The organism is Streptomyces sp. PH10-H1 (assembly GCF_030063355.1).
Taxonomy (GTDB): Bacteria; Actinomycetota; Actinomycetes; order Streptomycetales; family Streptomycetaceae; genus Actinacidiphila.
On record NZ_JASISZ010000032.1, the window covers coordinates 1 to 56,592 of the forward strand.

The following is a 56,592-nucleotide window of genomic DNA, read 5'->3' on the forward strand; positions in this document are numbered from 1 at the left end:
GCGAACTCATTGATGAAATGCCGCCGCCCCCACAACTGCCGGGTGTACTCACCCAGCCCAGGACGGGCACCACTCACCGACAACCCATACTTCGCCGCCAGCTCGGCAGCCGACAACCCACCATCGGGACTGTCCAGGCCGTGCGCCGGCACGGGGGCGTCTATCTGCAAGGTCATGTAACGCGCTTTCGTTCGAGGCGAAAACGGAGAGTAGCGACGTCGGGACGGAACGGATCCGTTTCGTCGCGTTGCCTGACGGTAGAGCATTTCAAGGACGGAACGCAACCGTTCCGTCGCTACGTCACGCTAGGCTCGGCGGTATGCCAACGGAGCCCCGATCCCCTCGTCGCGTCCCCGCGGGAGCCGCCGTGCTCCGGGAGGACGTGACGGAAGCCATTCGCAGCGCCGTCTTCGCGGAGCTGGCGGCGGTCGGCTACGGGCGGATGTCCATCGAGGGGATCGCCCGCCGGGCCGGCGTCGGCAAGGCCGCGGTCTACCGGCGCTGGCGCTCGAAGCTGCCACTGGTCCTCGACACCGTGTCCGCCGTGGCGGTCCAGGGCGTGCCGGCGCCCGACACCGGATCGCTGCTCGGGGACGTACGGCTGCTGCTCGAAGTCACCGCACGCGCGCTGCAGCACCCGGTCGCGTCCCAGATCATCCCCGACCTGCTCGCCGAGGCGGCGCGCAATCCGGAGATCGCCGAGGCGTTGCAGACCGCACTGCGCGACACCCAGCGCGGCATCTCGGCGGCCGTCGTCCGGCAGGCGGTCGAGCGAGGCGAACTGGCCGCGGGGACGGATGCGGATCTGTCCCTCGACCTGATCGCGGGCCCGCTCTACTGGCGGCTCGCCGTGATCCGTTCCGCGCTGCCGGCCGGCTATCTCGACGGCCTCGCGGCGGCCACGGTGACCGCACTGGCGGCGGCCGGCAAAGCGGCCTGACGACCGCCGCCGAAACCGATGCCCGGTGCTCGCCGCCCGGTGCTCGCTTCCCGGTGCTCGCTTCCCGGCGTCAGCGGTGTCAGCCGTGTCAGTTCTCGGGTGACCGTATGGAGACGATCTCGCCCTTCCAGAGCTGGAACCAGTGCCCCGCGGCGAGGAGTTCCTCGGCGGCGCTGTTGAGCGCCGCGACCCCGTCGCGGGTGTGGTGGCGGTCGGAGAGGTAGACCTCGACCCGGCCGCGGCGTTCGCGGACGACCGCGCCGACATCGGGTTCGAGAGGGGCCAGGAGATAGACGATCTCAATCACGGGGTTCCCCACTGATGGCACGCGCGGCCGGCCGAATCCAGGCACCGGATGCGCGTCACGGGGCAACGTACCGCCCGGTCCGCACACCGACAACAGCTGTACCGGCCAACGGCAGCCGCTCCGCTACCGCTCCTCTGCCCGCGCCCGCTCCCATGCCTCGACCGTGGCGCGCAGCCGTCGGCGCTCAGCCGGTGGCATGGCCTCCGCGTAGGTGACGATGACGCGCATGTCGTCGTCGTAGCCCTGCACCTCGTCCGAGACCCAGCCGAGGAACTGCTCGGCGGCGGCGCGCTGCACGAGCGCCGCCGGCCGGCGCAGGGCGGCGGCGATGGCGCGCAGCTGTACGGGGCCGGGCGCGGTGGCGACCTGGCCGCGGGCGAGTTTGTGCAGATACGGCTTGGAGACGGTGGCCCCGGTCACCGGGTCGATGGCGCGGTCGGCGAGATCCTGGTACGAATCCCCGGCCGTCTGCGCCTCCTGGACCAACCGGGACAGCTGATCGTGGCGTTCCATACCCACCCGTCCCAATTCGTAGACGAAACGTCTCTCAAGTGCTTCACTATTTTTACATGAGACTGGAACATCCCCATAGAGCACTCTCACCCGTGATCCTCAGCCTCCCTCTCAGCACGCTCACCATGGTCATCGGCGGCCGTCGCGCGCTGGTCCCCGCGGTCGCCGTCGCCGCCCTCTCCCTCCTGCTGCTGATCGGCGCCGCCGCACCCGCCGTGTGGTCCCGCAGGCCCGCACGGCGGGAGGCGGCGCTCCACGTTCTGAACAGCCTGCTCGGCCGCGAGCATCAGCCCAGACGCAGGTGATGCAGCATCAACAGGGCGGCCGCCATGTTCGACGCGGGCACCTCACCCCGCGCGACCATGTCCGGCACGGTCTTGAGCGGCACCCACTCCCGCCGGTCCGATTCGAAGTCGTCCTCCGGGTGCCCGACGTACTCGGCGTCCTCGGACCAGTAGACGAAGTGCCGTGCGTCGGTGAGGCCGTTGGAGGGCTCGACGGTCAGTAGGTGCCGCAGCCGCCCCGGGCGCCAGCCGGTCTCCTCCAGCATCTCCCTCGCCGCCGCCGTCTCGGTGTCCTCACCGTCCTCGACGACGCCCGCCGCCAGCTCCCATCCCCAGCTGTCGGTGATGAACCGGTGCCGCCACAGCAGCAGCACCTCGTTCGCCTCATTGACGGCGGTGGCCAGAGCGACCGGGCGCAGCCGGATGAGGTAGTGGTTGAGATGCCGCCCGTCGGGGAGTTCGACGTCGGCGAGATTCACGCGCATCCAGCGGTTTCTGTACACGGTTCGCTCACTAAGGTTCTTCCATTGCACGATTCCGCCACCTTCCTTTCGGATGGTGACAACATCGCAGTTCGCGTGAACGTCACAATGGAACGCGGAGCAGCTCGTCGATGAGCTCCGCGGCCTGGACTGCCGTCACGCTGTCGTAGGCGGCCAGATGACGGCGTACCGCCGCGAACCGGTCGCGCAGACGCTGCGATTCCATACCCCGCCCCTGTTCCACCATCCGGACCGCCAGCGACGCGGCATGTTCGGCCTCGCCCCGGCGCAGCTCCACATGGGTCAGCACCGCCAGCCGGTGCACCCGCCCCCGCGCGTGCGAGGGGGATTCCACCGCCTGGACGGCGTGTTCGAGGGCAGGCCGTAATTCGCCGAGGCTCATGAACGTCTCGGCCAACTGCACATCGACCAGGCCCGGTTGGACGTAGGCGGTCTCCGCGGGCTCCTCCTCGGCCCTGATACGCTGCTCCGCGGTCTCGGCGAGAGCGCCGCAGCGATGGGCACTGGGCCGGTCGCCGAGCCGCCCGTACGCCTTGGCCTGCATCGCGTACAGGTCCGCGGCCAGCGCCGGAGTGACGTTGCGGCCCGCCGTGCGCAGCGCCGCCTCGGCGAAGGCCACCGCCTGCCGGTAGTCGCGCAGATGGAGCGACTGGTAGACCAGCATGCCGACCACGCAGGCGCCCAGACCCCGGTCGCCCGACGCCTTCGCCAGCCGCAGCGACTGATGGAAATAGCGCTGCGCCAGGCCGTGGGCGTCGGTGTCGTAGGCGCAGATCCCGGCGATCCCGACGAGCGCCCCGACCGCGCGGTGCAGTTGCCGGCCGACCGGGTCGGGGTAGCGGCCGCGCAGCAGCGGCGCGGCCTGGGCGTTGAGGAAGCCGACGACCCGGTCCCGGGTCGCCACACCGCCCGCGCCCCGGTACAGCTCCTCGTAGTGCGCGCGGGCGGCGTGCAGCATGGCCACATCCGCGCCGGTCACCCGCTGGACCCCGGTCCTGGAGACATCCATGTCCTCCGGCGGGTTCTCCCACTCCCACAGCGGCATGACCGCCTTGGGTCCGGTCAGTACGGGCGCGGTCCGCACATGGGGGCGCTGCTGTTCGTCGGCGCGCCACAACGCGGTGGCCCGCTCCACGAAACCGGCCAGCGGGGTACCCGCCGTCTGGGCCACGGCTCCCCGGTCCATCCCGATGTCGGCGAGCGTCAGCGGGCGTTGCACCAGCCCGCCGAGCACCTCGCAGATCAGGTCGGGCACCTGGCCGCGGGGCCGCTGCCCCTTGATCCAGCGGGTCACCGCGGTGCGGTCGTAGTGGAGCGGCATTCCCCGCGCCCGGCCGAGTGCGTTGATCCGGGCGGCCAGCCCCGCGTGGGAGGCGCCCGCCTCGTCCAGGACGGCGTCGAACAGCGTGTTGGGTTCCATCGGGTCCCCCTGCTTCGCCCAATGCGCGCAGCGTAGTACCACCGCGTTCACACGGGGTGTGAGCAGTGCACCCGCATATGCCCCTCGCACACGCTCCCCCCGGGAATGGCGCGGCGCTTCACTGAGGTCGGGTTGTCGACTCCCCCTCGTGCATTGGCGGCAACCCACCCCGCACCGCCCGCCCTGCGTTGCCAGGCACACCGCGGCAGGACGGGTGGTGCGGTCCGCTACGACTTTTGGGAGGCCGGCTGTGACCGGTACATGCTTCCGCTGCGCGGCGAGCGGCGCCGGGACGATACAGGTCGGCACCCTGCGACCGCGTGAGGGCGGCGACTATCCCGTCTGGTCCTGCGGTGACTGCCTGGCCGCCGCTCCGGACCCGGACTACTGCTTCTTGGTGCCCGCGACTTCCTGCACCGCGGCTTCACCGGCATTGCGCTTGACGGAGTCCACGCCGTTCATCGCGCCCGACTTGGATTCGTACGCCTCGCCGACCGCGATGATCTCGCCGTTGCCCGCCTTGAGGCGGAACCTCCACTTTTCGGCCTTGTCCTGGTAGACCTCAAACTTACCGGCCACTTCGTCCTCCTCGATCCCTGACGGATACGACAGATATCCGCAAAGTACGACTTGTACGACCAGCTCGCCACCGCAGGCGCCATGTCAGCGGAGCGAGTGGATCAGCGGCCCGGATCAGTGACGCGGATCGACGGCGCTGGTCAACGGCGTGGCACTCCGGACAGTGCGGCGGAACGGTTCCGCACCGGGATCCGTGCGGCTTCCCGCACCAGGACAAGCAGGGCGATGTCATCGGCCGGCCGGCCGCCGGTGTGCCGCAGGGCCGCGGCGCTCAGCGCGCGGGCGAGGGGCGCGGCGGCCGGCATCCCACCGCTGCGCGTGGCGGCGGCCGCCGCCGCGAGGGCGTCCGGCAGCGGGAAGAACACCCCGGACGCGTCCCGGGCGTCCTGCAGCCCGTCGGTGTAGAGCACCAGGGCCTGGCCGAGCAGCAGCATGCCGCGGTGTGCCGGTGCCGACCGGTCCCCGTCGTCCAGCAGGCCCAGCGGCGGCAACGGGTCCCCCAGCGCCAGCGGCTGCGGACGCTCACCGGCCGCGGCGTGACCGTTGAGACACGGCCCGGTCGGGTACGGCCCGGTCGGGTACGGCTCCGTCGCGTAAGGCCCGGTCACATAGGGCTGCGGATGGCCGCAGTTGACGGTCAGCAGCTTCCCGTCATCGCTCAGCTGCACCAGCAGCAGGGTGACGAACTCCTCGGCGACCGGACTCTGCGACTCGGTGTCCGCCACCGCCGGGTGCTCCGCACACGAACGCTCCCGCAGATGCCGGGTCAGCGAACGGTCCAGACGGGACAGTACGCCGGTCAGCTCGGGCTCGTCGTGCGCGGCCTCGCGGAAGCTGCCGAGCAGCGCGGCGACCGTGTCGATCGCGTCCAGCCCGTGGCCCCGTACATCACCGAGCACCGCCCGCAGCCCGTACGGCGTGGCCAGCACCTCGTACAGGTCGCCGCCGACGCGGGCGCCCCGGCTCGCGGAGAGGTACTCGCCCGCGACCGCGTAGCCGTTCACGCGCTGCGGCAGCGGTCGCAGCAGCACCCGCTGAGTGGCGGCCGCGATCTCCCGGGTGCGCTCCAGCTCCGCGGCCATTCCCGTCCGGCGGCCGGCCATCCAGAAGCACAGCGCCACCACCGCGAGGACCGCCACCGCGATGCCCAGCCTGGCCTCGAACTCCCGCGCGCCGTGTCCGACCAGCCCGGCCACCAGCGCCCCGAGCGCGATCCCGCCACTGACCAGCACACACCGCCGCCGTCCGCTCCCCAGGCACGCGATGGCGGGAGCAACGGCCAGCGCCGGCAGCGGGTTCTCCCCCGGCACCACCGCCGACACCGCCAGCACCACCGCGATCCACGCACCGGGCAACAGGTACATCAGCGCGGACGGCAGTCCGAGCGCCCTGATTACTGCTCTGATACGGATCATCCCGCCGGCTCCCCCTCACAGCCGTTGACGCGGTCGGCGACGGAACCGCTCCCCCAGGGAACCGGCCCCCGTGTCGCGACCGATTCTGTCGACTGAGGCCCCAGCAATGACTCCCAGCCCTGCAGAATCACCCGATCGAGGGAAGAAACCTCCAGGTGGAGACAGTCCGACCTCATAAGGAATACTTCTGGATCTCATACGATCCATCTCTTCGACTTCTGGACCGTGACGGCGCACCATGGGAGAGAAGCAACGGAACGACCGCTGATCGACCCGAGGAGAGCGACCGACCATGACTGCCACACGTGAAGCCGCCGCACAGCCCGAGGATCTGGCCCGTCTGTTCGTGGAACGGGGGAACGCGGGCGACGCCGAGGGAATCGCGGCGCTCTACGAGCCGGACGCCGTGCTGGGATTCCCGCTCGGCAGCGAAACCGCCGGGCGGGAGGCGATCCGCGGCGTCATCGAGCAACTGCTGGCGAGGGCGCCGCACTTCACGCTGGAGGAATCGCTGCCCACCCTGATCAACGGCGATCTCGCCCTGACCGCGACCCGTTCCGCCGACGGCACCGGAGGCCGCGCGCAGGTGGCGCGCCGCCAGCCGGACGGCACCTGGCTGCGGATCCTCGACGGGCCGGAATCCCGCGACCGGTGACCGTACGAGCCGCGCCCGCCGCCGAGCGGCGCGGGGGCGGGCGGCGGGCCCGGACATGCGTGTGGGGCGTACCCGAACAGTTCGGGTACGCCCCACACGCATGTGGTCAGGCCCAGCGGCCCGGCGTCACGCGCCGCGCAGGGCCGCGCCGGTGGCCGCGCCGGCCGCGGCGACGGCGGCGTCCCGGGCAGCCGTCGTCTCCTCGGCCGTCAGGGTGCGGTCGGCCGCGCGGAAGCGCAGGGCGTAGGCGAGGGACTTCTTGCCCTCGCCGACCTGCTCGCCGGTGTAGATGTCGAACAGCCGCAGGGATTCCAGCAGTTCGCCGGCGCCCGCGCGCAATGCGGCCTCCACCTCGGCGGCCGGGACGGACACGTCGGTGATCAGCGCGACGTCCTGGGTGGCCACCGGGAAGGTGGACACCCGGGGTGCCGGGACCGGGCCGGAGGAGGCCCGCTCCACGCGGTCCAGGTCGAGCTCCATGGCGGAGGTCTGGTCCGGCAGGTGCAGCGCCTTGACGACTCGCGGGTGCAGTTCACCGCCGTGGCCGACGAGGATCTCCTCGCCGTCCGCGACAGCGAACAGCGCCGCGCAGCGGCCCGGGTGGAAGGGGGCGTGCTGGTCCTGGCGGACGATCAGCTCGACCCCGGCCTCGCGGGCGATCGTGCGGGCCGCCTCGATGGCGTCCGCCCAGGTCGCGACGGAACCCTTGCCCCACCAGCCGGCCTGCTCGCGCGCGCCGGACAGCGCGACGGCGACACGGCGCGGCTGCTCGGGAAGCGCGGCGTTCAGGGCCGCGATCTCCTGGTCGGTGGGCCGGCGGTCGACCGGCAGCCTCGGCGGCGCCGGCTCGTCGCCGCTGGGGTGGAAGACCAGACCGGTCTCGAAGAGGGCCAGGTCGTGCGAGCCGCGTCCGGTGTTGCGGCGCAGCGTGGCCAGCAGCCCCGGCAGCAGCGTCGTGCGCATCGCCGGTTCCTCGTCGGAGAGCGGGTTGACCAGCTTGACGGTGCGGCGGCGCGGGTCGTCCGCCTCCAGGCCGAGCTGGTCGAAGGCCGCGTCGCCGAGGAACGGGGTGTTCTGCACCTCGGCGTAGCCGGCTCCGGCCAGCGCCCGGCCGACCCGGCGGCGCAGCTGCTGCGACCCGGTCAGACCGCGGCCGGACGGGAGCTTGGGCAGGGTGGAGGGCAGGTTCTCGTAGCCCTCCAGCCGGATGACCTCTTCCGCGAGGTCGTTCGGGTCGGTGAGGTCGGGGCGCCAGCTCGGCACGGTGACGATGAGCTCGTCGGAGCCGTAGACATCGCAGCCGATCTGCTGCAGTCGGCGCACCACGGTCTCGCGGCCGTACTCGGTGCCCGCGACGCGGTCCGGGTGGTCGGCCGGGATGGAGATCGTGCGCGGCGCGGACGGGGAGATGATCTCCGTCACGCCCGCCTCCGCGGTGCCGCCCGCGAGCAGCACCAACAGGTCCACGGTGCGCTGCGCGGCGGCTGAGGCGGTCTGCGGGTCGGTGCCGCGCTCGAAGCGCTTGGACGCCTCGGAGGACAGCTTGTGACGGCGCGCGGTGCGGGCGATGGTGACGGGCGCGAAGTGCGCGGCCTCGATGACGACGTCGGTGGTGCCGCGCACCTCGCCCGTCGTCTCGTCGCGGACCGCGTCCGCGATCTCGGTGTTGGCCCCGCCCATGACGCCGGCCAGGCCGATCACACCGCTGTTGTCGGTGATCACCAGGTCCTCGGCGTCCAGGACGCGCTTGGCTCCGTCGAGCGTGGTGAGCTTTTCGCCGGGCTGCGCGCGGCGCACGCCGATCGGGCCGTCGATCCGGGTCCGGTCGTAGGCGTGCAGCGGCTGGCCGAGTTCCAGCATCACGTAGTTGGTGATGTCCACGGCCAGGCCGATCGGCCGCATGCCGGCCTTCTGCAGCCTGCGCTGCAGCCAGATCGGAGAGCGCGCCTCGGGGTCGAGGCCGGTCACGGTGCGGGCGGTGAAGCGGTCGCAGCCGATCGGGTCGGCGACCTTGACCGGGTAGCCGTACGCATTGGGCGGCGGCACATCCAGCAGCGACGGGTCGCTCAGCGAGATCCCGTACGCGATGGCGGTCTCGCGGCCGACGCCGCGCATCGAAAGGCAGTAGCCCCGGTCCGGGGTGACGGCGATGTCGAGGACCTCGTCGACGAGCTCCAGCAACGCGATCGCGTCGGTGCCGGCCTCGTGCTCCGGCGGGAGCACGATGATGCCGTCATGGTCGTCGCCCATGCCCAGCTCGGCGGCCGAGCAGATCATGCCGTGCGAGGTCCTGCCGTACGTCGTGCGCGCGGCGATCTTGAAGTCGCCGGGCAGGGTGGCGCCGGGCAGGACGACGACGACCTTGTCACCGACGGCGAAGTTCCGCGCGCCGCAGACGATCTCCTGCGGCGCGCCGGTGCTATTGGCCGTGCCGACGTCGACCGTGCAGAAGCGGATCGGCTTCTTGAAGCCCTCCAGCTCCTCGATGGTGAGGACCTTGCCGACCACCAGCGGGCCGGTGAGACCGGCGCCGAGCTGCTCGACGGTCTCGACCTCGAGGCCGGAGGCGATGAGTTTGGCCTGGACGTCACGGCCGGTTGCGCCGGCGGGCAGGTCGACGTACTCCCGCAGCCAAGAAAGCGGGATCCGCATCAGATCTCCATCCCGAACGGAAGGGTGAAACGCACATCACCCTCGATGATGTCTCGCATGTCCTCGATGCTGTGACGGAACATCAGCAACCGCTCGATGCCGAAACCGAAGGCGAAACCGCTGTACTTCGCCGGGTCGACACCACAGGCGGTGAGGACGCGGGGGTTGACCATGCCGCAGCCGCCGAGCTCGATCCAGCCCTCGGAGGAGCAGGTCCGGCACGGCCGGTCCGGGTTCCCGGCCGACTCGCCGCGGCACGCGAAGCACTGCATGTCCATCTCGGCGGACGGTTCGGTGAACGGGAAGTACGCGGGGCGCAGCCGAGTGGTGAGCTCTCCACCGAACAGCGCCCTGACCATGTGGTCGAGGGTGCCCTTGAGGTCGGCCATGGTCAGGCCTTCGTCGATGGCGAGCAGCTCGACCTGGGCGAAGACCGGAGTGTGGGTGGCGTCCAGCTCGTCGGTCCGGTAGACCCGGCCGGGGCAGATCACATAGACCGGCGGTTCGCGGTCGATCATCGAGCGGACCTGCACCGGGGAGGTGTGGGTGCGCAGCACCACGCCCGACTCCGCCGCGCCGTCACCGGCGGGGCCGCCGGACAGCGGCTTGACGAAGAAGGTGTCCTGCATCTCGCGTGCCGGGTGGTCCGGCGGGAAGTTCAGGGCGTCGAAGTTGAACCACTCGGCCTCGATCTCGGGGCCTTCGGCGACCTCGTAGCCCATGGCCACGAAGACGTCCTCGATGCGGTCCGAGAGGGTGGTGAGCGGGTGCCGGGCACCGGCCGGGACCCGGTCGTAGGGCAGCGTGACGTCCACTGCCTCCTCGACGAGCACCCGGGCGTCGCGCTCGGCCTCCAGTTCCGCCTGGCGGGCGGCCAGCGCCTTGTTCACCGCGCCGCGGGCCTGGCCGACGCGCTTGCCGGCCTCCGCCTTCGCGTGCGGCGGCAGCGCGCCGATCTCACGGTTCGCGAGGGCGAGCGGCGAGCGGTCACCGGTGTGCGCCACCTTGACCTCGTGCAGCTCCTCGAGGCCGGCGGCCGCGGCGATGGCGGCGACCGCCTCGTCGCGCAGACGCTCGATCACTTCGGGTTTCAGTGCCTCGACCTCGACAGGGTCGTACGACTTGTTCGGTGCCGACATCTCTTCCCGTTCCGAATTGGGTGCTGTGAGCGGCCTGCCCGACCGGACACATGCCAAGGGTCGAGTCTACTGGGGCCGCGAGGACTGACTGGTCGCGCCCACCGGACCGGACGGGGCCATGGCTCAGGCCATGAACGCCGGCGCCCCGACGGGCAGAATAAATCGGAACTGGGCTCCGCCGCCGGGCGCCCGGCCGACCGCGATCGTGCCGCCGTGCGCCTCGACGATGCCCTTGACGATGTAGAGGCCCAGGCCGGTGCCGCCGCGCTTGCTCCCCCGCCAGAAGCGGGTGAAGACGCGGCTCATCGACTCCTCGGGGATGCCGGGGCCCTCGTCGCTCACCGTCAGTGCCGTACCTTCCGCGCGGTCCTTGTCGGGGGCCCCCAGAGAAGAGGGCGCCACCTCGATGGTGACCTGTCCCTCGCCGTGCCGCACGGCATTTTCCAGCAGGTTGCCGAGGATCTGGTCGATCTTGTCCGGGTCGGCCCACAGGGCGGGCAGCGGCTGGACGACGGCGACCCTGAACCGGTCCCTGGGCTGTCCCGCGGCCACATGCGCGTCCACATGCCGCTGGACGGCCGCGGCGATGTCGACCGGCTGGCGGCGCACCTCCAGGCGGCCGGAGTCGATCCGGGAGATGTCGAGCAGTTCGGCGATCAGCCGGGTGACGCGGTTGGCGTCCTGGTCGACGGTCTCCAGCATGAGCTTCTTCTGGTCGTCGGTGAACCGCTCCCACTTGGCCAGCAGGGTCGCGGTGAAGCCCTTGACCGAGGTGAGGGGCGAGCGCAGTTCATGGGCGACGGTGGCGATCAGCTCGGCATGGCTGCGCTCGGTGCGGCGCCGCGCCTCGGTGCCGCGCAGGGCGACGACGAGCCGGCGGACGGGCCCGGTGGGGTGGGTGCGCACATACCGTGCGGAGACCAGCACCTCACGGCCGCCGGGCAGCAGCAGATTGCGTTCCGGCTGGCCCACGCGGATCGCCAGCCCCTTGTACGGGTCGGTCAGCGCCCACCAGCGGCGGCCTTCGAGGTCCTCGAGCGGCAGCGCCCGCTCGATGGACACCCCCAGCACATCGGCCGGGTGCAGCGCGGTGATCCGGGCGGCGGCGGTGTTGAAGCAGATCACCCGGCCGTCCTCGTCGGCGACGACGAGTCCGTCGGGAAGGTCGTCAGGAGTGAGCCCGAATTCGCTCAGGCCGACGGCCCAGCCCGCCAGCGTGGCCGGCTCGGTACTTTCGGTAGCCGCGACATCCATCCCCGTACCCCCCTCTCAGGGCCCCCGGGCCGCAACCCTACTAGCTGGATGTGACGGAGCGGCACCCTCCCGGGGCACGCTGCGCCCGGGCGGAGGCATAGAGGCACACGGCGGCGGCCGTCGCGAGGTTGAGGCTCTCGGCCTTGCCGTGGATCGGCACGCGCACCACCTCGTCCGCGAGCGCGCGGGTCTCCTCCGGCAGTCCCCAGGCCTCATTGCCGAAGATCCAGCCGGTTGGGCCGCCCATGGTGCCCTCGTCGAGTTCGGCGTCCAGGTCCCGCACACCGGCCCCGTCGGCGGCGAGCAGCCGCACACCGGCCTCGCGCAGGCCCGCGACGGCCTTCTCGACGGGCACTCCGACGGCGACGGGCAGGTGGAACAGGCTGCCGACCGACGCGCGGACGCACTTGGGGTTGTACAGGTCGACGGAGGCGTCGGTGAGGATCACGGCGTCGGCCCCGGCCGCGTCCGCGCAGCGCAGCACGGTCCCGGCGTTGCCGGGGTCGCGGACGTGCGCGAGGACGGCGACGAGTTTCGGAGCGGATCGCAGAATCTCGTCGAGCGGTGAGTCCAGGAAGCGGCAGATGCCGACGATGCCCTGCGGGGTGACGGTGTCGGAGATCTCGGCGACGACCTCGTCGGTCGCGGTGAGCACCGGGGCCCCGATGGCGCGGGCGGCCGCGACGATGTCGGCATGGCGCTCGGCGGCCTCGGGGGTCGCGTACAGCTCGATGAGCGTGCGCCCGGCGGCGCCGCCGGGGTGGCTGATGGCCTCCCTGACCGCCTGCGGCCCCTCGGCGATGAACCGGCGCTCCTTGCCACGGAAGCTGCGCTTGGCCAGGCGGTGGGCCGCGGTGACACGCGGGGACCGCAAGGAGGTCAGCTCGGGCTGGGGCTCGGGGCTCGCCATGGGCAGTGCTCGCTTCTGGGGTGGATCCGGGTGATGACGTGCGGGGCCGGGACAGCACACGGACCCGCAGGCACAGCCTGCGGGTCCGGGGACTGCGTGGGGGTCACTCGGGGCGACCCCGGCAGAACCCCGTCGCGTCTTCTCAGGCGGCCTTGGGCGCGTTGACGTCGGTCGGCAGCGCCTTCTTGGCGACCTCGACCAGCGCGGCGAAGGCGTTGGGGTCGTTGACGGCCAGCTCGGCGAGGATCTTGCGGTCCACCTCGATGTTGGCGGCGTTGAGGCCCTGGATGAGGCGGTTGTACGTCATGTCGTTCTGACGGGCAGCGGCGTTGATGCGCTGGATCCAGAGGCGACGGAAGTCGCCCTTGCGCTTCTTGCGGTCGTTGAAGTTGTAGACCAGGGAGTGGGTGACCTGCTCCTTGGCCTTGCGGTACAGGCGCGAACGCTGACCGCGGTAACCCTTCGCCGCTTCGAGGATTGCCCTGCGCTTCTTGTGGGCGTTTACAGCCCTCTTGACGCGTGCCACTTGATAACTCCTTGTAAGGGACCGCGGGGGGACTCACGCGGTCCGAAATCGATGGGATCCCGGTTTGACGTCGCGCCCCTCGGTGTCCTCACGGAGGTTGGGGCGCGGCCGTCAGATACCGAGAAGCTTCTTGATCTTCTTGGTGTCGGCCTTGGCGAGCTGGACCACACCGGCGAGGCGGCGCGTCTTGCTCGACGGCTTGTGCTCGAGCAGGTGACGACGGCCGGCACGCTCACGCATGATCTTGCCGCTGCCGGTGACCTTGAAGCGCTTGCTCGCACCGCTGTGCGTCTTGTTCTTCGGCATGTCGCCGTAGTCTCCTCGTCGCTGGCCCTCCCGTCCGCCACAGGTGCGGACGGAGAGCGTCAGTACTGCATTGCCATCCCGGAACGGTGGCTCCGGGGCCTTACGAGGTCTCAGTCGCCTCGGCCGGCTTCTCAGCAGGCTTCTCGACCGGGGCCTCGGCGGATTCGACGACCGGGGCCTCGGCGGACTCGTCGGAGTCCTTCGAGTCCTCGACGGTGCCGTCGAACGACTCGTCCAGCTCGTCCGAGTCGTCGTCGGGCGCGTAGCCCTGACGCTCGGCCTTGCGGACGGCCGCGGCCTCGCGCGCTTCGGCCATCGCTTCGGTCTTCTTCTTGTGCGGACCGAGAACCATGATCATGTTTCGGCCGTCCTGCTTCGGATTCGACTCGATGAAGCCGAGCTCCTCCACATCGGACGCCAGCCGCTGCAGCAGTCGGAAGCCCAGCTCGGGGCGGGACTGCTCGCGACCACGGAACATGATCGTGATCTTGACCTTGTCGCCCTGCTTCAGGAAGCGGACGACGTGGCCCTTCTTGGTGTCGTAGTCGTGCGGGTCGATCTTCGGCCGGAGTTTCATCTCCTTGATGACCGTGTGCGCCTGGTTCTTGCGCGCCTCACGTGCCTTCATGGCCGATTCGTACTTGAACTTCCCGTAGTCCATGAGCTTGCACACGGGCGGACGTGCGGTCGCTGCGACCTCGACCAGGTCGAGGTCGTATTCCTGCGCAAGCTCCAGGGCCTTGGCAAGCGGCACGATGCCGACCTGCTCACCACTGGGACCGACGAGTCGCACCTCGGGGACGCGAATGCGGTCGTTGATGCGAGGCTCGACGATGCGGGGCTCGGCGCTGATGGGGCCTCCTCGGTTGCACCACGCGGCCGCCTGGCGGACAGCCACGTAACGTCTGTGTCGTCCGACCCCTGTACTCAGAACGCAGAAAACGCCCCATACAGGTCACAGGCAGGGCTCCTCAAAACCGGGAGCACCGCCACGGATCACCGCGGGGCGCATCGGGCAGCGCGTTCGGCATCCGGAAAACCATCCGCCGAAGAACACTGCCTGACCGGACCCGCCAACCTCTCGGTCGGTCGGGTGGGAGATCGGAGCCTCCACTTGTGGGCCGGGCACAGGTGTGTCCGACCGGTCGATTTGCAAGCATACCAGTGACCTGCGGAAGCCGGTAATCGGCCGGACGGGGCCTATCGTGTGGGCCATGAGCGACAAGAACGAGACCCCTGACTTCGACGCGATGACCCGCGACATCGCGGACGTGCCCGCGGTCGAGGTCATCACGACGGTGGCGGTCCACCTGATGAGCGCGGCGGCCGTCAACCTGGGCCTCGCCGAGGAGGGCCCGGAACACAAGGACCTGGACGAGGCCCGGAAGCTGATCACCGCGCTGGCCGGCCTGGTCACCGCGGGAGCGCCCGAGATCAGCACCTACCACGCGGCTCCGCTCAAGGATGGCCTGAAGTCGCTGCAGCTGGCCTTCCGCGAGGCGTCGCTGGTGCCGGACGAGCCCGGCCACGGGCCCGGCGAGAAGCTCACCGGGCCCGTCTACAGCTGAGCCGGCCTCCAGCTCTCCGGCCGGCGGCCTCAGGCCGTCTCCTGCCCTTCCGCCCCGTGCCCTTCCGACCTGTCGTCCGCGGTCTCTTCGATCGTCCGGATCCCCCCGTGGCGGGCGGCATGCGGCGGGTGGGTCACATGGTGCACCAGCGCCGCAAGCGCGCCGCCGATCAGCGGCGCCACGATGAACAGCCACAGTTGCGACAGCGCGGCTCCGCCCGCGAACAGGGCGGGGCCGAGGCTGCGCGCCGGGTTGACCGAGGTACCGGTCAGCGGGATGCCGACCAGGTGGATCACGGCGAGCACCAGGCCGACCGGCAGACCGTCGAAGCCGAGCATCGCCACCTTGTGCGTGACGGCGAGCACCACGAAGACCAGCAGGAACGTCAGCACCACCTCGACGATGAACGCGCCGCCGATGTTGATGCCGACCGCGGACCGGCTGCCGTAGCCGTTGGTGCCGAAGGCCCCGCTGGTCTTCAGACCCGGCACCTGCTTGGCGACCAGGTAGAGCAGCGCGGCGCCCGCGATGCCGCCCAGGATCTGGGCGACCCAGTACTCGACGGCGGTACGGATGTTGATGCGTCCGGCGACCAGCATGCCGAGGGTGACCGCCGGGTTCACATGGCAGCCGGAGACCGGGCCGATCGCGTAGGCAAGCGCCAGCAGCGTGAAGCCGAAGGCGAGGGCGATGCCGAGCGTTCCGATGTACTCACCGGCCAGCACCGCCGACCCGACCGCGAAGAAGACCAGCAGCAGGGTGCCCAGGAATTCACACGTCACTGTCCGCTTGTCCACGGGGCCTCCTTGTGATCGTCACTGCCTGGCTCTCGCATTCTCGGGCCAATGCCCATATCGCAGATCTCGGAGCATTTCACAACATATTGCATATTTCGTGTGCCGCGCGGCCGCGGTGGCTCAGCGCGCGAACAGCGGCTCGCCCGACACCTCGGCGTGCGGCGGCAGCAGCGCGAGGTCGAGGCCGCGGACCAGCCGGGACCGCAGCACCTCGTCGGCGGCCAGGGCGGTGGTGATACGCCGGGCCACCTCGCTCACGGCCGCGTCCGGAGCGAGGACCAGGCCGAGGGTGCCGTCCGAATCCCCCACCGGGGACAGGTGCGCGCGCAGCACACCCGGCTCGGCGGCGACTGCCGCGCGCAGCGCGCCCAGCACCGCCGGATCGCCGAGCGGGTCCACGTGCTCACGGCCCGGGGCGACGGCGCGCAGCGCCGGGCCGGTGAGGGCGTACGGAACGGGGCCCGCCATGTCGATCAGCAGCGTGTCGGCCTTCTCGTGCGCGAGGGCCTGGAGTGCCTGGTGCAGCGGAACGGCGACCGGGCGGGCGTCGGAACGCCAGCGGGCGAGGGACTCGACGCAGGAGAAGGCGGGCAGCGCCCGCCGCCCGTCGGGCGCCTGGATCGTGGGCACCGCCATGTCACTGGTCTTCTCGCGGCGCAGGCCGTCGGGTCCGGTCTCGGCCTCCCCCAGTACCGCCACGACGGGCACCAGCAGTCGGGCGCCGGACAGCGCGGCGAGAACGGCCGGTTCGGCCCGGCTGTCGTCGGCGTAGGCGGCGAGCGCGGCGGCCAGGGCCGCGTCGGCCGAACCGTCGTCGTCGGCGAAGCCTGGATCAGGGATGTTCTTGAGCGACACGCTCCGCAGCGTATCCGGGACGGGCCCGGCTCTTGCGCACGGCCTCCGGCCACCGGTTTTTCTTACGCTCCGCTCATCCCCGTCCCAGGGTCCGACGGCCAGAACGGCCTTCACACAGCGCCTTCATGCAGGTCTTCGCGCAGGGTCTTCGCGCAGGGTCTTCGCGCCGCGCCTGCCGGTCGGTCAGGAAGGTCCTGGCGTTGCCCCGCGCGGTGAGCGTCCCAGGCGGGGACGGAACCAGAAGAGGCCCGCCGCGGCGACCAGGGCGGTGCCCAGGAGGGCGCAGGTGATCGCCACGCCGTCGCCGAGTCCGCCGCCGGCCTGCACCGGGGCGAGACCTATCGAGGGGCCGGAGCCGAAGTACCGCTGCGCGAAGGGAGCGGGCGACGGCGCCTCACCCTGGGGCTGGAGCTTGGCCGCCGCCTTGAGCGCCGCGGCCGGGTCCATGAGTCCGGTGCCGACCGCGTCGCTGCGGCCGCCGGCGGGCCGGTCGCGGGTGGTGTCCTCGAGGAGCCGCTTGATCTGGGCGGGGCTCAGCTTCGGATAGGCGGACCGGATCAGGGCCACGGCGCCGGAGACGTACGCGGAGGCGGGGCTGGTCCCCCACCCCTCGTAGTACTTGCGGTCGGGGTCGGCCAGGACGACATCGACGCCCGGCGCCGAGACGGAGGCGTACCAGCGGCGGGTGGAGAACGTGGCGTGCGCCCCGTACCGGTCCACGGCCGCGACCGCGATCACGCCCGGGTAGGCGGCCGGGTACGAGGCGCGGTCCGCGTGCTCGCCGCCGTTGCCCGCCGACGCGACGACGACCACGCCCTTGCTGAGGGCGTACTGGATCGCATTGTCCTCGTCCGCCGCGGGCGCGGCGGTCGCGCTGTCGTCGCCGAGCGAGAGGTTGATGACGCCCGCGCCGTGGTCGGCGGCCCAGCGGATTCCTTCGGGGAGGGCTGCGCCCTTGGTGGCGCGGGCCTGGTCACGCTTCGGGTCCTTCTCCTCCAGGATCACCCGGACCGGCAGGATCTTGGCCCCGGGCGCGATGCCGAGGACGCCCTGCGAGTGTCCCGGGCCGTGCCCGTGGCCCGCGATGATGCCGGCCATGCCGGTGCCGTGTTTGGCCCACGCGCTGTCGCCCGGGCCGGCTCCGAAGCCCACCAGGTCGTTGCCGGCCAGCACTTGTCCCGCGAGGTCCGGATGGCCGCCGTCGACCCCGGTGTCCAACACCGCGACGGTGACGCCCGCGCCCTGGGTCGTCCGCCAGGCGTCGTGCGCGTGCAGGACGTCCAGCGCCCAGTCCGCGTCGCGTACCGAATCCGCGCGGGCGGACGCGGCCGGCAACACAGTGAGGGCGGCGGCCAGGGCGACGGCGGCGGCGCGCCCGAGGGTGGCTGATCTCATCGGGACGCCTCCCCCGGTGATGTGGCGGCGATCGTCGCGGCCTTGTGCAGCCGGGTGTCGAGGTCGGCGGAGAGGACGAGGGCGTCCTTGCCGAGACCGGCCTGGGCGGGCGCCGTGGTGGCGCCCTTGGCGGTGGCTTCGTCGGCCGGCTGGGGTTCGGGGATCGTGCGGCCGTCCGCGAAGCCGCTCACCGCGTAGACGACCAAGGGGAGGGTGGCGGAGACGCTCACCGTCCAGCTGGCCCGCTGCCCGTCGGCGAAGGAGGCGGCCGCGGTGCCGGGGAACGCGACCGGATGGGGCATCAGATCGGTGCGGGAGCCGAGGTGTTCGGTGCTCCAGCGGCGGTTCAGCGCGCGCATGCCGGTGACGTCGCCCCCGGTGACGACCAGGCCGACCGTGGTGACGCGGCTGGAGGTGGCGTCGACGTAGGTGGCCCGCAGCACCCGTACGCAGACCACCGGGGCCAGCACCTTCGCCAGCAGCGGGTCGACGGCCCGAGCGCAGCCGGCGGCCGGGGCGACACCGATGCGCGTCCAGGTGCGGTCGGCGCCGCCGGGTCCGGACGTCGGCCGGTTCACGGTGGGCGGGAACAGCGTGTCGACCGGGACTCTGCGCCACAGCTCGCCCGCGACGGCGTAGGTGCGGGCGGCGGTATCGGCCGCCGGCTCGCCCGCGGCCGGTTCGTGGTTGATCCAGGCACCGGCCGCGGCACCGGCGAACAGACCGAGGCCCAGGACGAAGCAGAGCGCCGAAATGGCCCGGCTGCCGGCCGTACGGGGACGGCGGGCGGGCGGCACGGGCGGCATCGGCGGCGCGGCGGGCTGGGACGGGAACGGGGGCGCGGCGGCCGGAGGTACGGCCGACTGGGGCGGCACGGTCGGCGGCGCGGGGGGCATGTCGGCCTGCGGGTCCGGGGAGCGGCGCGCGACGATCGGCTCGCGGGCCGCCGGGCGGTGCACGGGCCGTGGCGGAGTCGTGGGGTACAGCGCGGGAAACGCGGGCGGCTGCGGGGCCGATGGCTGCCCCGGTCCGTTGTCGACCCCCGTGCTCACCGGTGCCCCCTCGCGATGTCCGTACGCGGCTTGGGCGCCACTCTACGGGCTCCGCCTGCCCGGTGGATCGGGGGCAGCGCAGGTCGCGGGGCAGGTCGTAAGCTCACCGCGTGGCGCCACAGTATCCGCAGACCCGGCGGTAACGGGAGGTTCCGGCCGCCAGGGCCTGTCCGGCGGATCATGAACGGCCGCTTCTCCCCCAGCTACCGCTGGGAGGTGCCCGTGACCTGGAACCCCTACCGTTCGGTAGGCACCGTCTGGCAAGCTGCGCGCATGTCTCATCCCGCAGCCGACCGGGTCCGGTACGACCGGGCCACCGCCGACCTCGACGCACCGGTCGCCATCGTCGATCTGGAGGCGTTCGACGCCAACGCCGACGACCTGGCACGAAGGGCCGGCGGGAAGCCGATCCGGGTGGCGTCCAAGTCGGTGCGGTGCCGGGCGCTGCTGGAGCGGGTGCTGGCTCGTGACGGCTTCGCGGGGATCATGTCGTTCACGCTGGCCGAGTCGCTGTGGCTGGCGCGGGCGGGCTTCCACGATGTGCTGCTGGCGTACCCGTCCGCCGACCGCGACGGCTTCGCCGAGCTGGCCGGGGATCCGAAACTGGCCGCCGCCGTCACAGTGATGGTCGACGACCTCACCCAGCTGGATCTGATCGACGCGGCCCGCCGTGGCGGCTCGGAGCGGGTCCGGGTCTGCCTGGAACTGGACACGTCCCTGCGGATGCTGGGCGGCCGGGTACGGATCGGCGCGCTGCGCTCACCGCTGCGGGAGCCCGCGCAACTCGCCGAACTGGCGCGGGCGATCGCCCGCCGCCCCGGCTTCCGGCTGGCCGGGATCATGGCGTACGAGGGCCATGTGGCCGGGGTCGGCGACTCGGTGGCGGGCCGGCCGCTGCGGTCCCGGGCGATCCGGCTGATGCAGACGGCGGCGCGCAAGGAGCTGGCGGTACGGCGGGCCGAGGTGGTGCGGGCGGTCCGCGCGGTTGCACCGGAGCTGGAGTTCGTCAACGGCGGCGGGACCGGCAGCGTGCAGCACACGGCCGCGGAGGACGCGGTCACCGAGATCGCCGCCGGTTCCGGACTGTTCGTGCCCCGGCTGTTCGACAACTACACGTCCTTCCGGGGGCGTCCGGCGGCGCTGTTCGCGCAGCCGGTGGTCCGCCGCCCCGGAGTGGGCATCGTGACCGTGTTGGGCGGCGGCTATCCGGCGTCGGGCGCGGCGGGCGCCGACCGGCTGCCCGTGCCGTATCTCCCGCGGGGCCTGCGCTACGACCCCCAGGAGGGGCCGGGCGAGGTGCAGACGCCGCTCATCGGGTCGCCCGCGGACGATCTGCTCATCGGCGACAAGGTGTGGTTCCGGCACGCCAAGGCCGGTGAACTGTGCGAGCGCTTCGCGGAGCTGCGGCTGGTGGAGGGCGACCGGGTCACGGCGACGGTGCCGACGTACCGGGGCGAGGGCAAGACCTTCCTCTGACGCCCGACCGCCCTCGCGCCCGGTGACCATGGACCGGGCCCGCGGCCATCGGTCACCGGCCCGTGACCGATGGCCGGTGACCCGCGGTGGAACGGTCAGACGCCGGTGCCGCCCGTGCCGCCGGAGCCACTGGCGGCCTTGATGCCCTTGGTGATCCTGTCCATGATGTCGAGGCCGGGGGCCTGGGCGTTGATGTCGAAGCCGTAGCGGACCACGACGAGCTGCTGCGGATTCGCCGGTGACGGGAAGACCAGCGACTGGACGTAGCCGTCGTCGCCGACCTTCGTCACGACCTGCCAGCGCACCAGGTAACCCTGCTGCCCTGCGACGGTGACCGGCTGCGACAGCAGCTCCTTGTGGGAGGTGAGCCCGCCCTCGTAGGACTGCTCCGCGTTGACCGGGATGTCCTCCTTGGCGGCGGCCTCGGGCGTCGTGCTGGTGAGCTTGTACGCCGCGGCCGGCGCGGAGAACACACCGCCGCGTACACAGTTCTTGGCCGGGTCTGCGGGGCACTTGTAGCTGCCGGTGGTCAGTCCCGCGCCGCCGGCGCCCGATTTGCCCTGCCAGCCCGGGAGAATCGGCAGGCCGACCTTGTCGAGGGTGTCCACGGCGACGCCGCTGCCCGACGTGGGGCCGGGGTTCTGCGACGGCCCGCCCGGCGCGCCGCTCGGTCCGCCGTCCGGGTTCCGCGATGCGCTCGAGGACGGCGACGGCTTGCCGGAGGCCTTGTCGCCACCGCTCTTGTTCAGCATGACAACGCCGGCGACCACCCCGCCCACCAGGACGAGGACGGCGACGATGCCGATGGCGATCACCCCTCCCCGGCGGGCGGGCGGACCCGGCGCGATGCCGCCGGGATAACCGGCGTAGGGCGGAGTGCCGGGGGCAGCGGGCTGGGCGGCCGGAGCTTGGGCGGTTCGCGTGTACTCGCTCCACGCGGAGCCGTCCCACCAGCGTTCAAGGGCCGGGCCGTTACCTGTGTGCCCGGGCTCTGGATACCAGCCGGGCGGGGTCGTCATGGTCACGGCCGTCACCCTAAGGCCACTGCATGAGAATCCCGTAAGCCCGGCGGTTACAGCCGGGTCACGCGGCCGGTCGCACGTCCGGTGCCGCGTCCCGTCACACGTCCCGTCACACGTCCCGTCACACGTCCTGTCGCGCGTCCTGTCGCGCGTCCCGTCACGTGACCGGGCGGCGGGTGAGTGACAGCAGGTCGCGGGCCGGTCCCGCCGGGCGGTGGCCGGTGGGCCAGACGGCGCGCAGTACGCGGTTCAGCGTGATGCCGGCGACCGGGACCTCGATGAGACGGCGGGCGGCCAGTTCGTCGGTGACGGCCAGTTCGCTCAGTACGGCGGGGCCCGCGCCGCTCAGCGTGGCCGCCTTCACCGCGGTGGTCGACGCGAGTTCGAGCAGCGGCAGGGCGAGCCCGCCATGGCCGGCGAGGGCGGCGTCCAGGACCTGGCGGGTGCCGGAGCCCTGCTCGCGCAGCACGAAGGCGGTGGCGGCGAGTTCGGCCGCGGACAGCGGTTTGCGGCGGCGGGCCCAGGGGTGGGAGGCCGCCACGACGACGACCAGCCGGTCATGGCCGATGACCGCCGCGTCCAGCCCGGCCGGTACGTCGAGGCCCTCGACGAATCCGAGGTCGGCCCCGCCGCTGGTGACCCGTTCGGCGACGGCCGCCGAGTTCCCCGCGTACAGCGATACGGCGGTATCGGGATGCTGTCCGTGCAGCACGATGAGCCAGCCCGGCAGCAGGTATTCGGCGATCGTCATGCTCGCCGCGACGCGCAGCCGGGAGTCGCGGCGGGTGCGCAGCGCCCGCGCACCGACGTCGAAGGCTTCCGCCGACTCCACGACCCGCCGCGCCCATTCGGTGACCAGCGCGCCCGCGTCGGTGAGGGTGGATCCGGTGGGCGAGCGGTTCACCAGCGCCACCCCCAGCTGCCGTTCCACGGCCCGGATCCGGCTGCTCGCGGCGGGCTGGCTGATGCCGATCTCACGGGCGGCCCGGCCGAGGCTGCCGAGCCGGGCGACGGCGAGCAGCAGCTCCATCGCGCCGAGGTCGGGCACCCGGTGGGCCAGACCCGTTCGCGGAACGCGGTCACCGGACACATCGACACCGCCATCGCCATCGCCATCGCCATCACCAGAGCTCATAACCTCAGCTTATGCCCACATAGCCGCAGAGTGCCTTCCGGACCGGCCGCCCACCAGGGAACGTAAGGAGCATGGCAACCCTCGCCCCTGTACGCGCCCGCGCTCTCCACGACCTGGAGATCCACGCCGGCGCCCTGCGCCACCTCGGACCCAACTGGTACGCCACGGTGATGGGCACCGCGATCGTCGCCAACGCGGGCGCCGCCCTGCCGCTGCGCGTCCCCGGACTGCACACCGCATGCACCGTCGTCTGGGCCCTGTCGGCCGTACTGCTGGCCTCCCTGCTCATGGCCCGCGCCGGGCACTGGCTCCGGCACGCCGACCAGGCGCGCCTGCACCTCATGGACCCGGCCGTCGCGCCGTTCTACGGCTGCCTGCCGATGGCACTGCTCGCGGTGGGGGCCGGCACGCTGAGTCTTGGCGCCCCCGTGATCGGGAGGACGGCGGCGATCGCCGTCGACTCCGCGCTGTGGACGGCGGGCACGCTGAGCGGACTGCTGATCGCGGCGGCGATCCCGTATCTGATGATCACGCGCCACCACATCGAGCCGGGCAGCGTATCCCCCGTCTGGCTGCTGCCGGTGGTCGCGCCGATGGTCTCGGCCGCGCTCGGCCCGGCACTCGTCCCGCATCTGCCCGCCGGGCAGTGGCAGGAGGCGATGCTGCTGGGCTGCTACGCGATGTTCGGTCTGAGCCTGCTCGCCACCCTGGTGATGCTGCCGCTGATCTGGGCGCGGCTCGTCCAGCACGGCCCGCTGCCCGTCGCGCTGACCCCGGCCCTCTTCCTGATCCTCGGCCCGCTCGGCCAGTCGACGACGGCCGTCAACCAGCTCGCCGACGTCGCACCGGGCGTCGTCCAGGCCCCCTACGCGGCGGCCATGAGCGGCTTCGCCGTGCTCTACGGAGTCCCGGTGATGGGCTTCGCCCTGCTCTGGATGGCACTGGCCGGGGCGATGGTGGTGCGCGCGGCACGGCGCCGCATGCCGTTCGCCATGACGTGGTGGGGCTTCACCTTCCCGGTGGGGACCTGCGTCACGGGCGCCGCGGGCCTGGCCCGGCACACCGGCCTCGACGCCTTCTCCTGGCTCGCTGCCGGGCTGTACGTCTTCCTCGCGGCGGCGTGGGCGGTCGCGGGGGTCCGTACGGTGCGCGGCCTGCTCAGCGGAGCGCTGCTCGCAGCGCCTCGCTGAGTGCGGCCGGCGCCCCGGCCAGGGAGGGGCCGTACCAGGTCAGGTGGCGGCCCCCGACGAGGACCGCGGGCAGGCCGGGGAAGGCCTCCGGGCCGTCATCGGGGGTGAAGGCGTACGGCTCGTCGGGGAGCACCACCAGGTCCGCGCCCGATGCGCGCAGCTCCTCGACCGGGATGCGCGGGTAGCGCTCGGCGTGCGCCGCGTACACGTTGTCCACGCCCAGCCGCGCGAGCAGATCGCCCGCGAAGGTGTCGCGGCCGAGCACCATCCAGGGCCGCCGCCAGATCGGGACGACCGCCCGCAGCCGCCGTTCCGGGACGGGCACATCGCGCCAGGCGGCCTCGGCCGCGTCGAGCCAGCCGGGCCGCTCCAGCCCGCAGCCGTCCGTCAGCACCCGGTGGAGTTCGCTGAACGCCTGGCCGAGATCGCGTACTTCGGTGACGAGGACCGGAATCCCGGCGGCCCGCAGCGCGGCGAGGTCGGGTGCGCGGTTCTCCTCCTCGTTGGCGATCACGAGGTCGGGCGCCAGGGCGGTGATCCGCGCGATATCGGGATTCTTGGTCCCGCCGATCCGCGCCACGTCCAGACCGGCCGGGTGGCTGCACCAGTCGGTCGCGCCGACCAGCAGTCCGGGGCCGGTCGCGGCCACCGCCTCGGTGAGCGAGGGAACGAGAGAGACCACACGCCGTACGACAGGACGATTCGTCACCGGCCTACCGTACGGCGCGTGGTCTCGGCTCAGCGCACAAGGTTCAGCGCACAAGGTTCAGTCCGCGAGGTTCAGTCCGCGAGGCTCAGTGCGCGAGGCTCAGTGCGCGAGGCTCAGCGCACGTCGCTCTTCACAGCACCCACCGCTGTTCAGCGCACGCGGCTCAGGACGCCACCGGTGCCATCGCGTCGACGATGCCGGGGTTGGCGTCGATCCACTGATTGACGCCCTGCGCCTCATGGCCCTGTCCGGCGTCCTGGATCTGCTTCTCCAGGCTGCCGAGCTGCGCCTCGGTCATGTGCCACTTCTTGAGCCAGCCCGCGAACTCGGGGAACTTCTGCGGGAAGTCCTTGTGCGCGAGGGTCTTGATCTGGTTGTTCGCCCCGAAGGCCTGCTGCGGGTCGGCGAGCTTGGTCAGCTGGTACTTGCTGTAGGCCCAGTGCGGGGTCCAGAGCACGACCGCGACCGGCTCCTTCTTGGCGTAGGAACGCTCCAGCTGGGCGAGCATGCCGGGTGAACTGCCGTTGGTGACCGTGTACTCCTTGTCGAGGCCGTACGCGGGCAGCACCTTGGTCTTGAGCAGGTTCATCTCGCCGGTGCCGGGCTCGATGCCGATGATCCGGCCCTGGAAGAGATCCGCCTTGCCCTTGAGGTCGGCGAGCGTCTTCACGTCCTTGACGTAGGACGGGACGGCGATCTCCAGGGAGGTCTTCTCGTACCAGGCCCCGAGGTCGACGAGGTTGTCCTTGTACTTGTCCCAGTACTGCTGCTGCGCGACGGGCAGCCAGCCGTCGAACTCCACGTCCACCTGCCCGTTGGCCATGGCGGTGAACATCGAGCCGACGTCGTACTGGGCCATCTTCGGCTTGTAGCCGCGGCGTTGCAGGACGGCCTGCCACAGATACGTGGTGGCGATGTCCTCGTCCCACGGGAAGTAGCCGATGTCCGGGGCGGCCCCGGCCTCCTTGCCCTTGGCGTCGCCGGCCGCGGCCTTCTTCACCGGGGCCATCTTGTCGACGACGCCCGGGTTCTTCTTCAGCCAAGCACGCACGCCGTCCTGCTCATGGCTCTGCCCGGCGTCCTGGATGGCCGCTTCGAGGCTGGTGAGCTGCGCCTCGGTGAGCTTGAAGTCCTTGAGCCACTGGGCGATCTTCGGCTCCTTGGCGGCGAAGCCCTTGTGGGCGATGGTGTGCACGCCGTCGCCCTTGCCCCAGGCGCCCAGGGGGTCCTTGAGCTTCTTGAGATCGTGCTTGCTGTAGGCCCAGTGCGGGGACCACAGGGTGACGACGACGGGCTCCTTGGCCTTCAGCGACCGGTCGAGCTGGGCGAGCATGCTCGCGGTGCTGCCGGTGGTGACCTGGTACTCGCCCTCCAGGCCGTACTGCTTCAGGACCTTCTCGTTGAGCGTCTTCATCATGCCGGCGCCCGGTTCGATGCCGATGATCCGGCCCTTGAACTTGCCGCCCTGCCCCTTGAGGTCCGCGAGCGAGTCGATGCCCTTGACGTAGGAGGGGACGGAGAGCTCGAGGGAGGTCGGGTCGTACCAGGAGCCCAGGTCGTCCAGGTTGGCCTTGTACGTGTCCCAGTACGACTGGTGGGTGGTCGGCAGCCAGGCATCGGTCTGGAAGTCCAGCTTTCCGGCGGACAGGCCGGTGTAGAGCGGGCCGACGTCGTACTGCGACAGCTTGGGCGCGTAGCCGCGCTGCTCCAGGACTTCCTTCCACAGGAAGCTGGAGGCGATGCCCTCGTCCCAGGGGATGTAGCCGATGTTCACCGGACGGCCGTTGCCGACGTTCTTGGCGTCGGCGACGCCGGCCGTGGCGGGCGAGCCGCCGAAGATGTTCATCCCGCCGGCTACGAGGGCGAGGATGACCACGCCGACGACCGCGACGCTGGTCTGCGGGCGGTAGTTCCAGACGCGGGTGGAGCGCAGCGAGTTCAGCGCCGCGGAGGCGCGGCGGCCGAGCGGTGAGACCCGGGTGCCGAGCGAGGCGGTCATCCGGTCCAGGTACATCGCCAGGATGACGACGGAGATGCCGCCCTCGAAGCCGAGACCGATGTTGACCTGGCTGATCGCGGTGAAGACCGACGCGCCCAGGCCTCCGCCGCCGACCATGCCGGCGGTCACGACCATGGACAGGCCGAGCATGATGACCTGGTTGATGCCCGCCATGATGGTGGGCAGCGCGAGCGGCAGCTGCACCCGCAGCAGGGTGTCGCGCGGGGTGGTGCCGAACGCGTCGGCGGCCTCGATGAGTTCGCTGTCGACCTGCCGGATGCCCAGCTCGGTCATGCGGACGCCCGGCGGGATCGCGAAGACGATGCAGGAGATGACGCCGGGCACCTGGCCGACGCCGAAGAAGAAGATGCCCGGGATCAGATAGACGAACGCGGGCATCGTCTGCATGAAGTCCAGTACCGGCCGCAGCAGCGTGCTGACCGTACGGTTGCGGGCCGCCCAGATGCCCAGCGGCACCGCGAGCACGACGGTGATCACGGTGGCGACCAGGACGAGCGACAGGGTCGCCATCGCCTGGTCCCACTGCTCGACCGAGTCGATCAGCGCGAAGCCGGCGAAGGTGAGCACGCCCGCGGTCGCCCCGCGCAGCCACAGGGCGAGGACCGCGAAGATCCCGGCGAGCAGCAGCGGGGCCGGCGCGCCGAGCACCGCGTCCAGGCCGTCGTACATCCCGGAGACGACGCTGGTGATGATGTCGAAGAGCCAGGCGAAATGGTCGCGCAGGTAGGTGACGGCGCTGTCTATCCAGGCGCCGAGATGCAGTCTAGGCATCGGCCGGCTCCTTGCTGTCCGAGGTGCGCGCCGACACGTCGGCCAGTGCCCGGCCGCGGTCCACGTCCTCCATGAAGGAGGCGACATAGGAGTCGGCGGGGTGGAGCAGCAGCTCCTCCACAGTGCCGTTCTGGACGATCCGGCCGTCACGCATCACCGCGATGCGGTCCCCGAGACGTACCGCCTCATGGGGGTCGTGGGTGATGAAGACGATGGTCTTGTGAAGGGTTTTCTGCAGGTCGAGCAACTGCTGCTGCATCTCGCGGCGGATCAGCGGGTCCAGCGCGCTGAACGCCTCGTCCATCAGCAGGACGGGGGCCTCGGTGGCGAGCGCACGGGCCAGGCCCACGCGCTGCTGCATACCGCCGGACAGCTCGTCGGGCCAGGACTTCTCCCAGCCGCCGAGACCGGTGAGTTCCAGCGCCTCAGTGGCCCGCCGCTCGCGCTCGGCGCGCGGGACGCCCTGTACACAGAGGCCGTAGGCCGCGTTCTCCAGGACACTGCGGTGCGGGAAGAGCGCGAAGTGCTGGAAGACCATGCTGATGCCGTGTGATCGCACCCGGCGCAGTTCGCCGCTGTCCAGCGCGGTGAGGTCCTGGCCGTCGAACAGTACGCGTCCGGCAGTCGGCGGAAGCAGCCCGTTGAGCGTGCGCAGGAGGGTGGACTTGCCCGATCCGGACAGGCCCATGACGACGAAGACCTCGCCCTCACGCACCTCGAACGAGGCGTCGATGACGGCCGCCGTGACGCCGTCGTCGCGCAGCTCATCCCGGTCCGCGCCCTCTTCGAGCCGGCGCACCGCTTCCTCGGGCTGCCGCCCGAAGACCTTGTACAGATGCTCAACTTGCAGCCTTGACACATATACCTCGCGGGTCGGGCCAAGAGCGACGCACAGCCCCCGCTTGTGGGTCGCTCACTTCAAGACCGGCGGCTGCCCACCTTTATGTAAAGCAAACCAAACGGTGACTCAGGTCACATCACGTCACATCGCGTCACATTTTGCCCAGCAGCCCCAGAACCTCGGATTGCGGCTCCGGGGCCGCGGCGACGAAGCTCAGTGACTGCACGGTCACGGGCCGCACGCCACCCTCGGCGGCCAGGCCGACGCGCCGGAGACGCGCCGTCAAACGCGCCGGAATCACCCTGCGCGGGCGTGCCATGCTGACCGCGTGACTGACGCGCACCCGAACAAGCTGCTTCTGCTCGACACCGCGAGCCTGTACTTCCGCGCCTACTTCGGCGTCCCGGAATCGGTGAAGGCGCCCGACGGCACGCCCGTCAACGCGGTGCGCGGGCTTCTGGACTTCATCACCCGCCTGGTCACCGACCACGAACCCGACGAGATCGTCGCCTGCATGGACGCCGACTGGCGCCCGCAGTGGCGCGTCGACCTCATCCCCTCCTACAAGGCGCACCGCGTCGCGGAGGAGGCCCCGGCGGGCTCGTCCGGTCCGGACACCGAGGAGGTCCCCGACACCCTCTCCCCCCAGGTGCCGATCATCGAGGCCGTCCTCGACGCCATCGGCATCGCCCGTGTCGGCGTCCCCGGCTACGAGGCGGACGACGTCATCGGCACGCTCGCCGGCCAGGCCCTGTGGGCGGTGGACATCGTCACCGGCGACCGCGACCTCTTCCAGCTCGTCGACGACACCCGCGGCGTGCGCGTGCTCTACCCGCGCAAGGGCGTCGGCGACTGCGACTTCATCACCGAGGACGTCATCCTCACCCGCTACGGCGTACGCGCCGACCAGTACGCCGACTTCGCGGCGCTGCGCGGCGATGCCAGCGACGGCCTCCCCGGTGTGAAGGGCATCGGTGAGAAGACCGCCGCCCAGCTCATCACCGAACACGGCGACCTGGCAGGCGTACGCGCGGCCGCCGCCGACCCCGCCGCCAAGCTCACCCCCGCCAAGCGCAGGGGCATCGTGGAGGCCGCCGCCTATCTCGACGTCGCCCCCAAGGTCGTCACGGTCGCCCCCGACATCCCCCTCCCCGCCTTCAACCCGGCCCTCCCCACCGAACCCGCCGACCCGGAGCTCCTCGAAGCCCTCGCGGAACAATGGGGCCTCGGCGGCTCGCTACTGCGCCTCCTGGACGCCCTGGCGGACGCCCGCTGACGCGGTGTCCGTTCGGACACTTCGGCCAGAACTGGTCTACGAGCGAGCAAATTCGAAAGGATCTTCCCGCAAAACCGTGCGGAACCAGTCGGTCGCGGTGTGTACTATGCGGATCCGCTTTCGGGGCGGATTCCGCGCCCCTGCCCCGCTCCCCCCATCTCCCCGAGGTCCATTCGATGATCGAAATACCGGACCTGGCCGCCGGCGGCCGGGCCGCCCGGACCGTGTTGGCGGTCGCCCCGGGGGGCGGGCTGCTGCGCTCGCGCCGTCACCGGGCCCGGCAGGGCGAGGAGATCGCCGCGCTGCGGGCCCATCTGGACGGCGCACGGCAGGAAGTCGGCCGCGCCTCCGAGGCGTTCACCGCCGAGATCGTCCATCTCGCGAAGCAACGCATGCCGGCCGAGGCCACCCGCGCCGCCCATCCGCACATCCAGGTTCCGGGCCCGCTCCACCCGGAGCTCGCCGGCACCGGTCTCGGTGCGGGTCTTGACGGCGTCCTGGACGAGCTGCTGACCGCCATGGCGCAGGAGCGCAAGCGCGTGGACGCCGCCGCCCGCGCGGGCATGCGCGGCGCCACGCGCGACATCCAGGCCGGTCTCTACCGGCTGCAGGACGTGCTGCGCGGACTCCAGCAGCGCTATGACGAGCCGGAGTTGGCACAGACGCTGTTCGCCCTCGACCACGAGAACGAGCAGTCACTGCGCCGCGCGCAGGTCACCGCCGTGGTGTGCGGAGCCTGGGTGGGGCTGGCCCGTGAGGAGTCCCATCTGGTGGAGGCGGTGACGGGCGGCCAGTCCCGGCTCGTCGGCTACCACCGGGTCCAGGTCCACAACCACCTCGAGGCGGGCACGGCGCTCGTCTCGCACGCCGTGGAGCCGGTCGCGATCATCGTCGCCGAGCTCCTCGACAACGCGCTGCGGCACTCCTCGCCCGACACCGTCGTCGTGGTGAACCTCGAACGCGCCCACCACGGAGTCTCCGTCACGATCGACGACTCCGGCGTCGGCATGGCCTCGGACGAACGGGCCTACGCGCAGCGGATGGTGGCAGGCAGCGACCCGATCCTGCTGTCCGAACTCGGCGACCCGCCCCGGATGGGACTGGCCGCGATCGGCCAGCTGACCCGGAAGTTCGACCTGTCCGTCGATCTGTCGACACCGTCGCCCTACGGCGGCGTCCGCGCGGTGCTGCTCATCAAGAACCACCTGCTCAGCCGGATCGACCCGGTGGAGCGGCCGCCCGCCGCCAGCACCCCGCGGTCCACCCGCCCGGCCGTGGCGGAGCCGCAGGCAGCGACACCGGCTCTGGCACCGGCACCAGCACCGGCACCGGCCGTGGCGCCGGCGGACGCGCAGCCGAACCGCGCCCCGCACCGCACCACTCATGACCCCGCCGCGATCACCCACGAGCCCGCCCTCGACGGTGACGCCCTGCCGCAGCGCCGCCGCCGGGCCCGTTCCGACGCCGAGCCCGTGCCAGCCGCGGCCGAGCCGGCCCCGCCGCGGGTACGGACCCCCGAGGAGTCGGCCGCCGCGCTCGGCGCCCTGCAGTCCGGAACCGCCGCGGCGCGGTCCGCCCTCGAATCCGAAGGGAACGATCCGCGATGACCAGCCGCGACGCCGGTGACACGGCATGGGTACTCGATCCGATCCTGGAGATCCCGCACGTCCAGGCCGCCATCCTGCTCACCAGGGACGGTCTCGTCACCGGGTACTCCGCCGCGCTGTCGCAGGCCACCGCGGAGCGCACCGCCGCGATCACCAGCACCGTGCAGGGCGCGTGCCGGGCCGCCGCGGCCGCCTTCGCCGACCAGGACGACGCGCAGGTACGCCAGGTCGTCATCGAGTCCGACCACGGCTACATCCTGGTCGCGCCGACCACCCACGGCACCTGCGTGGCCGCCTTCGGCGATCCCGAGGTACGCCTGGACCTGCTCGCCCACCGGGTCCACTCGCAGGTGGCCCGGCTCGGCGAGAAGGCGATGGCCGCCGCGCCCCGGGGAGCCGATGGCGGCTCTCCGGCATGACGGGCCGCCGGAGCGGCCGCCCACTGGTCCCCGCGTATGTGTCCACCGGCGGGGTGGCGCGGCCGAGCCGTAACAGCCTGGAGCGCCTCTCGGTGCTGACCGGCGAGAAGACCCTCCCCGACGATCTCCCCGCCGCCCCGCACGCGCTGCTCAAGGCGCTGGACGGCGGATCGCTCACCGTGGTGGAGACCGCCGCCCTGCTGGAACTTCCGGTCTCCGCCGTACGCGTCCTCGCCGCAGGCCTGATCGACCAGGGGCTGGTGCGTGCCCGCCCGCCGGTCCCCTTCGCCGCCCTGCCCGACTCCGACTTGTTGAAGAGAGTGGCCGATGGCCTCCGTGCCCTCAAGCAGTAGCACCGGCACCAGCGGCCTGCATCTGCCGGACAGCGCCCGCGAACTGGTGAAGATCCTGGTGGCGGGGCCCTTCGGGGTGGGCAAGACCACGCTGATCGACTCGGTCTCCGAGATCCGGCCGCTGCACACCGAGGAGCACCTGTCCGAGGCGTCCGTGTCGGTGGACAACCTCGCCGGAGTGCGGGACAAGACCACCACCACCGTCGCCATCGACTTCGGACGGATCAGCCTGGAAGGGGGGATCGTGCTGTACCTGTTCGGCACCCCCGGCCAGGAGCGCTTCCGCTCCCTGTGGGCGGACATCGCCTACGGGGCGCTCGGCGCGCTCGTGCTGGTCGACACCCGCCGCATCGACGACTCCTTCGACGTCCTCGGCCTGGTGGAGGAGACGGGACTGCCGTACGCCGTCGCGCTCAACACCTTCCCCGACTCCCGTCACTACACCGAGGACCAGCTCCGCCGTTCCCTGGACCTGGATCCCAGTACCCCGATGGTGACCTGCGACGCCCGGGACACCAACTCCTCCATCGATTCGCTGCTCGCCCTCGTCCAGCACCTGATAGCCCGCCACCGTCCGGAGACCTGGTGAACCCCTCTCCCTACCCCGCCCCCGCCGAGACCTTCTCTCTTTCCGCGCCGGTGCGGCTGTGGGAGGACGGCTTCGCCGTCGACCCGCACCGCTACTACGCGACGCTGAAGGCCCAGGGCCCGATCGGCTGGGCGGAACTCGCCCCCGGCGTGCCCGCGTACGTCGTCACCGACCGCCGCGCCGCACTGGAGGTGCTGCACGACCCCGGCACCTGGTCGCACGACCCCAGGCCCTGGGAGGCCACGGTCGCCGAGGACTCGCCGATCCTCGGCATGATGCGGTGGCGGCCCAACACCCTCTTCTCCGACGGTGACGCCCACATCCGCTACCGCCGCACCCTGATCGACGCCTTCGACCTGGTGGAGCCGCACGACCTGCGGGAGCGGGTGCACCACGCGGTGGACGTCCTGGTGGACCAGTTCGGCCCCACCGGGAGTGCGGACCTCGTCGCCGACTTCGCCCGCCCGCTGATGTCGCTGATCTTCAACAACCTCTTCGGGCTGCCCGACAGCGAGAGCGGCCGCCTCGAAGCCGCCCTGGGCAAGATGATGGAGGGCGGCGCCCAGTCCGCCGAGGGCGAGGCCGAGTACGGCAGTTACGTCATGGGACTCGTCGGCGCCAAGAGCGCCCAGCGCGGCGAGGACCTGACCAGCTGGCTGCTGGACCACCCGCTGGCGCTCACGCCCGAGGAAGTCGCCTGGCAGGTGTTCCTCACCCTGGGCGCGGGCCATGAGCCCAGCGCGAACCTGGTCTCCAACGCGCTGTCGCGCATCCTCGGCAACCCCGACTACTACTCCACCCTCACCAGCGGCTCGCGCCCCGTCATGGACGCCGTCGTCGAGGTGCTGCGGTACGAGACCCCGCTGGCGAACTACGGCATCCTCTACGCCCGCGAGTCACTGAGTTTCCACGGCGTCTGGGTCCAGGCCGCCGTCCCCGTCGTGGTCTCCTACGGCGCTCTCGCGCTCTTCGCCGAGCAGGACTTCGCCGGAGCCCACCACCCCCGCGACGCCTCCCATCTGTCGTGGTCGGCCGGAGAGCACGCCTGCCCGGTCAAACAGCACGCCCTGCTGATCGCCACCGAGGCCATCGAGCGGCTCACCCAGTGGCTCCCCGACCTGGCGACGACCGTCCCCCGTGAGCGCCTCACCTGGCGTCCAGGACCCTTCCACCGCTCCTTGAAGGCGCTGCCCGTCCGCTTCACTCCCCGCACTCCCGACCAGCCAGGAGACCGAGCATGACCGTGCCCACCCGCGTGGCCCTCGACCCGTTCGGCGCCGACATCCCCGCCGAGAGCGCCAGGCTGCGCGCCCTCGGCGCGGTGGTGCCCGTCGAGCTGCCGGGGTCCATCCCCGCCTGGGCGCCCACCGGTTACGACACCCTCAAGGCCCTGATCCTGGACCCCCGGGTCAGCAAGGACCCGCGCCGGCACTGGTCGCTCTTTCCGGAGATCGGCGAACACCCCGCCTGGGGCTGGATCCTGGGCTGGGTCGGCGTGATCAACATGCTGTCCACCTACGGCCCCGACCACAGCCGGCTGCGCAAGCTCGTCGCCCCCAGCTTCACCCACCGGCGCACCGAGGCGATGCGGACCCGGGTGGAGCAGATCACCTCCGAACTTCTCGACACACTCGACAAGTCCGCCGCCTCGGCGCCCGGCGAACCGGTCGATGTACGGGCCGGATACGCCCATCCGCTGCCCATGCGGCTGATCTGCGAGCTGTTCGGCGTCCCCGACGGCCTGCGCGAGGACACCAGACGGCTGATCGCGGCCATCATGGACACCTCCGACCCCAGCCCGGAGCACGGCGCCTTCGTCCAGGAACAGATCGGCACCGTGCTGGGCGCCCTCATCGCCCACAAGAGCGAGCACCCCGGCGACGACATGACCACCGAACTCATCAAGGTGCGCGACGAGGACGGCGACCGGCTCAGCGACGAGGAGCTGCTCTACACCCTGCTCCTCGTCATCGGCGCCGGCTTCGAGACCACCGTCAACCTCATCGGCAACGCCGTCGTCGCTCTCCTGCAGCACCCGGACCAGCTCGCCGCCGTCCGCTCCGGCGAGATCAGCTGGGATGGCGTCATCGATGAGGTGCTCCGTGTCGCGCCCTCCATCGCCACCCTCCCGCTGCGTTTCGCCGTCAGCGACATCACCATCGGGGGTGTGACCATCCCCGCGGGCGACGCCATCGTCGCCACCTACGCCGCCGCGGGCCAGGACCCGGCCCACTACGGCGACGGCGCGGCGGCGTTCGACGCCGCCCGGGGCTCCGACGACCACCTCGCCTTCGGCATCGGCGTCCACCGCTGCATCGGCGCCCCGCTCGCCCGCATGGAGGCCCTCACCGCGCTCCCCGCCCTCTTCGAGCGCTTCCCGGATCTCCAACTGGCCGCCACCGCAGAGGAATTGCGGCAGGTCCCGTCGTTCATCGCCTACGGCTGGCAGGAGATCCCGATCCGCCTCCACGGGTGACGGCCGGTTTCCGCGCGTACCGTTCCCGGGCCTGCCCGCTCCGGGCGCTGCTTCCCTGGGAGTATGGGGAGGCCGGACGGGATGCCGCGGGCGGAGTACGTCCGGTACCTCCTCATGCCGGATGCGGTGAGGGGGTCCGGCGGCGAGAGTGGTTCATGAGACGGACCGCATCATGAACCATCGACGACCGGGACACGCGCCTTGGATCACGCATTCACGAACGAGGAGACGGACGCGGACACCGGCACGGGGGTGACCGCCACGGAGGTGACCGCCACGGAGGTGACCGGCGCCGGCGCGGCGGCGGGGCCGCCACCCGGTCGTCCCCCGGCCCGGCGGCGCTCCCGCCTGCGGCGGTGGACCCGGCGTACCGCCCTGGCCTGCGCCGCACTGCTGGTCGCGGTGACCGCCGCGTCGTTCGCGTACAACGGGTTCACGGACGGCCGGGCCGCGCCGCCTCCGGGACTCAGCTATGTCGAGGCGGCCGGCATTCACACCCGCTACCAGACGTGGGGAACGACGGGGTCGCCGGTCGTCCTCGTGCACGGCGCCTTCGAATCGGCCGGCACCTGGTCGCGGCTGGCCCCGCTGCTCGCCCGGAACCACCGGGTGTACGCCCTCGACCTCACCGGCTCGGGGTACAGCGAGCGGCGCGGCCCGTACACGGTCGACCACTTCACGCGGCAGTTGCTGGGCTTCCTCGACGCCATGCGGCTGGGCGGGCCCGGCGACCGCCCCCTGCTGGTGGGCCACTCCAGCGGCGCCGCGATGGCCGCCGAGGCCGCTCTGCGCGCGCCCGGCCGCGTCGGCGGGGTGCTGCTCCTGGACGGTGACGCCCTTGACACGGGTGCGGGCCCGCCGCCCGCGTTCCGGTACGTACTGGTCGATCCGTACCGCACCAGCCTGCTGCGGCTCGGGCTCGGCTCCGACTGGCTGATCCGCAAGGTCTACAGCTCCCAGTGCGGGCCCGGTTGCCCACCCCTGGACGGCGCGGGCCTGGACGAATGGCGGCGGCCGCTCCAAGTGCCGGGCGCAGAGGGTGCCTTGTGGAGCATGCTGGGCGAGGGCGTACCCGGCATGTCCGCCGACCGGCTGGCGCGGCTGCGGGGGGTGGACATCCCCAAGGCCGTCGTGTTCGGCGCGGGCGACGACGTGTTCAGCCGGCAGACACCGGCGGAGACCGCAGAACGGATCGGCGCCCCGGCCCCGGTCCTCATTCCCGGGGCCCGCCACCTGTCGATGATCTCCAGCCCGGACGCGGTCGCCACCGCGGTGGAAGCGCTCGCGGGCCGGACCGCGCGTTGACCCCTGCGGGGACTCGTGGGGAAGGTGTGCGCCGGCCAGCGGCAGCGTGCCGTCGCCCTGGTCGGTACCGGCGGAACCCGTACGCTGCAGGCACAGGCCGACCGAGGGAGAGATCGCATGGAACTGGCGGCACAGGTTCGGTACGCCGTCACCGACCGGCACGGCGGGGTGAGCAGGGCCCCGTACGACAGCCGGAACCTCGGCGCGGCCACGGGCGACGACCCGGCCGCCGTCCGCCGTAACCGCGAGCTGACCGCGTACGAGCTGGAACTGGACGCGTCACGTGTCGTCCTGATGCGGCAGGTGCACAGCGCGACGGTGGCCGATGTGACCGCGCCGTTCGGCCCGGACGCTCCGCCGGTCGACGGCATCGTGACCTCGGAGACGGGTCTGGCCCTGGGCGTCCTGGCCGCCGACTGCGCGCCGGTGCTCCTCGCGGACCCGGTGGCGCGGATCATCGGCGCCGTCCATTCCGGGCGGGTGGGGACGGCGGCAGGTGTCGTGCCCGCCGCGGTCGACGCCATGCGCGCCAAAGGTGCCGACCCGGCCCGGATGGTCGCGTTCATCGGACCGACCGCCTGCGGCGACTGCTACGAGGTTCCCGACGCCATGCGCGAGGAGGTCTGCGCCACGGTGCCCGAAGCCTGGGCCACCACCAGCCGGGGCACCGCCGGGCTGGATGTACGGGCGGGTATCGCGGGGCAGTTGACCCGTGCGGGGGTGGCCCAGGTACGGCACGACCAGCGCTGCACCCTCGAGTCGAAGGAACTGTTCTCGTACCGGCGCGAGCAGCGCACCGGGCGCTTCGCCGCCTTCGTGTGGCTGACGCGCTGACTCCCTGAGCGCTCCGGGGACCGCGGGCCGGCGCCTCCTCCGGCGGCCGGCCCGCCTCTGGGGTCCGCGCTCAGCCGGCGGGCGTCCAGTGCGGGTCCCGGCCCAGGAAGCGCAGCAGCGTCGCGGCGTGGCCGGTGTCCGGTCCTCGCCGGCCTCCAGCGCCGGGGCGGAGGCATGGAAGGAGTCGCGCAGCCGGTCCGCGATCCGGTCGGGCCGCGGACACGGTGGCGAGGACCTCTTCGAGCGGGCCGAGGGGCGCCCCGCCGATCGGTTAGGCTTACCTAAGTTGTAGATGAGGTACCCAGGCGACGAGAGAGTGGGAAGTGTCCATGGCGGACCGTCCGGCGCGCAGGACCCCGAAGCTCAACCGGGCGCGCGTACTGCGCACCGAACGCATCACCCCGCACATGATCCGCGTGGTGCTCGGCGGCGAGCAGCTAGCTGGTTTCGGCGCGGGCGAGCACACCGATCACTACATCAAGCTGCAGTTCCCGGTGGACGGGGTCGCGTACCCCGAGCCCATGGACCTGGAAGCGGTGCGCCGGGACTTTCCCCGTGACCAGTGGCCGCGTACCCGCACCTACACCGTGCGCAGCTGGGATCCGCGGGCGCTGGAGCTGGCCGTCGACTTCGTGCACCACGGCGACGAGGGCGTCGCCGGTCCCTGGGCGGCCCGCGTGCAGCCCGGCGAGGAGGTGCTGTTCGCCGGCCCCGGCGGGGGCTACGCACCCGGCGAGGAAGCCGACTGGCATCTGCTCGCCGGTGACGAGAGCGCGCTGCCGGCTATCGCCGCATCCCTGGAGCGACTCCCCGAGGGGGCGCTCGCGAAGGCGTTCATCGAGGTGACGGGCCCGGCGGAGGAGCAGGAGATCATCGCCTCCGGGAAGGCCGACATCGTCTGGCTGCACCGCGGCGACCGGCCGATCGGAGCGGCGCTCGTCGAGGCCGTACAGGGTCTGGAGTTCCCGCCGGGCACCGCGCAGGCCTTTGTGCACGGCGAGGCGACCTTCGTGAAGGAACTGCGGCGCCATCTGCGGATCGACCGCGGTCTGGAGCGCGAGCAGCTGTCCATCTCGGGCTACTGGCGGCGCGGCGCCGACGAGGACGGCTGGCAGGCCTCGAAGCGCGAGTGGAACCAGCAGGTCGAGCAGGAGCAGGAGGCGGCCCCGGCGGCCGCCTCCTGACCCGGCGCCTCCTGACCCGGTGACTTCGGCCCTGGGCTCTGGGTCCTGGGGTCTGCGGTCTGAGGTCTTCTTCCCGGTTCAGTGCTCCAGCAGGCCGGAACGGCAGCCGGGCGGCGCCGTGAGCGGATCGCACCGCGCTATCCGGCCGCCCGGCAGCTCGGCGGTGTAGTCACTGCCGTAACGGGCGGCGAGGCCGGTGACCGGGAAGTCGGTGCTGATCATCTGGGCGCCCGAGTCGAGCGCGGCCCGCAGCCGTGCGGTGTCACCGGCTGCCGCCTGGGCGAACGGCTCGTCGGCGCGGGTACGGACGTAGTAGCCCCGCCGGACGAAGTCCTGGATGGTGGCGGTGTTGGTGCCTGTCGGGTCGTTCCACTCGACGAACGCCGCGTCGGCGCGCCCGGGGCGGGAGTTGGTGAACAGCACCCGGCCCTGGAGGCTGTCGCGGCCACCCGCCCGGTAGGCGTCCTGGATCATCTGGTCCTGATTGTCCATCAGGAACATGACCTGGCCGCGGGTGGCACCGACTCCGGGCCAGCCGTACGCCAGGACCGACGCTTCCAGGGTGCGGCCGGGCCGCCGCAGGTCGTCAGGCGTGATGGTCGCGTCATCGGGGAGGACGGCACGGATCTCGGCGTCGAGCGCGTCCAGCATCGCGGTGGTCCACGGGGGGCTCTTCGGGCCGCCCCTGGCCTCCATTGCCGGGTCGGTCCTCTTGAGTTCGAGCAGGATCGGCAGCGCCACGTGGCCGGGGTGGGCGTCGGACCACTGCTTGACCTGGCGCAGGCAGATGGTGAGCGAGACGCAGCTGGTGCCGTAGTCGTGGTCGGCCCAGTGCAGCACCTTGAAACCGGGTGCGGCGTAGGCGGGGTCAGTGAGCGGCCCGAGCCCGGCGTCACCGCGGACCAGCGGCTTGCCGTACAGCCCGCCCGCCGGATCGGGGAACAGATCGAGTTCGATCCCCCGGACATGCTCCGTCCCGAACTGCGCGGGCAGCGAGGCGTGGCTGTACTCCAGGTTCCAGAAGTTGGGGTCGGAGGTGCGCTGGGCCTCCGACCATCCCAGGATGACGTGGCCGCTTCGTGCCCGGCAGATGGCACCCAGGCGACGGCATGCGACGGCCGGAACCCGTACGTTCCGGGTTCCGGCCGTCCTGCGGTCCCGCGGTCCCGCGGTCCTGCGGTCCTGCGGTCCTGCGGTCCTGCGGCAGTTGTTCGCCCGGCCGGTCTCAGACCGATCGCTGGTACGCGCGGAAGGTCCGGGTGGACAGCCACACCGCGCCCGCCGCCAGTGCGAGCAGCGCGCCGCCGCGGCTGAACACCGCACCCCAGTCCGGGTCGGTGGCCATGGCCGAACGGCCTGCCACCAGCGCCCAGTTGACCGGGTTGAAGTCCGCGATGTGCCGCATCCAGGACGGCATCAGCGTGACGGCCATGAAGGCCGAGGACAGGAAGGTCAGCGGCAGCAGCAGGAAGGTGTTGATGCCGATGATGCTTTCGCGCTGCCGCACCAGCATGCCGAGCGCGTTGGAGAACGCGCCGAACACCGTACCGAGCAGGATCGACGCGAAGGCCAGGATCAGCAGACCGGTGATGCCGCCCGGGTAGTCGGCGCCGCCCAGTTTGCCGAGCAGCACGATGACCACGGACTGCAGTGCGGTGCTGATGCCCTGCTGCACCACATTGGCGTTCATCAGCGCCGCCCGGCTGACCGGAGTGACCAGGAAGCGGTTCAGGGTGCCGCGTTCGATCTCCTCAAGGGTGCCCATGCCCGCCCACATGCTGGAGGACAGGGCGCTCATCACGACCACGCCCGGCACCAGGTAGTCCAGATAGGAGGTGGTGCCGAAGCCGCCGAGCTCGACGACCTTGCGGAACAGGGAGCCGAAGAGGAACAGCCAGATGACCGGCTGGATGAGGGTGATCACGAGGAAGGCGGGCTGCCGCAGGATCGCGGTGAGCTGCCGCTGCGTCATGTACCAGGTGTGGGTAAAGGTCGTGGTGCTCATCGGGTACCTCCGGCGGTGGCCGGTACGGGAGACCCGTCGCCGGTGTCGGCGTCCGCGAAGCGGCGGCCGGCGTAGCGCAGATAGACATCGTCAAGGGAAGGGCGGGCCACGGTCACGGAGGCGACAGCCGCGCCTTCACGTTCGAGTACGGCGAGCACATGCGGCACCGCGGAGGGGCCGTCGTCGGCCCGGGCGCGCAGATGGCGGCCGTCCACGACCGCCTCGCGGACGCCGGCGAACTCCGACAGCGCCGTCTCCAGCAGCCGGGCGTCAACGGGTCCGGTGTCGTCGCGCAGCTCGACCTGGACGGCGTCGCCGTGCAGTTCGCCCTTCAGCTCGGCGGGCGTGCCCTCGACGACGATCCGGCCGCGGTCGACGATCGCGACGCGCTCGGCGAGCCGGTCGGCCTCTTCGAGGTAGTGGGTGGTGAGCAGAATGGTCAGACCCTCGTCGCCCGCCAGCCGGGAGATCTCCTCCCACATGGCGGTGCGCGCCTCGGGGTCCAGCCCGGTGGTCGGCTCGTCGAGAAAGAGCACCTCGGGCCGGTGGACCAGGCCGAGCGCCACGTCCAGGCGGCGTTGCATCCCGCCGGAGTACGTCTTGACCAGCCGCTTCGCGGCATCGACGAGGTCGAAGCGGTCCAGCAGTTCATCGGCCCGGTGGGCCAGGGCGGCGCCCTTGAGTCCGTAGAGCCGCCCCTGCAGGATCAGGTTCTCCCGGCCGGTGGCGACGGGGTCGGCGCCGGACTTCTGCGCGACCACGCCGATGGCGCGCCGGACCCGGTCCGGATGGCGCAGCACGTCATGGCCCGCGACGAGCGCGGTCCCGGAGTCGGGGCGGGCGAGCGTGGTGAGAATTTTGACGGTGGTCGACTTGCCGGCCCCGTTGGGGCCCAGCAGCCCGAAGACGGTGCCCGCCTCGACGGTGATACCCATGCCGTCGAGAGCCTTGATGTCGCCGGGATAGGTCTTGACCAGGTTGTGCGCCGCCACGGCGGGCGCGCGGGTAATCATGATGACGGTCCTCCGCATATCGGTGTTGGGCGTTTGCCGAACGGATCTGCGGGGAGGGAGCCGGGCTATCCTGGGTGTGCCGCACCTGGATCGCCTGGCGCCTGCTTCACGCAGATGTCCGGCCGATGGGTTACGCCTCCGGTGCCCGCTGTTCCCGCAGCGGGCGCCGGAGTTGACTGGTTTCAGGGTCAGAGTTCTTTCATACGCTCCCGGAACTCTTCGCCGATCCCGGATTCCACGGCCCGTTTCTCGATCTCCGACCATTCCCCGGGGATCTCGCCGCTCTCCTGCCAGGACCGCCATTCGGCGACGCCGGAGATCGTCCCGGCCGTCAGCTCGCCGAGGAAACCGCGCGTCCAGGCAACTTCCGCCTCGATCATGTGGACCTGGTACTCGGACTCGATGAGGAACATCCGGGGCAGCTCCCCGTCCAGCTGGCCGAGCACGCCGCGGATGGCGGCCACTTGGACCTCCAACGTGGCGACCCGCTCGCCGAGCAGGGCGATCGCCTCGTCGGGCGGCAGCACCAGAATCAGCGAGAGCGCCGCCTCATAGGCGGGATACTCACGGACCGGCACGGCCACCAGATCGGCCAGCCAGTCATGCGTCTCCACCCGGCCGGCCTCGGTCAGGCCGTACAGGGTGCGCTCAGGGCGGTTGCCCTGCCGCTGGATGCCGGCGATCTCGACGAAGCCATGCTTTTCGAGGTTCTGGACGACGGTGTAGAGCGAGCCATAGTTGATCTTGATGCTCTGCTCCTTGCCCCGCTGCCGGAGCACCTGCGCAATCTCGTACGGATGCATGGGCCGCTCCCCGAGCGTCGCCATCACCGCCAGCGCCAGTGGATTGGACAGCTTTCGCCGGTTCGCCATCACTCTCACCTCGCTCCCGTATATCCGTGGCCGAGCATATCGCGTTTACACGACGTCGACAAGCGCGATACATCGCGAGTCTGACGCGATGGGAGCGCGACAAACCGCGCCCGCGGCCATCGGTCGGGCCGGGGCACTTCGGGGCGGCGATTGGCGCCGTCTACGGGCTTTCCGCGACTCCCGGGCGGTGGACGGGGGCCCTGCACGTGCCGCTGCCGGGGTTCGGGGGGCGAGTGCTGCGGGCTGGGGAGCTGGGCGGGCGACGGAGCGGCCGGACCGCGCGGGGCGCGCTTCCTCACGGCCCCCGCGGGGGCCCCGCTCGCCGGGCTCGCCGGCGAGCGGGGGGTGTCGGGTGGGAGTCAGCCCACCGACGAGTACGCCACGACGCCGCGGCGCAGTGCGTCCACGGCCTTGCGTGCGTTCTTGCGGACCGGGCTGTCGCCGGGGGCCGCGTCGGAGATCTGGCCGAGCACGTCGATGACCTGCTTGCACCAGCGTACGAAGTCACCGGCCGGCATCTCGGCGTCGCCGAGTACGGCGTCCAGGCCGTGGCCCGAGGCCCAGCGGTAGACGGGCCAGGCGAAGCCGAGGTCCGGTTCGCGCTGGCCGACGCCCTCGGTCTGGTGGATCCGGTGGTCCTCCTCCAGCGCGTCGAGCCGGCCCCAGATCCGGACCATCTCGGCGAGCGCCTCTTTGGCGTTGCCGGTGGGGAGTTTCGGCGCGATCGCGTCATCGGACTGCCGCGCCTCGAAGACCAGCGCCGAGACGCACGCCGCCAGTTCGGCCGGGCCGAGCCCGTCCCAGACGCCTTCGCGCAGGCACTCGCTGGCCAGCAGGTCCAGCTCGCCGTAGAGCCGGGCGAGCCGCTTGCCGTCCGGGGTGACCTTCTCGCCCTCGAGATAGCCGAGTTCGGTGAGAAGACCGCAGATCCGGTCGAAGGTGCGGGCGATGGTGTTGGTGCGGCCCTCGATGCGCCGTTCCAGCTGCTTGGTGTCGCGCGCCAGCCGGTGATAGCGCTCGGCCCAGCGGGCGTGGTCCTCGCGCTCGTCGCAGCCGTGGCAGGGATGCGCGCGGATCTCGGTGCGCATCCGGGCGATATCGGCGTCGTCGGCCGCCGCGGCCCGCGGTTTACGGTGCCGCTCCGGCGCTGCCCATCCGGAGGTTCCGGCCTTGGTACGCATCGCCGAGGCCAGGTCACGCCGGGACTGCGGGCTGCGCGGGTTGAAGCTCTTCGGGATCCGCATCCGGTCGACGGCTTCGACGGGGATCGGGAAGTCTATCTGCGCGAGCCGTTTGACCTGCCGCTCGGCGGTGAGCACCAGCGGACGCGGACCGTCCTGATGGTCCTCGTGCCGCCGGTGGCCGGGGCTGCGGCCGGCCGGGACTCCCGGCTCCAGGACCAGGGCGAGACCGGCGTACTTGCCGGCCGGGACATGGATGATGTCGCCCGGCTTGAGCTTCTCCAGCGCGTCGGACACGGCGGCTCGGCGCTGGGTGGCGCCCTGCCGGGAGAGTTCGGCCTCGCGGTCCTTCAACCGGCGGCGCAGCGCCATGTACTCGTCGAAGTTGCCGAGGTGGCAGGTCATCGACTCCTTGTAGCCGTCGAGTCCCTCCTCGTTGCGCTGCACCTGCTTGGAGATCCCGACGACCGACCGGTCGGCCTGGAACTGCGCGAAGGAGGTCTCCAGCAGTTCCCGCGAGCGGTGCCGCCCGAACTGGCCGACCAGGTTGACCGCCATGTTGTACGACGGCTTGAAGGACGAGCGCAGCGGATACGTCCTGGTGCCGGCCAGGCCCGCGACGGCGCCCGGGTCGAAGGCGCGCTGCCACAGCACGACGGCGTGGCCCTCGACGTCGATACCGCGCCGCCCGGCACGGCCGGTCAGCTGGGTGTACTCGCCGGGGGTGATGTCGGCGTGGGTCTCGCCGTTCCACTTGACGAGCTTCTCGAGGACGACCGAGCGGGCCGGCATGTTGATGCCGAGCGCCAGGGTCTCGGTGGCGAAGACCGCCTTGACCAGGCCCTTGAGGAAGAGCTCCTCGACGACTTCCTTGAACGTCGGGAGCATGCCGGCGTGGTGGGCTGCGACGCCGCGCTCCAGGCCCTCCAGCCATTCGAAATACCGCAGGACGTGGAGGTCCTCGTCCGGGATCGCCTTGGTGCGCTCCTGGACGATGGCCCGGACGCGCTCCCGGTTCTCGTCGCTGTTGAGCCGCAGTCCCGCGTAGAGGCACTGCTGGACGGCGGACTCGCAGCCGGCCCGGCTGAAGATGAAGGTGATGGCCGGCAGCAGACCCTCGGCGTCGAGCCGCTCGATCACATCGGCGCGGCTGGGCGTCCAGACCCGGCCGCTCGACCGCCGTTCGCGCTCGCGGTCCGCCTCGTAGCCGCGCTTGTTCCGGTCGCGGGGGTGGACGGTCCGCTGGTTCTCCATACGGGCGAGGCGTACGAGGTCGGGATTGACCTCGAGGCGGGCGGTCTCATCGGCGCCCTCCTTCTCCTCGAAGAGGTCGTACATCCGCTTGCCGGCCAGTACGTGCTGCCACAGCGGGACCGGGCGGTGCTCGGAGACGATCACTTCGGTGCTGCCGCGCACGGTGTCGAGCCAGTCGCCGAACTCCTCTGCATTGGAGACGGTCGCCGACAGTGACACCAGCGTCACGGACTGCGGCAGGTGGATGATCACCTCTTCCCAGACGGCGCCGCGGAAGCGGTCGGAGAGGTAGTGGACCTCGTCCATCACCACATAGCCGAGGCCGTCGAGCGCCGAGGATCCGGCGTAGAGCATGTTGCGCAGCACCTCGGTGGTCATCACGACCACCGGTGCGTCGCCGTTGACGCTGTTGTCACCGGTGAGCAGGCCGACCTTGTCCGCGCCGTAGCGCTTGACGAGGTCGCTGAACTTCTGGTTCGACAGCGCCTTGATCGGTGTGGTGTAGAAGCATTTGCGGCCCTCGGTGAGGGCGAGGTGGACGGCGAACTCGCCGACAATGGTCTTTCCGGAGCCGGTCGGCGCGGCGACCAGCACTCCGCTTCCGGCCTCCAGAGCCTGACATGCCGCGATCTGGAACGGATCCAGGTCGAAGTCGTACAGCGCGCGGAACGGCGCGAGGGCAGTGGCCTGATCGGCCGCGCGACGCCGGTCTGCGGCGTAGCGCTCGGCGGGGGACATCTCATCGGTCATCTTGCCACCGAGCGTACCGGCCCCCACCGACACACCGCGTGATCTTTATTCGTACCGGTCCTCAGAGCAGCAGCAGAGCAGCGTCAGACCAGCGTCAGACCAGCAGCCGCACGGCCCGCGGCACCGTCACGGCGGTCAGCGGCAGCGGCCCGATCCGCTCACCGTCCGCGTACCCCGTCACATCCTCGGCGGCGAGCCGCACCCGGGCCGCCCGGTGCACGGTGACCTTCGGGTGGCTGGGATGCGTCCCCCGGTAGACCCGGGGGAAGACCGTGAGGAGAGTGGTGCGGCTGCACGGCCCGACCACCGTGACGTCGAACAGCCCGTCGTCCAGTACCGCGTCGGTGCAGATCCGCATCCCGCCGCCGTACGACGACCCGTTGCCGACCGCGATCAAGGTGGCCTCGATCTCGCGTTCCGGACTGTCGTCGAACTGAATCGTGTACGGAATCGGGCGCAGGGCGGCGAGTTCGGCGAGCATCGCCACGTCGTAGCGGAAGCGGCCGGTGGGCCAGCGCATCCGGTTGCCGCGGTCGTTGACCCGCGAGTCGAATCCGGAGGCCAGTACGGTGCCGAACCAGCGGTCCCCGACCCGGCCCAGGTCGACCTCCCGCACGCGCCCCTCCTTCAGGGCGTCGGCGACCGTGCGGCCCGCGGCGGAAGGGTCGCGCACCGGCAGCCCGGTCGCACGGGCGAAGTCGTTGCCGGTGCCCACCGCGATCACGCCCAGCGGTGTGCCGGTCCCGGCCACCGCCTGCAGGGCCAGCGAGACCATGCCGTCGCCGCCGACGCCCACCAGTGCCCTGGTCCCCGCGGCGACCGCCTCGCGGGCGCGTACAAGGGCGTCGGCGGCGTCCTGTCCCACGACGGTACGGACGGTGAACCCGGCCTCCCGCATCGCCCGGGCGGCCGGCTGCGCGGCATGCGCGCCCCGGCCGCGGCCGGCGGTGGGATTGACGAAGAGGGTGATGTCGCTGCTCACGGGCGGACTTTACCCCTCGTGATCAACCGCGTCGAGGTCAGGTGGCGTCGTCGAAGTCGTCGTCAGGACGGTCCAGGGCGCGGGGTGCGGGTGCCGCGGCGATCTGCTCGGGGATGTGGTCGAGGCCGGACGCCTCGTCCGGGTCGAGCGAGAAGTCCGGGTCCGCCTCACGGCGGCGCCTCTTGCGGATGTCGTTGGCGTAACTGATGCCCACGGCCCCGAAGTACAGGAACACGATGGGGGCCGCGAGCAGGCACATCGTGAGCGGGTCGCCGGTGGGCGTGGCCACCGCGGCGAAGATGGTGATACCGAGCACCATGAGCCGCCACCAGCTGAGCATCCGCTTGGCGGGGAGGACTCCGGTGAAGTTCAGCAGGACCAGGAGCAGCGGCAGTTCGAAGGCGCAGCCGAAGACGATGATCATGCGGACGACGAGGTCGAGGTAGTCGTCGAGCGGGAACAGGTTGCGCGCGTCCTTGACCGTCAGGCCGATCATGATCTGCGCGGTCTGCGGCAGGATCACGTAGGCGAGATAGCCGCCGCCGAGGAAGAGCGGGACACCCGCGCCGACGAAGGAGATCGCGTAGCGCTTCTCCTTGGTGTGCAGTCCCGGCGCCAGGAACGCCCAGAGCTGGTAGAGCCAGATCGGCGTCGTGGCCACCAGGCCGGCCATCAGGGAGACCTTCATCGCGATCGAGAAGGGGCCGGTCAGCCCGTTCACGGTCATCTCCGCGCACGGCTTGCCGTCGGCCCCTTTGAGCGCGCCGTTGACGCAGCCAACGGACTTCAGGACCGGGTGCATGAAGAATTGGATGATGTCGCGGTAGAAGAACGACGCGACGATCGTGACGACGATGATCGCCAGAACCGACTTCAGCAGTCGGTTGCGCAACTCTCGCAGGTGGTCCGCGAGCGGCATCCGCCCCTCGGGATCCTTCTCCTGCTTGCGGGCAGACTTGAGCACCCACGTCCTCGTCTCGTGCGGCAGCCGTCAGCGGCTTGGTGCGAACCGGTACGGGCTGGGGTCAGGCCTGGGTGGTGTGGTTCGGCTCCGCGACCGGGCGGGCGCTGGTCACATCGCCGGGGGCGGCCTGGATCGTCTTCGGCGCGGCGGGCGCGGACTCAGCGGTGTGAGCGTCCGCCACCGGTGCCTCGTCGTCCTTCTTCATCGCCTTGGCCTCGCTCTTGAGGATGCGGGCCGACTTGCCGAGCGACCGGGCCATGTCCGGAAGCTTCTTGGCGCCGAACAGCAAGATGACGACGAGAAGGATGAGGACGATCTCGAGGGGCTTGAGATTGCCGAGCATAAGTGTCTACCTTCTCACCGGAGCGGCGTGGGTCCTTGTCTTCGCCGGACCGGGCATGTGCCCGTTCCGCCGTACTGGCAGTGATCGTAGCGTGCGGCGGTAAACGCCGGGCAATCCGCCGGCAACCACCAGGTGCGACCCCCGCCGCTCGTACACGGGGCCGCGCTAGGCAGCGTACCTCCCGGGACGGCCATGAACGAGGGTCGATCGTGTAACGCCGGGATTCTCCCGCCTGGCGATCCCCCGATTCACCGTTGTGCCGGGCGCAGGCACGTCAGCCGCGGGAGATGTCCCCGGCGCGCTCCGCGAGCGGCTCCGCGGCCTGGCGCAGCCGCTCGGAGGCGCGGGCGAGGTCGTCGGTGCTCCTGGCCACCTGCCCGGCCAGCCGCTGAACCTCGGCGAAGACCCGGACACCGAGCACACCGAGCACGAGGATGCCGGCGGTCGAGAGGCCGACGTACAGGTAGAGCCACCACATGGCCCCGACCCTATCGGCTCAGCCGATGTGCAGCCGCATGGTGCGCACCCCGCCGCCGGTGAGCAGTTCGATGATCCGCTCCCCCGCCGGCCTGCGGACGGCCATCCCGCACCCGGGGCAGGTGAAGGAGTAGAACGTGGTCCGGTGGGTGCGGCCGATGGCCAGCCGCAGCTCCTGCGACGCCAGCTCGAAGCGGCCGCGGCAGTCCGGGCACGCGGCCTTGAAGAGCACCGCGGACGGCGCCGGGGACGTCATCGTGGAGGCCATCGTCATCGTCGCTCCCTATTCTCCGTACGCCGCCAGCGCCAGCACGGCCGCGTCGCGCGCCCGCGCGGCGAGGTCGGCCGGCGAGACGATCCGGCCGTCCCGGCCCAGCCGCAGCGCCAGCCGGCGCAGCGAGCCCGGGTCGGGGGTGCGCAGGCTGATCCGCAGGCCCCCGTCGGGCAGCTCGTCGGCGCTGTCGTGCGGGTAGTACTCGGCCACCCAGCGGCCGCCGGGGCCCACCTCGACGACGACCTCCGGGTCGTCGCCCGCCGGCTGCACCAGCCCCAGCGACAGGTCGCGCGGCTCGATCCGCGGCGGGTCGGACGGCTCGTCGAGCAGTTTGATCTCCGCGACCCGGTCGAGCCGGAAGGTGCGGCGGTCCTCCGACAGCCGGCACCAGCCCTCGAAGTAGGTGTGCCCGACCGCGAAGAGCCGGATCGGGTCCACCTCACGCTCGGTGAGGGCGTCCCGGGCGGGCGAGTAGTAGCGGATCCACAGCCGGCGCCGTTCGGCGATGGCCCGGTCCACATCCGCGAAGACGCTGCCCTCGGACTCGAAGGTCACCGACAGCTGGGAGCTGGCGGCCGCCACCTCGCCGGCCGCGGTCTCCAGCTTCGCCGTGGCCCGCAGCAGCGCCTGCCGGTCGCTGTCGCGCAGGCCCGGCAGGTTCGCCACCGCCCGCGCCGCGACGAGCAGCGCCGTGGCCTCGTCCGCGGCCAGCCGCAGCGGCTGCGCCACATCGTCGACGTTGTGCCACCAGATCCGCTCGCCGTCGGTGTCGATGTCGAGCAGGTCACCGCCGCGGAAGCTCGTACCGCACAGCGGCAGCACGTTCAGGTCACCGATCAGCTCGGCCTCGGTGACCCCGAAGGCGCGGGCGACATCGGTGACGCGCGCGCCGGGGCGTTCCCGCAGGTACGTCACCAGGGAGAGCATCCGCCGGGTCTGGTCGATCGCGTTCGCCATGTCGTGAAGTCCCGTCAGTCCTTGGCCACGGCGCGCAGCCGGTCGACCACATCGGCCCGCAGTTCGGCGGGTTCCAGGACCACCACGTCGGGGCCGAACTCCACCAGCCAGGCGTCGAGTCCATGCCCGTACGGGATTTCCAGTTCGTCCCACTCGGCGTCCACCGGCTCCGACGTCACGGCCTTGGCCCGCAGCGGATAGCCCGACTCGCGGCGCAGCCGGATCCTCGCGGTCGCGGTCGCGCCCTCGCCGGCCCAGCTCGCGACGGCGGCCCGTACGTCCACATGGTCGGGGACCGGCGCGCTGAAGGCACCGGCGCGGGAACGGACCTTGCCGGAGATGCGCGAGAGCCGGTAGACCCGCACCGCGTCGCGGTCACGGTCCCAGCCGGCCAGGTACCAGTGGCCGCGCCAGCACTCCAGGGCCCACGGCTCGACCTGCCGGGGTTCGGGGCGCACCGCGTTCGCCTTGCGGTAGTCGAAGGAGACGGCCCGGCGCTCACGCGTCGCGACCATCAGCGGCTCGAACGCGGGCTCGGGGGTCGGGATACGCGGCTCCAGCGCGCTGTGGGTGTCCTCGAACGGCACACCCGCCGCCCGCAGCTTCTGCAGCGCGCCACTGGCGGCCTCGGCGAGCCGGGCCTGCTGCCACACCTTGGCGGCGAGGCTCAGGGCGGCGGCCTCCTCGGCGTCCAGCGCGATCTCGGGCAGCCGGTTGCGGTCGCGGCGGGCGAGGTAGCCCACCTCGCCGTCGACGCTCTCCACCGTCTCGATGATCAGTCCGAGTTCCCGCAGATCGTCCTTGTCGCGCTCGAACATCCGGTTGAACGCGTCGTCGGAAACCATCTCGTGATAGGCCTCGATCGACTCGCGCAACTCCCGCTTGCTGACGGGACGCCGGGTGTTCATCAGGCACAGCGCCAGGTTCATCAGCCGCTCGGCCTTGGCAATCGCCATCGCGCACCCTTCGTCTTCAGCTCTCGATCGATGACCGTACCGCTCCGGGGAGCTGCGGCAAAAGCCGAGGGCCCATGCCAGGAGGCATGGGCCCTCGAAACGCGCCTGCTCAGACCGAGACCAGGTCCACGACGAAGATCAGAGTCTCGCCCGGCTTGATCGCCGGGGTCGGGCTCTGGTTGCCGTACGCGAGGTGCGCGGGGATGGTCAGCTGGCGGCGGCCGCCGACCTTCATGCCCTGCACGCCCTGGTCCCAGCCCTTGATGACACGGCCGCCACCGAGCGGGAAGGTGAACGCGGCGCCACGGTTCCAGCTGGCGTCGAACTCCTCACCCGTGCTGAACGAGACGCCCACGTAGTGGACGCTGACGTTCTGGCCCGCCTTGGCCTCCTCGCCGGTGCCCTCCCAGATCTCCTTGATCTGAAGAGTGGCCGGCGGCTCGCCTTCGGGGAAATCGATCTCGGGCTTCTCGATGCTCACTGCGGTTACTCCTTGATACGTTGCGGGCAACCCGGACAGTCTTACAGAAGCGCCAGGATGTCCAGCGAGAAGACCACCGTCGAGTTGGCCGGAACCCCGGTCTGCGCCTTGTCGCCGAAGCCCTCGGACGGGGGAAGGACGAGCAGCAGACGACTGCCGATCTTCTTGCCGGTCAGGCCGGCCACCAGGCCCTTGATCTGCAGCTGATTCAGCGCCGGGATCGACGTCGTCTTCCCGGTGGCGTAGCCGTCGTCGAACTTCGAGCCGTCCTTCCAGACGAATCCCTCGTACTGGATGACTACGCCGTCGGTGGCCTTGACCACGGGGCCGCTGCCCTCGATGACGTAGTTGGAGACCAGCGCCTTGGGCGGGTCCACCTTCGGGATCGTCACGGTCGGGGCCTTGCCGTCGGTGTTGGTACCGACCTGCGGCAGCTTCGCGTCGTCCTGCTTGACCTCGGTGCCCTTGGCCGACGTCGGGACGGTGGTGGCCTTGAGGATGTCCACGACGAACACGAGGGTGGAATTGGCGGGAATGGTGGTGCCCTGCGCCTGAGCCCCGTAGCCGAGGGCCGGGGGGATCCCCAGCATGACGCGGCTGCCCACGTTCTGGCCCTCCAGGCCCTGGTCCCAGCCCTTGATGACACCGCCCGCGCCGATCGTCAGCGGGAACGACTGCTTCCGGTCGAAGCTGTTGTCGAAGGGCTTGTCGGAGGTCCAGGTCTGGCCCAGGTAATTGACCTGGACGTTCTGGCCCTTCGCGACCTTCGCCCCGCTGCCCTTGCTGACGACCTCGACCTTGAGCTCCTTGGGCGGATCACCCTCGCCCTTGGCAATGGTCGGCTTTTCACCGATCTTCACCCCGGCCGTGATGGAAGGCAGGCCCATCTTGGACGTGAAGGCGGCGGAATTTGAGTTGCCCTTGTCGCTGCCGCACGCTGCGGTGAGCAGCAGCACGGGGACGACGAGCAGAGCGGCAAGTCGGCGCACGTAATCCTCAGATCTCGGTTGGCACTGGCGTTTCGCGCCACTCTAAGGCGTGCGGCAGGCCCCGTACGCGGACGTACGGGGCCTGTGAGTGTCCTGTGACCCTTTCCCGCCGGGTCCCCGCCGGGTCCCCGCCCGGTCGTCCGCAGATCGCATACCGGCGGTGAGCGGGTCACATACCGGCGATGAGCTTCTCCACCCTGTCATCGACCGACCGGAACGGGTCCTTGCACAGCACGGTGCGCTGCGCCTGGTCATTGAGCTTCAGATGCACCCAGTCGACCGTGAAGTCACGCCGCTGTTCCTGGGCGCGCCGGATGAAATCGCCGCGCAACCGGGCGCGAGTGGTCTGCGGAGGCACCGACTTCGCCTCGAAGATCTTCAGATCGCTGCAGATCCGCTTGGCCTGGCCCTTCTTCTCCAGCAGGTAGTACAGGCCGCGGCGGCGGTGGATGTCGTGATAGGCGAGGTCCAGCTGGGCGACGCGCGGGTGGGACATCGTGATGTTGTCCCGGTTCCGGTAGCGCTCGATCAGCTGGTACTTCATCACCCAGTCGATCTCTGTGCCGATGGCGGCGAGGTCGCCGCTGCCGATCGACTCCAGGGTGCGGCCCCACAGCTCCAGCACCTGCTCGATCACGCCGTTGCGGATGCCGCGGCGTTCGCAGAAGTCGACGGCCTTGGAGTAGTACTCCTGCTGGATCTCCAGGGCGGACGCCTCGCGGCCGGTGGCCAGCCGCACCTTGCGGCGGCCGGTGATGTCATGACTGACCTCACGGATCGCCCGGATCGGGTTCTCCAGAGTGAGGTCACGCATCACGATGCCCGCTTCGATCATGCGCAGCACGAGGTCGGTGGCCCCGACCTTGAGCAGCATCGTCGTCTCGGACATGTTGGAGTCGCCGACGATCACATGCAGCCGCCGGTAGCGCTCCGCGTCCGCGTGCGGTTCGTCGCGGGTGTTGATGATCGGGCGGGAGCGGGTGGTGGCGGAGCTGACGCCCTCCCAGATGTGCTCCGCGCGCTGGCTGACGCAGAAGACCGCGCCGCGGGGGGTCTGCAGCACCTTGCCGGCGCCGCAGATCATCTGACGGGTGACCAGGAACGGGATCAGGATGTCGGCGAGCCGGGAGAACTCGCCGTGCCGCGCGACGAGGTAATTCTCGTGACAGCCGTAGGAGTTCCCCGCGGAGTCGGTGTTGTTCTTGAACAGATAGACATCGCCGGCGATGCCCTCTTCGTGCAGACGCCGTTCGGCGTCCACCAGAAGGCCTTCGAGGATGCGTTCGCCGGCCTTGTCATGGGTGACGAGCTCGGTCAGATTGTCGCACTCCGGAGTGGCGTACTCCGGGTGCGAGCCGACGTCGAGGTAGAGGCGGGCGCCGTTGCGCAGAAAGACGTTGCTGCTTCGACCCCATGACACGACACGGCGGAAGAGGTACCGCGCCACCTCGTCAGGAGACAGACGCCGCTGCCCCCTGAACGTGCATGTGACGCCGTACTCGTTCTCCAGCCCGAAAATGCGGCGGTCCATGTCTGAACATTACGCCTGATGCGTGGCGCTGAAACCGAGTTCGACTCCATCGATTCGATCTTTTTCCAACTCGGTTTTCAGGTTTGGGGGCGCAAGGAATCGGGCGGTCGCGAGGAGTACGGCCAGCGCAACGACTCCGCCGGCCACCGCAACGGCGAATCCGGCGGCGACCCCGCCGAACTGCGCGGCAGGCCCCGCGGCGGCGGTTCCGAGCGAGGCGCCGACACCGATCGCGGTCACCAGCCAGGAGAACGCCTCGGTCACCGTGCCGCTCGGCGCGTGCCGGTCCACCACCACGAACGCGCAGGCCAGGACCGGCGCCAGGAACACTCCCGCGAGGCCCGAGAGGACCGTCATCGCAACCACGCCGGGGACGAGCACCAAGGGCGCATAACAGATGGCCAGTCCGACGGCCAGCACCCGCAGCCGGCGCTCGGGTGTGCCCGGCCAGGGCCGCGCTCCGTACGTCACACCACCGATGAGGGCGCCGAGTCCGAGCGCGGACAGCAGATAGCCGTTCACCATGCCGCCGCCGTGCACGTCCGCGTAGGCGACCGCGGCGACCGCGATCGACCCGAGGGCGACACCGACGAAGAACAGCGAGCCGATCAGGGCGCGCAGCTCCGGCGCGCGCAGCGGTCCGAGCCAGTCGGCGGCCCGGGGTTCGGCCCGCCACTCACGGGACGGCGGGGCCGTGACAACGCCGAGCGCGCCCGCCACACCGACCGCCGCGATCCACAGCACGGCGGCGGTCTCGGAGGCGACCGCGACCAGGGCGGTGACGAGGACCGGGCCGATAGTGAACATCAGCTCCTGGGCGGCGGCGTCCAGGGCGTAGGCGGCGTGCAGCCGGTCCTCACTCTTCAGGACGCCCGGCCACAGCGCCCGCAGCCCGCCTTCCAGCGGCGGGGTGAACAGGCCGGCGACCACCATCGCGACACAGGCCACGGGAAGCGGATCGGGTCCTGACAGGGCGAACAGCACCATGCCGGCGGCGGACAGCACGGCCGACGGCAGCATGACGCGCGGCTGGCCGTAGCGATCGGTGATCCGGCCGAGAAGCGGCTGGCCGACGGCGGTGCCGAGACCGTAGAGCGCGCCCAGCGAACCGGCGAGCGAGTAGCTGCCGCCCTCGGCGCGGGTCAGCAGCACGATGCACAGCGCGGCCGTCGCGTTGGGCAGCCGGCCGATCAGGGTGCCGCTGAGCAGCCGGGCGGCATGCCGCGTCCTCAGCAGATCCGCGTATCCCGTCGCCATACCGGCCCCTCTCCCCCGGACACCACCGAAGTGTTACGTATAACTTGTTGCGTCATACGTACCATGACCGCAGGCCGCGGGTCCATCCGCGGGGACCGGAAGGATGCCCGGAGTGACCGATACCGCACGCCCGACCTCACGGGACGTGGCGCGGGCCGCGGGCGTCTCGCAGGCGACCGTGTCACTGGTCCTGGGCGGCAAGTCGCGCGGCCGGGTCTCGGACCGCACGGCGGAAGCGGTACGCGCTGCGGCGCAGGCGATCGGCTACCGGCCGAACCTCGCCGCCCGCAATCTCCGGCTCGGCCGGACCCGTACGGCGCTGCTGGTGGTCCCCGTACTGACCAATGAGTACTTCGCCCGCGTCTACACCGGTGCCGCCCGCGTCGCGGCGGAGCACGAGTTCGGCGTGGTGCTCTACCCCTCGCCCGACGGCATCGGGCCGGCCCGTGACCCCTTCGGCTCCGCCCGCGCCTCGATCGACGGCGTCATCGCGTCCTCGATGGCCGCCGACGCGCTCGACGCCATCGGCGGCGGCGACCTCCCGCTCGTCATGCTCGACAGCGACCCCGGCGAGGCGAGCGCCGCCGCCACCGTGAACTTCGACATCGCCGACGGCATGCGGCAGGTGGCCCGCCATCTGCTCGGACTCGGACACCGCCGGTTCACCCACCTCGCCTCCGCCGTCGACACCTGGACCTTCCAGGTCCGCGCGGACGCGCTGGCCGCCACGCTGGCGGGCGCCGAGGGCGCCCGGCTCCACACCGAGCGGTCCGCTCACAGCGTCGGCGACGCCCGGCTCGCCGCCGAAATCGCGCTCAGCCGGCCAGGACCCCGGCCCACCGCGCTGATCTGCGACGACGACATCCTCGCCGCAGGCGCCTGCAAGGCCGCCCGCCGGCTGGGACTGCGGGTGCCCGGCGATGTGTCGGTGACCGGATTCGACGACCTCGCGCTCGCCACCGCCGTCGAACCGGAACTCACCACCGTCCGGCTGCCCGCCGACGAGATCGGCGGCCGCGGCATGGCGGCACTGCTGGCCGTACTCGACGGCCGCCCCGCCGACCGCGGCGACCTCCCCGTCGAACTCGTCGTACGCGGCTCCACCGCCCCGCCGCCGAAGTGACCCGCCCCGGGCGCCGGGGCGTCCGGCGCGTGACGTCCGGCGCGCGGGGACGGCGCCTGCCCCGGACCGGTACCCGACGCGCGGGGACGGCGCCCGCGCCCGCACACCCATGAGGAATGGCACACGGCCGCCCGGCATGGCTACCGACACCCGGGAACGGCGCCGCCCGCCCGGGAACGGGCACCCGCCAGAAACCGCATACGCCCGCGCGGGACTGGGTACCGGGCGCGCGGGGCCGGCGCCGCGCGCCCGGGCACAGGCACCCGCCGCCCAGGAACGGCACCCGCCCGGAATCGATCGGCACTGCTCCCGGCCAGGGAACCGCACACGCCCGCGCCCCGGCGGCTCTGGGCCGGTCGGGGCGCGGGCGTGAGGTACAGAGGACGGCGGGCGAAGGCCCCGCTACTCCTCCTCGTCGGAAGGGTCGTCGGTCTTGGTGGTCGCCGCGCTGTCCGCCTCCAGGAGGCGGGCCAGCTGACGGCCCAGGATCCGCTTGAACTTGCGCTGCTGCGGCCGCGTCCTGTCCAGCACCGCGACCTCCAACTGCTCGGCGGTGAGCTGCCGTTCGGCGCCGTTGCTGTCCCGGCCGAGCGATTCGGCCGCCAGCTTCAGCACCTCCGCGAGCGTCATGCCGTCACGGTGCCGCTGGTCGAGATAGGTGCCGATCGAGTCCGAGTTCCCGCCGACCGCGACGGCGCCGTGCTCATCCACGATCGAGCCGTCGTGCGGCAGCCGGTAGATCTGGTCGTCCTCGGGGGCCGCGCCGACCTCCGCGACGATCAATTCCACCTCGTACGGCTTCTCACCGACGCTGGAGAAGATCGTGCCCAGCGTCTGGGCGTAGACATTCGCCAGGCCGCGGGCCGTGACGTCCTCACGGTCATAGGTGTAGCCCCGCAGATCGGC

At 71.3% G+C, this 56,592-nt stretch carries 56 protein-coding genes and 2 pseudogenes (1 of these 58 only partly in view); 17 read left to right on the forward strand and 41 right to left on the reverse strand.

Translation table 11 applies throughout. The annotated features are described in order from the left end of the window. Nucleotides 1-176: pseudogene (locus QMK24_RS19925) on the reverse strand (ABC transporter permease); the annotation flags it as partial. Between the two features lie 143 nt (nt 177-319). On the opposite strand from QMK24_RS19925, the gene QMK24_RS19930 reads away from it, so the two are divergent. Further along, a complete protein-coding gene (locus QMK24_RS19930) occupies nt 320-940 on the forward strand; it encodes a TetR/AcrR family transcriptional regulator (protein ID WP_283467695.1) in 621 nt (206 codons plus the stop codon). An 88-nt stretch (nt 941-1,028) separates the two neighbouring features. Here QMK24_RS19930 and QMK24_RS19935 read toward each other — a convergent pair whose 3' ends face one another. Both QMK24_RS19935 and QMK24_RS19940 read right to left on the reverse strand, forming a co-directional pair. Continuing rightward, nucleotides 1,029-1,247: a hypothetical protein gene (locus tag QMK24_RS19935; RefSeq protein ID WP_283467696.1), complete on the reverse strand. Its 219-nt coding sequence runs from the start codon at nt 1,245-1,247 to the stop codon at nt 1,029-1,031. Nucleotides 1,248-1,370: 123 nt separating this feature from the next. Further along, nucleotides 1,371-1,760: a hypothetical protein gene (locus tag QMK24_RS19940; RefSeq protein ID WP_283467697.1), complete on the reverse strand. Its 390-nt coding sequence runs from the start codon at nt 1,758-1,760 to the stop codon at nt 1,371-1,373. Nucleotides 1,761-1,852: 92 nt separating this feature from the next. Here QMK24_RS19940 and QMK24_RS19945 point away from each other — a divergent pair, with 92 nt between their 5' ends. Beyond that, nucleotides 1,853-2,065, forward strand: coding sequence for a hypothetical protein (locus QMK24_RS19945; RefSeq protein WP_283467698.1), 213 nt, complete (start codon nt 1,853-1,855; stop codon nt 2,063-2,065). Here QMK24_RS19945 and QMK24_RS19950 read toward each other — a convergent pair. The 4 genes from QMK24_RS19950 to QMK24_RS19965 form a co-directional block, all read right to left on the reverse strand. Continuing rightward, a complete protein-coding gene (locus QMK24_RS19950; RefSeq protein ID WP_283467700.1) occupies nt 2,047-2,577 on the reverse strand; it encodes an NUDIX hydrolase in 531 nt (176 codons plus the stop codon). The genes QMK24_RS19945 and QMK24_RS19950 overlap by 19 nt on opposite strands. A gap of 52 nt (nt 2,578-2,629) precedes the next feature. Continuing rightward, complete coding sequence (locus QMK24_RS19955) at nt 2,630-3,967, reverse strand: NsdA family TPR-like regulatory protein (protein ID WP_283467701.1); 1,338 nt, start codon at nt 3,965-3,967, stop codon at nt 2,630-2,632. 384 nt (nt 3,968-4,351) lie between these two features. Beyond that, nucleotides 4,352-4,546, reverse strand: a complete 195-nt coding sequence (locus QMK24_RS19960; protein ID WP_283467704.1) for a YegP family protein — start codon at nt 4,544-4,546, stop codon at nt 4,352-4,354. Between the two features lie 140 nt (nt 4,547-4,686). Next, a complete protein-coding gene (locus tag QMK24_RS19965) occupies nt 4,687-5,961 on the reverse strand; it encodes a PP2C family protein-serine/threonine phosphatase (protein ID WP_283467706.1) in 1,275 nt (424 codons plus the stop codon). 292 nt (nt 5,962-6,253) lie between these two features. Here QMK24_RS19965 and QMK24_RS19970 point away from each other — a divergent pair, with 292 nt between their 5' ends. Continuing rightward, entirely contained in the window at nt 6,254-6,616 is a 363-nt protein-coding gene (locus QMK24_RS19970; protein ID WP_283467708.1) for a YybH family protein, read from the forward strand. A gap of 126 nt (nt 6,617-6,742) precedes the next feature. On the opposite strand, the gene pheT is transcribed toward QMK24_RS19970, so the two are convergent. From pheT to infC, 7 genes are all read right to left on the reverse strand, one after another. Further along, nucleotides 6,743-9,268 carry a phenylalanine--tRNA ligase subunit beta gene (gene pheT / locus QMK24_RS19975; RefSeq protein ID WP_283467709.1) on the reverse strand — a complete coding sequence of 842 codons (2,526 nt, stop codon included), beginning with the start codon at nt 9,266-9,268 and terminating at the stop codon, nt 6,743-6,745. After that, nucleotides 9,268-10,407, reverse strand: a complete 1,140-nt coding sequence (gene pheS, locus QMK24_RS19980; protein ID WP_283467710.1) for a phenylalanine--tRNA ligase subunit alpha — start codon at nt 10,405-10,407, stop codon at nt 9,268-9,270. Before pheS ends, pheT begins: the two co-directional genes overlap by 1 nt. Before the next feature lie 123 nt (nt 10,408-10,530). Continuing rightward, a complete protein-coding gene (locus QMK24_RS19985; protein ID WP_283467711.1) occupies nt 10,531-11,661 on the reverse strand; it encodes a sensor histidine kinase in 1,131 nt (376 codons plus the stop codon). A gap of 40 nt (nt 11,662-11,701) precedes the next feature. Next, nucleotides 11,702-12,571 (reverse strand): TrmH family RNA methyltransferase, encoded by an 870-nt coding sequence (locus QMK24_RS19990; RefSeq protein WP_283467713.1) that lies wholly within the window; start codon nt 12,569-12,571, stop codon nt 11,702-11,704. 142 nt (nt 12,572-12,713) lie between these two features. After that, complete coding sequence (gene rplT / locus QMK24_RS19995) at nt 12,714-13,097, reverse strand: 50S ribosomal protein L20 (RefSeq protein WP_138354852.1); 384 nt, start codon at nt 13,095-13,097, stop codon at nt 12,714-12,716. Between the two features lie 111 nt (nt 13,098-13,208). After that, nucleotides 13,209-13,403, reverse strand: a complete 195-nt coding sequence (rpmI, locus tag QMK24_RS20000) for a 50S ribosomal protein L35 (RefSeq protein ID WP_283467714.1) — start codon at nt 13,401-13,403, stop codon at nt 13,209-13,211. A 100-nt stretch (nt 13,404-13,503) separates the two neighbouring features. Beyond that, nucleotides 13,504-14,301, reverse strand: a complete 798-nt coding sequence (gene infC / locus QMK24_RS20005) for a translation initiation factor IF-3 (protein WP_502962627.1) — start codon at nt 14,299-14,301, stop codon at nt 13,504-13,506. A 316-nt stretch (nt 14,302-14,617) separates the two neighbouring features. Here infC and QMK24_RS20010 point away from each other — a divergent pair, with 316 nt between their 5' ends. Continuing rightward, a complete protein-coding gene (locus QMK24_RS20010; protein ID WP_283467716.1) occupies nt 14,618-14,971 on the forward strand; it encodes a DUF1844 domain-containing protein in 354 nt (117 codons plus the stop codon). Between the two features lie 29 nt (nt 14,972-15,000). On the opposite strand, the gene QMK24_RS20015 is transcribed toward QMK24_RS20010, so the two are convergent. The 4 genes from QMK24_RS20015 to QMK24_RS20030 form a co-directional block, all read right to left on the reverse strand. After that, nucleotides 15,001-15,768: an MIP family channel protein gene (locus QMK24_RS20015; RefSeq protein ID WP_283467717.1), complete on the reverse strand. Its 768-nt coding sequence runs from the start codon at nt 15,766-15,768 to the stop codon at nt 15,001-15,003. A gap of 120 nt (nt 15,769-15,888) precedes the next feature. Continuing rightward, on the reverse strand, nt 15,889-16,623 hold the full coding sequence (locus QMK24_RS20020; protein ID WP_283467718.1) for an SseB family protein: 735 nt from the start codon (nt 16,621-16,623) through the stop codon (nt 15,889-15,891). Nucleotides 16,624-16,806: 183 nt separating this feature from the next. Further along, nucleotides 16,807-18,018, reverse strand: coding sequence for a type VII secretion-associated serine protease mycosin (gene mycP / locus QMK24_RS20025; RefSeq protein WP_283467719.1), 1,212 nt, complete (start codon nt 18,016-18,018; stop codon nt 16,807-16,809). Next, on the reverse strand, nt 18,015-19,070 hold the full coding sequence (locus tag QMK24_RS20030; RefSeq protein ID WP_283467721.1) for a hypothetical protein: 1,056 nt from the start codon (nt 19,068-19,070) through the stop codon (nt 18,015-18,017). Before QMK24_RS20030 ends, mycP begins: the two co-directional genes overlap by 4 nt. Before the next feature lie 273 nt (nt 19,071-19,343). Here QMK24_RS20030 and QMK24_RS20035 point away from each other — a divergent pair, with 273 nt between their 5' ends. Next, nucleotides 19,344-20,546 carry an amino acid deaminase/aldolase gene (locus tag QMK24_RS20035; RefSeq protein WP_283467723.1) on the forward strand — a complete coding sequence of 401 codons (1,203 nt, stop codon included), beginning with the start codon at nt 19,344-19,346 and terminating at the stop codon, nt 20,544-20,546. 95 nt (nt 20,547-20,641) lie between these two features. Here the strand turns inward: QMK24_RS20035 and QMK24_RS20040 are convergent, their stop codons facing one another. After that, nucleotides 20,642-21,565, reverse strand: a complete 924-nt coding sequence (locus QMK24_RS20040; RefSeq protein WP_283467813.1) for a DUF2510 domain-containing protein — start codon at nt 21,563-21,565, stop codon at nt 20,642-20,644. A gap of 160 nt (nt 21,566-21,725) precedes the next feature. Next, on the reverse strand, nt 21,726-22,598 hold the full coding sequence (locus QMK24_RS20045) for a LysR family transcriptional regulator (RefSeq protein ID WP_283467815.1): 873 nt from the start codon (nt 22,596-22,598) through the stop codon (nt 21,726-21,728). Nucleotides 22,599-22,774: 176 nt separating this feature from the next. On the opposite strand from QMK24_RS20045, the gene QMK24_RS20050 reads away from it, so the two are divergent. Next, entirely contained in the window at nt 22,775-23,893 is a 1,119-nt protein-coding gene (locus tag QMK24_RS20050) for a TDT family transporter (RefSeq protein ID WP_283467725.1), read from the forward strand. Here QMK24_RS20050 and QMK24_RS20055 read toward each other — a convergent pair. The 4 genes and pseudogenes from QMK24_RS20055 to QMK24_RS20070 form a co-directional block, all read right to left on the reverse strand. Next, nucleotides 23,862-24,602, reverse strand: coding sequence for a helical backbone metal receptor (locus QMK24_RS20055; protein ID WP_283467727.1), 741 nt, complete (start codon nt 24,600-24,602; stop codon nt 23,862-23,864). The genes QMK24_RS20050 and QMK24_RS20055 overlap by 32 nt on opposite strands. 163 nt (nt 24,603-24,765) lie before the next feature. Further along, nucleotides 24,766-27,393 carry an ABC transporter permease/substrate binding protein gene (locus QMK24_RS20060; protein ID WP_283467729.1) on the reverse strand — a complete coding sequence of 876 codons (2,628 nt, stop codon included), beginning with the start codon at nt 27,391-27,393 and terminating at the stop codon, nt 24,766-24,768. A gap of 43 nt (nt 27,394-27,436) precedes the next feature. Beyond that, nucleotides 27,437-28,252, reverse strand: a pseudogene (locus QMK24_RS20065) (quaternary amine ABC transporter ATP-binding protein); the annotation flags it as partial. 133 nt (nt 28,253-28,385) lie between these two features. After that, on the reverse strand, nt 28,386-28,520 hold the full coding sequence (locus QMK24_RS20070; protein WP_283467731.1) for a hypothetical protein: 135 nt from the start codon (nt 28,518-28,520) through the stop codon (nt 28,386-28,388). A gap of 42 nt (nt 28,521-28,562) precedes the next feature. On the opposite strand from QMK24_RS20070, the gene QMK24_RS20075 reads away from it, so the two are divergent. The 10 genes from QMK24_RS20075 (at nt 28,563) to QMK24_RS20120 (ending at nt 38,277) form a co-directional block, all read left to right on the forward strand. Beyond that, nucleotides 28,563-29,510, forward strand: coding sequence for a 5'-3' exonuclease (locus QMK24_RS20075; protein ID WP_283467733.1), 948 nt, complete (start codon nt 28,563-28,565; stop codon nt 29,508-29,510). A gap of 176 nt (nt 29,511-29,686) precedes the next feature. After that, the gene (locus tag QMK24_RS20080) at nt 29,687-31,117 is read left to right on the forward strand and encodes an ATP-binding protein (protein ID WP_283467734.1); all 1,431 of its coding nucleotides are present in this window, start codon (nt 29,687-29,689) and stop codon (nt 31,115-31,117) included. Continuing rightward, on the forward strand, nt 31,114-31,536 hold the full coding sequence (locus QMK24_RS20085; protein WP_283467735.1) for a roadblock/LC7 domain-containing protein: 423 nt from the start codon (nt 31,114-31,116) through the stop codon (nt 31,534-31,536). Before QMK24_RS20080 ends, QMK24_RS20085 begins: the two co-directional genes overlap by 4 nt. Beyond that, complete coding sequence (locus QMK24_RS20090; RefSeq protein WP_283467736.1) at nt 31,533-31,889, forward strand: DUF742 domain-containing protein; 357 nt, start codon at nt 31,533-31,535, stop codon at nt 31,887-31,889. Before QMK24_RS20085 ends, QMK24_RS20090 begins: the two co-directional genes overlap by 4 nt. Next, on the forward strand, nt 31,864-32,478 hold the full coding sequence (locus QMK24_RS20095) for a GTP-binding protein (protein ID WP_283467737.1): 615 nt from the start codon (nt 31,864-31,866) through the stop codon (nt 32,476-32,478). Before QMK24_RS20090 ends, QMK24_RS20095 begins: the two co-directional genes overlap by 26 nt. Further along, nucleotides 32,475-33,719: a cytochrome P450 family protein gene (locus QMK24_RS20100; RefSeq protein ID WP_283467738.1), complete on the forward strand. Its 1,245-nt coding sequence runs from the start codon at nt 32,475-32,477 to the stop codon at nt 33,717-33,719. The genes QMK24_RS20095 and QMK24_RS20100 overlap by 4 nt, the downstream gene beginning before the upstream one ends. Continuing rightward, nucleotides 33,716-34,954, forward strand: coding sequence for a cytochrome P450 family protein (locus QMK24_RS20105; protein WP_283467739.1), 1,239 nt, complete (start codon nt 33,716-33,718; stop codon nt 34,952-34,954). The genes QMK24_RS20100 and QMK24_RS20105 overlap by 4 nt, the downstream gene beginning before the upstream one ends. Nucleotides 34,955-35,155: 201 nt before the next feature. After that, nucleotides 35,156-36,259 carry an alpha/beta fold hydrolase gene (locus QMK24_RS20110; protein WP_283467740.1) on the forward strand — a complete coding sequence of 368 codons (1,104 nt, stop codon included), beginning with the start codon at nt 35,156-35,158 and terminating at the stop codon, nt 36,257-36,259. A gap of 117 nt (nt 36,260-36,376) precedes the next feature. Further along, complete coding sequence (pgeF, locus tag QMK24_RS20115; RefSeq protein ID WP_283467741.1) at nt 36,377-37,093, forward strand: peptidoglycan editing factor PgeF; 717 nt, start codon at nt 36,377-36,379, stop codon at nt 37,091-37,093. Between the two features lie 329 nt (nt 37,094-37,422). After that, on the forward strand, nt 37,423-38,277 hold the full coding sequence (locus QMK24_RS20120; RefSeq protein WP_283467743.1) for a siderophore-interacting protein: 855 nt from the start codon (nt 37,423-37,425) through the stop codon (nt 38,275-38,277). Nucleotides 38,278-38,355: 78 nt separating this feature from the next. Here QMK24_RS20120 and QMK24_RS20125 read toward each other — a convergent pair whose 3' ends face one another. The 16 genes from QMK24_RS20125 to QMK24_RS20205 all read right to left on the reverse strand — a co-directional run bounded on the left by QMK24_RS20125 (nt 38,356) and on the right by QMK24_RS20205 (nt 54,563). After that, a complete protein-coding gene (locus tag QMK24_RS20125; RefSeq protein ID WP_283467744.1) occupies nt 38,356-39,600 on the reverse strand; it encodes a Ca2+-dependent phosphoinositide-specific phospholipase C in 1,245 nt (414 codons plus the stop codon). After that, the gene (locus QMK24_RS20130) at nt 39,503-40,282 is read right to left on the reverse strand and encodes an ABC transporter permease (protein WP_283467745.1); all 780 of its coding nucleotides are present in this window, start codon (nt 40,280-40,282) and stop codon (nt 39,503-39,505) included. Before QMK24_RS20130 ends, QMK24_RS20125 begins: the two co-directional genes overlap by 98 nt. Then, nucleotides 40,279-41,295 (reverse strand): ATP-binding cassette domain-containing protein, encoded by a 1,017-nt coding sequence (locus tag QMK24_RS20135; RefSeq protein WP_283467746.1) that lies wholly within the window; start codon nt 41,293-41,295, stop codon nt 40,279-40,281. Before QMK24_RS20135 ends, QMK24_RS20130 begins: the two co-directional genes overlap by 4 nt. 188 nt (nt 41,296-41,483) lie before the next feature. Beyond that, nucleotides 41,484-42,167, reverse strand: a complete 684-nt coding sequence (locus QMK24_RS20140) for a PadR family transcriptional regulator (RefSeq protein ID WP_283467817.1) — start codon at nt 42,165-42,167, stop codon at nt 41,484-41,486. Between the two features lie 359 nt (nt 42,168-42,526). Then, entirely contained in the window at nt 42,527-45,352 is a 2,826-nt protein-coding gene (locus tag QMK24_RS20150; protein WP_283467747.1) for a DEAD/DEAH box helicase, read from the reverse strand. A gap of 94 nt (nt 45,353-45,446) precedes the next feature. Continuing rightward, complete coding sequence (locus QMK24_RS20155) at nt 45,447-46,334, reverse strand: diacylglycerol kinase (protein ID WP_283467748.1); 888 nt, start codon at nt 46,332-46,334, stop codon at nt 45,447-45,449. Between the two features lie 37 nt (nt 46,335-46,371). Continuing rightward, the gene (tatC, locus tag QMK24_RS20160) at nt 46,372-47,298 is read right to left on the reverse strand and encodes a twin-arginine translocase subunit TatC (protein WP_283467749.1); all 927 of its coding nucleotides are present in this window, start codon (nt 47,296-47,298) and stop codon (nt 46,372-46,374) included. A 61-nt stretch (nt 47,299-47,359) separates the two neighbouring features. After that, nucleotides 47,360-47,641, reverse strand: coding sequence for a Sec-independent protein translocase subunit TatA (tatA, locus tag QMK24_RS20165; protein ID WP_283467750.1), 282 nt, complete (start codon nt 47,639-47,641; stop codon nt 47,360-47,362). A 274-nt stretch (nt 47,642-47,915) separates the two neighbouring features. Then, nucleotides 47,916-48,119, reverse strand: coding sequence for a hypothetical protein (locus QMK24_RS20170; RefSeq protein ID WP_283467752.1), 204 nt, complete (start codon nt 48,117-48,119; stop codon nt 47,916-47,918). An 18-nt stretch (nt 48,120-48,137) separates the two neighbouring features. After that, nucleotides 48,138-48,392 (reverse strand): CpXC domain-containing protein, encoded by a 255-nt coding sequence (locus tag QMK24_RS20175; protein ID WP_283467753.1) that lies wholly within the window; start codon nt 48,390-48,392, stop codon nt 48,138-48,140. 9 nt (nt 48,393-48,401) lie between these two features. Continuing rightward, a complete protein-coding gene (locus QMK24_RS20180; protein WP_283467756.1) occupies nt 48,402-49,349 on the reverse strand; it encodes a helix-turn-helix transcriptional regulator in 948 nt (315 codons plus the stop codon). A 14-nt stretch (nt 49,350-49,363) separates the two neighbouring features. Then, nucleotides 49,364-50,305: a helix-turn-helix transcriptional regulator gene (locus tag QMK24_RS20185; RefSeq protein WP_283467757.1), complete on the reverse strand. Its 942-nt coding sequence runs from the start codon at nt 50,303-50,305 to the stop codon at nt 49,364-49,366. Nucleotides 50,306-50,414: 109 nt separating this feature from the next. Continuing rightward, a complete protein-coding gene (locus QMK24_RS20190; protein ID WP_283467758.1) occupies nt 50,415-50,786 on the reverse strand; it encodes an FKBP-type peptidyl-prolyl cis-trans isomerase in 372 nt (123 codons plus the stop codon). Nucleotides 50,787-50,827: 41 nt separating this feature from the next. Then, entirely contained in the window at nt 50,828-51,775 is a 948-nt protein-coding gene (locus QMK24_RS20195) for an FKBP-type peptidyl-prolyl cis-trans isomerase (protein WP_283467760.1), read from the reverse strand. A gap of 169 nt (nt 51,776-51,944) precedes the next feature. Further along, nucleotides 51,945-53,306, reverse strand: a complete 1,362-nt coding sequence (pafA, locus tag QMK24_RS20200) for a Pup--protein ligase (protein WP_283467762.1) — start codon at nt 53,304-53,306, stop codon at nt 51,945-51,947. A 9-nt stretch (nt 53,307-53,315) separates the two neighbouring features. Beyond that, nucleotides 53,316-54,563: an MFS transporter gene (locus QMK24_RS20205; RefSeq protein ID WP_283467763.1), complete on the reverse strand. Its 1,248-nt coding sequence runs from the start codon at nt 54,561-54,563 to the stop codon at nt 53,316-53,318. Between the two features lie 103 nt (nt 54,564-54,666). On the opposite strand from QMK24_RS20205, the gene QMK24_RS20210 reads away from it, so the two are divergent. Then, complete coding sequence (locus tag QMK24_RS20210) at nt 54,667-55,686, forward strand: LacI family DNA-binding transcriptional regulator (protein ID WP_502962628.1); 1,020 nt, start codon at nt 54,667-54,669, stop codon at nt 55,684-55,686. Between the two features lie 402 nt (nt 55,687-56,088). Here the strand turns inward: QMK24_RS20210 and prcA are convergent, their stop codons facing one another. After that, nucleotides 56,089-56,592, reverse strand: the 3' portion of a protein-coding gene (gene prcA / locus QMK24_RS20215) for a proteasome subunit alpha (protein WP_283467765.1). Its footprint extends 243 nt past the window's final position; 504 of the gene's 747 nt are visible here — the last part of the coding sequence; its start codon lies beyond the right edge, outside the window; the stop codon is at nt 56,089-56,091.

Coding starts and splice junctions, on each gene's coding strand:
- QMK24_RS19930 (WP_283467695.1), top strand. CDS start 320: ATGCCAACGGAGCCCCGATCCCCTCGTCGCGTCCCCGCGGGAGCCGCC.
- QMK24_RS19940 (WP_283467697.1), bottom strand. CDS start 1,760: ATGGAACGCCACGATCAGCTGTCCCGGTTGGTCCAGGAGGCGCAGACG.
- QMK24_RS19955 (WP_283467701.1), bottom strand. CDS start 3,967: ATGGAACCCAACACGCTGTTCGACGCCGTCCTGGACGAGGCGGGCGCC.
- QMK24_RS19965 (WP_283467706.1), bottom strand. CDS start 5,961: ATGATCCGTATCAGAGCAGTAATCAGGGCGCTCGGACTGCCGTCCGCG.
- QMK24_RS19970 (WP_283467708.1), top strand. CDS start 6,254: ATGACTGCCACACGTGAAGCCGCCGCACAGCCCGAGGATCTGGCCCGT.
- pheT (WP_283467709.1), bottom strand. CDS start 9,268: ATGCGGATCCCGCTTTCTTGGCTGCGGGAGTACGTCGACCTGCCCGCC.
- pheS (WP_283467710.1), bottom strand. CDS start 10,407: ATGTCGGCACCGAACAAGTCGTACGACCCTGTCGAGGTCGAGGCACTG.
- QMK24_RS19985 (WP_283467711.1), bottom strand. CDS start 11,661: ATGGATGTCGCGGCTACCGAAAGTACCGAGCCGGCCACGCTGGCGGGC.
- QMK24_RS19990 (WP_283467713.1), bottom strand. CDS start 12,571: ATGGCGAGCCCCGAGCCCCAGCCCGAGCTGACCTCCTTGCGGTCCCCG.
- rpmI (WP_283467714.1), bottom strand. CDS start 13,403: ATGCCGAAGAACAAGACGCACAGCGGTGCGAGCAAGCGCTTCAAGGTC.
- QMK24_RS20010 (WP_283467716.1), top strand. CDS start 14,618: ATGAGCGACAAGAACGAGACCCCTGACTTCGACGCGATGACCCGCGAC.
- mycP (WP_283467719.1), bottom strand. CDS start 18,018: ATGAGATCAGCCACCCTCGGGCGCGCCGCCGCCGTCGCCCTGGCCGCC.
- QMK24_RS20035 (WP_283467723.1), top strand. CDS start 19,344: ATGTCTCATCCCGCAGCCGACCGGGTCCGGTACGACCGGGCCACCGCC.
- QMK24_RS20040 (WP_283467813.1), bottom strand. CDS start 21,565: ATGACGACCCCGCCCGGCTGGTATCCAGAGCCCGGGCACACAGGTAAC.
- QMK24_RS20045 (WP_283467815.1), bottom strand. CDS start 22,598: ATGGAGCTGCTGCTCGCCGTCGCCCGGCTCGGCAGCCTCGGCCGGGCC.
- QMK24_RS20050 (WP_283467725.1), top strand. CDS start 22,775: ATGGCAACCCTCGCCCCTGTACGCGCCCGCGCTCTCCACGACCTGGAG.
- QMK24_RS20060 (WP_283467729.1), bottom strand. CDS start 27,393: ATGCCTAGACTGCATCTCGGCGCCTGGATAGACAGCGCCGTCACCTAC.
- QMK24_RS20080 (WP_283467734.1), top strand. CDS start 29,687: ATGATCGAAATACCGGACCTGGCCGCCGGCGGCCGGGCCGCCCGGACC.
- QMK24_RS20085 (WP_283467735.1), top strand. CDS start 31,114: ATGACCAGCCGCGACGCCGGTGACACGGCATGGGTACTCGATCCGATC.
- QMK24_RS20090 (WP_283467736.1), top strand. CDS start 31,533: ATGACGGGCCGCCGGAGCGGCCGCCCACTGGTCCCCGCGTATGTGTCC.
- QMK24_RS20095 (WP_283467737.1), top strand. CDS start 31,864: ATGGCCTCCGTGCCCTCAAGCAGTAGCACCGGCACCAGCGGCCTGCAT.
- QMK24_RS20105 (WP_283467739.1), top strand. CDS start 33,716: ATGACCGTGCCCACCCGCGTGGCCCTCGACCCGTTCGGCGCCGACATC.
- pgeF (WP_283467741.1), top strand. CDS start 36,377: ATGGAACTGGCGGCACAGGTTCGGTACGCCGTCACCGACCGGCACGGC.
- QMK24_RS20120 (WP_283467743.1), top strand. CDS start 37,423: ATGGCGGACCGTCCGGCGCGCAGGACCCCGAAGCTCAACCGGGCGCGC.
- QMK24_RS20130 (WP_283467745.1), bottom strand. CDS start 40,282: ATGAGCACCACGACCTTTACCCACACCTGGTACATGACGCAGCGGCAG.
- QMK24_RS20135 (WP_283467746.1), bottom strand. CDS start 41,295: ATGATTACCCGCGCGCCCGCCGTGGCGGCGCACAACCTGGTCAAGACC.
- QMK24_RS20140 (WP_283467817.1), bottom strand. CDS start 42,167: ATGGCGAACCGGCGAAAGCTGTCCAATCCACTGGCGCTGGCGGTGATG.
- QMK24_RS20150 (WP_283467747.1), bottom strand. CDS start 45,352: ATGACCGATGAGATGTCCCCCGCCGAGCGCTACGCCGCAGACCGGCGT.
- tatA (WP_283467750.1), bottom strand. CDS start 47,641: ATGCTCGGCAATCTCAAGCCCCTCGAGATCGTCCTCATCCTTCTCGTC.
- QMK24_RS20170 (WP_283467752.1), bottom strand. CDS start 48,119: ATGTGGTGGCTCTACCTGTACGTCGGCCTCTCGACCGCCGGCATCCTC.
- QMK24_RS20175 (WP_283467753.1), bottom strand. CDS start 48,392: ATGACGATGGCCTCCACGATGACGTCCCCGGCGCCGTCCGCGGTGCTC.
- QMK24_RS20180 (WP_283467756.1), bottom strand. CDS start 49,349: ATGGCGAACGCGATCGACCAGACCCGGCGGATGCTCTCCCTGGTGACG.
- QMK24_RS20185 (WP_283467757.1), bottom strand. CDS start 50,305: ATGGCGATTGCCAAGGCCGAGCGGCTGATGAACCTGGCGCTGTGCCTG.
- pafA (WP_283467762.1), bottom strand. CDS start 53,306: ATGGACCGCCGCATTTTCGGGCTGGAGAACGAGTACGGCGTCACATGC.
- QMK24_RS20205 (WP_283467763.1), bottom strand. CDS start 54,563: ATGGCGACGGGATACGCGGATCTGCTGAGGACGCGGCATGCCGCCCGG.
- QMK24_RS20210 (WP_502962628.1), top strand. CDS start 54,667: ATGCCCGGAGTGACCGATACCGCACGCCCGACCTCACGGGACGTGGCG.